We start from the raw sequence: 55,068 nt of genomic DNA on the forward strand, positions 1-55,068 counted from the left end.
GGCAAGGGACTGCCGCCCGGCAGCGGTACCGTGGCGCAAGGAAAGCAGGTGTTCGCCGACAACTGCGCCGCTTGCCATGGCGACAACGGCGTCGGCGGCATCAAGGACCGTCTCGTCGGAGGGCAGGGCACGTTGGCTTCAGACGCACCGGTGAGGACCGTCGGCAGCTTTTGGCCCTACGCCACCACGCTCTTCGATTACATTCACAGAGCAATGCCCTATCAGGCGCCGGGTTCGCTAAGCAACGACGATACCTACGCCGTCGCGGCTTACATCCTTCACTTGAACCGCATTCTGCCTGCCGACGCCAAGCTCGATCGCGACAGCCTACCAAAAATCAGGATGCCGAACCGCGATGGTTTCGTTCCGGAGCCGGAGTTCGATCCGGCCAAGCTGTTCGGGAAGAAGTGAGAATGGGCTTCTTAAGGACTGCCGTCTTTGTGTTGATCACAACGATTTCGTTATCAGGAGAGCATGCAATGTCCGCTGATGGATTGATCACGCTGCCCAGCAGCTTTGGCCCGGAAGAAACGATGCACCGGTTTGAAGCGGAGGTTCGTACCAGGGGCATGGCGGTATTTAGCCATATCGACCACAGTGCTGGCGCTGCTGCGGTCGGCCTGCCACCGCGGCCGACGAATCTTCTGATCTTCGGCGCGGCGAAGGCCGGCACTCCGCTGATGCAATCGGTGCAGACGATCGGCATCGATCTGCCGTTGAAGGCGCTGGTCTGGCAGGACGAGGATGGCAAGACTTTCCTTTCCTACAATGATCCGGCCTATATCACGCGTCGGCACGGTATCGGTGAATCGGCCAAGGCTGTCATTGAAGCGATGGCGGGCGTGCTGAAGGAAATGGCAGCAAAGTCGACAACGGCTCCTTGAGATCAGCGGGAGCCAACAGTGAGGCGCCCGCCATTCTGCGGATGTCTGCGCAGGTGGCATCCGTACGGATACGCGCGGCTCAATAAGAACCGTTACACGCGTAGCCAGTTAGGGACGGGTGACGTTGTCTCCAACCCTTCCTACGACAGGCGCCGGCATCGCGAGACTGAATCCGATCCCGGAGGTGCAGCCCGGCAACGTCGATCTGATCGCGCCGCTCGGCACTATCGACGCTGGCGAAGCCGGCATCCGGGCCTCGGGCAACGTCAATCTTGCCGCGTTGCAGATCGTGAACGCGGCGAATATCCAGGTCCAGGGCCGCGCGACCGGAATTCCGGTCGTGCACGCACCGCCGGTTGCCGCGCTGAGCTCGGCGGGGAACGCCACTGCCGCCACTCAGCTAAGCGCCGCTCCAACGCAGTCGAACAACGACCGCCCATCGGTGATCCTGGTCGAGTTTCTTGGCTTTGGCGGTGGCGACGGCTCTCCCACGCCGAATCCAACCCTCGAAAAGAAACGGAGCGGTGACGACGGCCGAGCCCAAAACCCTGATAGCGCCTACCAGGTGCTCGGCGGGCGAGATGACGATGGACGAGGCAAAGCAATTGATCGCCGAACGCCGCCGTCGGATGCAGCCATAATCGGGCCGAGGCGCGGCATCCTGAAACGACGTCGCGCCCCGTCCTCGACGCGTACATTCGCATCCTGCAGGTTGAGCCGAGGTAGCCGGAGAACGTCTACGTTGTCCGCTCTGGCGCGGCGACAAATTTTCCGCAACCGAGGTCGGTCGATGGCTTTCCGTAACACCCTTGGCGTACGCTAAGGGTGTTGAAGCTCGTGGGCCGGCGATTCCGAGCCCGACGGGCGCCGTCGCTCACCGATCGCACGCCCGATTCGGAAATCCGGAAAACAGGATGATCCTGCTCAGCTACATCTATCGCTTCGTCTCCAATTTCGTGTTCCTGGCGCTGGTCTATTTCAGCCTCAACTTCATGGAAAAATACGAGCATCGCGCGCTCGTCGCGCTTCTGGTGCTGGTTTATGCCGCGATGCATGCGGCGTCCGCCTTGCGTTCGTTCTATTTCTTCCAGCGAATCGAACGCCTGGAAGGGGAGACGCGTCGGCTTGGGACGGCGGTGGTCGAGGGACCAAGTTCGACAGCCTCACGCAAGCAGATCGTCGGTGCCGTCACCGAGCTGCGTCATGCCGGCGAGATCAAGTCCTATATCGACCTGCTGTTCCTGGCGCTCGTCATTCTGCTCTGCATCGCCAAGATCGTGACGAATTGAGCGCCTGACGCTGCAATCGCCGCGCCGCGCTCTTCAGCGCTTTGCGACCTGAAGTGCGCGTCTGTTCGGCTGCGCCTGCACGGCATGCTTGGGGACGCCACGACCCGCATGACCTCCTTGCGGGTTCTGATGCACGGCATGCCGGGAATGCGGCGCCTGGCGTGCGCCAATGGTGCGGGCTCTCGCGGAAATCGGCCCCATCGCATTGGCGGCTTCAGGAGATGCTGCCACCCGTTGCGGCCGTTTGGCGGGTGAATGCGACGCGAGCAACGTCACACGCAGGCCTTCGGGCATCCTGAAGACGGAGGAGGCGGGGACCGGCAGGGCCGGGCCGCTGTTCTCGGAGACCTGTAATGGCTCCGGCCATGCCGTCTGCGCGGCGATTGCGGCGCGCGGGCGGCGTCCTCGATCGGATAGGCCTGGATCACGCCAATCCAGATTCGAGAGCCCGGGGGTGGGCAGTTCCTGCGTCTGGACGAACACGAAATTCGCAATCTTCGGCCAGCGCACCGTTGCGACGGTCTCAATCGGCGGGTGCAATAGCCATTGCACAGGTTCGGTTGGCGTGGCCGGCTGCTCCGGCGTCGCCGGCACCACATGGACGATCCGATAGCCGCGCGCCTTCAACTCCTGCAGGATTTTCGGCAGCGCCGCCACCGTGCGCGGCTGGATGTCGTGCAACAGCAGGATGCCTTTGCCCTTCTCCTCCAGCCGCTGGATTGCGAGCTCGTAGACGCGCGCCGGAGGGATATGGCGCCAATCGTCGGCAACGAAATCGGCGCTCCAGTTCTGGATCCCACGCGACGCCAGATAGGTCTCGACCGCTTCGGCGCGCAGCAGCCCTGGAATGCGGAAGAAGGGCGCGAGCTTGCTCGCGTCGCCAAGCGCGGCCACCGTCGAGGCGATGCCGGCATCGACCTCCTGCTTGGCCTGCTCGATCGACATCTTGTTGAAGGTCAGCGGATGGTTCTGGCTGTGCGTGCCGACGGTGTGGCCGGCGGCGACGAGCTTGCGGACACCCTGCGGATTGGCTTTGGCCTGACTGCCGATGATGAAGAAGGTCGCCTTCACGCACTGGCTGGCAAGAATGTCCAGCACCTGGTTGCTGTATTTCGGCAGCGGGCCGTCATCAAATGTCAGCACCACTTCGTGATCGTCCAGCGGCAAGGTCTCGGCATATTGCATGGTGCCGATCCGGGGATGCTCGCGGGGATCGACCACCAGCGTTCGCGAGGTGCCGAGCGCATCAGGGGGACAATCAGCCGCGATTGCGGACTGGCTGCTCGCGCCGATCAGAATCAGCAGGGAGAGGGCAGTCCATGACCGCTTCCAAAATCCCTCGCCAACGCTACCGATCATAACACCCTGGCTGCATTCTCTTTGTCCGACGCCGAATCCTTACAGGCGGCGTCATGAACGCTACCTTAATGCTTTGTAACCCACAGCTGTGCTTTGGTTCAATGTGTTTGATCCGACACGGTTTTCGAGCCCGGCGGCACGATATGCACGATCCTGTAATTGTGATCGCGCAGATAGCGCAAGAAGGCCGGAAGCATCGCCGCGGTCTGCGTCTTGGGATCGTGCAGCAGGATGATTCCCTTGCCGGCGGCGTTCAGGCGCCCGGTCAGAAGCTTCAGCTCCTCCTGCGGCGTCATCTTGTTCCAGTCGCTCGCCCAGAGGTCGGCGCCGAACACGGCGATGCCGCGCTTCTCCAGGTTCGCGAGCGTCTCCGGCGACATCTCGAAATAGGGGAAGCGGAAGAACGGCGTGCTCGGCGTCGTGGTCGCGCGCCCATGCAGCGCCGTTTCGACGGCGGCAATGCCCTTGTCGATCTCGCCAATGGCGTCGTCCGGTTTCATGTATTTGAGGTTGTGATGCGTCCATGTGTGATGGCCGATCGTGTGGCCGAGTGCCGCGATCTGGCGGACCAGCTCCGGATGCTCGGAGGCCGGCTTTCCGATCATGAAGAAGGTCGCGCGCACGCATTCGTGAGCGAGTGCCGCGAGGATCTTACGGTCGGTTGATGGCCATGGCCCGTCGTCGAACGTCAACACCACCTCGTGATCCTGCAGGGGGAGCGTGTCCGGAAAGCTCTTGGTGCCAACGCGCGGATAGCTCGCGGGATCGACGGTCAGGACGCGCGACGTTCCGAGCGCATCCTTGCGCGGGCATTCGTCGGCGGCGTGCGCCGCGCCGCTCCACGCGAGCAGGGCAAGAATGGCTGCACCGAACGATCTCATAAGCACACCTGTTCTTCGCGGTTGGCGATATTTGGCATTGCGCGGGACGCAGCCGATTGGGTAATGCGTGCGACGATAACTCAGACGAGTTCCTACCTTCTGTCAAACGGTGAGGCGCGGCATGGCCGAGAAAATCGACGCTGCCCATCCCGCCGAAGCATCCATCCTCGATCGGTTGCCAATGCGGGACGAGGAGGGGCAGCTCCGCCACGAATTCGTCGAAAATATCGCGAGCGCGATCCACACTGCCGACCGGCCGTTCCTGTGCGAGGTGGTGGCGGAACTTCATGAGGCGGATCTCGGCGATCTCATCGCCGCGCTCGCGCCGGAAGACCGCGTCAGCCTCGTCGAGATCACCGGCACCGATTTCGACTTCTCGGCACTGAACGAGGTCGACGATGCCGTGCGCGAGGAAATCCTCGAAGAGCTCGAGCCGGAGACCGTCGCGGAAGGCGTCCGCGAGCTGGAATCCGATGATGCGATCGAGCTTCTCGAAGGTCTCGACGAGGAGGACAAGGAGGAGATCCTCGACAGGCTTCCGCCGTCCGAGCGCGCTGAGCTCGAGCGCAGCCTGCTGTATCCGGACAACTCCGCCGGCCGGCGGATGCAGACCGAGTTCATCGCGGTGCCGCCCGCTTGGACGGTGGGGCAGACACTCGACCACATGCGCAACACGCCGGACCTGCCGCACCGGTTCTACGAGATTTACGTCGTCGACGGCGACGGGCACTGGCTGGGCGCGGTACCGCTCGACGTGCTGCTGCGTTCCCGCGACCCGGAGCCGCTCACCGACCTGATCGATGAAGATCGCCGCCGCGTCTCCGCCCTGGAGGACCAGGAAGAGGTCGCGCGGATGTTCGGCAAATACAATCTGGTGGCCGCGCCCGTGGTCGACACCACAAACCGGCTGGTCGGTGTCATCACCATCGACGACGTCGTCGACGTCATCGAGGAGGAGGCTGACGAAGACCTGAAGGCGCTCGGCGGCGTCACCCGCCACGAAGAGTTGTCGGACAATGTCTGGACGATCGCGCGAGGGCGATTCAACTGGCTGCTGGTCAACCTCGCGACCGCCTTTCTTGCGTCCTCTGTGCTCGGCCTGTTCGAAGGCCAGCTCGAAAAGATGGTGGCGCTTGCGGTGCTGGCGCCGATCGTCGCCAGTCAGGGCGGCAATGCGGCGACCCAGACCATGACCGTCGCGGTGCGCGCGCTGGCCACCCGCGAGCTCGGATCCTACAACGCCGCCCGGGTGATCCTGCGCGAGATCATGGTGGGCCTCGTCAACGGTCTTGCCTTCGCCGTCATCACCGGCATCGCCGCGGTCGCCTGGTTCAAGATTCCGGGCCTTGGCGTGGTGATCGGGCTCGCCATCGTCTGCAACCTGGTTGCCGGTGCGCTCGGCGGGATTTTGATCCCGATGGTGCTTGAACGGGTGCGAGCCGATCCGGCCGTTGCGTCCGGCACCTTCGTTACCACGATCACGGACGTGGTTGGCTTCTTCTGCTTCCTCGGCATCGCCACTTTGTGGTTCGGCCTGAACTAGCGCCTCGCTTAGCGTTAATCGGGCCTTAAGTCGGTTCGCCCACAATGCGGCTTTCCGGAGCAGACCATGAAGCGCCTGCGGCTGAAAGCGGATGGACGGATCGTCGAGCTGCGAGACGGGCAGGAGTTCCCGCTCGCGCCCGAGACGCCGACCGGGTCGCTCACGGTGCGCGACCTGCGCCGCCGATCGCATCTGACCCAGCTCGAATTCGCCGCCAAGCTCGGTGTGCCCGTGGAGACGATCCGCAATTGGGAGCAGGGCAAGCGAGCCCCGCGCGGACCGGCACGGGCGCTTCTGGCGGTCATCGCCCATTCGCCGGAAACGGTATTCGCTGCGCTGGCGACAGAGGCCTCTGCCGCGTGAGTTGGCAGCGGAGCTGCGGCGGCCCATAATGGGCGCATGAACATCATCGAAGCCAATGGCGCCAGGATCCCGGCGATCGGGCTCGGTACCTGGGAACTGCGTGGACGCACCTGCGCGCGGATCGTCGAGCAGGCGCTCAGGCTCGGCTATCGCCACATCGACACCGCGCAGATGTACGACAATGAGCGCGAGGTCGGCGAGGGGCTCCGCGCATCCGGCGTGAGACGCGACGACGTCTTCATCACGACCAAGGTCTGGACCACCCATTTCAGGCCCAACGACCTCGAGCGCTCGGCCAAGGAAAGCCTGGCGCGGCTGCGGCTGACCGAAATCGATCTCTTGTTGCTGCACTGGCCGAACCCGCAGGTGCCGCTCGCGGAAACGATGGGCGCGCTGGCGCATGCCAAGCAGCTTGGGCTCGCGCGCCATATCGGGGTGTCCAACTTCACGGTCGCCTTGATCGAGGAGGCGGTGGCGGCCTGCGCGGAGCCGTTGGTGTGCGACCAGGTCGAGTATCATCCCTATCTCGATCAGGCGAAGGTGAAGGCCGCCTGCGCCCGGCACGGCATGGCGCTGGTCGCCTATAGCCCGATTGCGAAGGGCCGCATCCGGAACGAGCGCGCATTGGCGCGGATCGGCGACCGCTATCGCAAGACGGCGGCCCAGGTCTGCCTGCGCTGGCTGGTGCAGCAGAATGTTGCCGCGATCCCGCGGACATCGAAGCTCGAACGGCTGTCCGAGAACATCAACGTCTTCGATTTCGAATTGTCGGAGGACGACATGAGCCTGATCTCGGTCATGGGCGGCGCCTCCGGCCGCATCACCGATTTCGGCTTCGCGCCGAAATGGGATTGAGACACCCCTCGATTGCCCGCTATGCTGATGACGGGCAGGGGGCTCAAACCTGATCAGTTGCGAATGAACCTGCGGGAGCTCATTCCTGTGGACGTGACGGCGTCGGCGGTTGCGCACGTGTCCGTGCTGGCCCTGGTGCTGCTCCTGTCCGAAGTCCATCCGTTTGACGTCGTGGCGGCTGACACCGTCCCGGTCGATATCGTCACGCCGCAGGACATCGAGAAGAAGGACATCGAGAAGAAGCCCGAACCGACCCCGTCGCCGTCGCCTTCTCCGTCACCATCCATCGATCTGTCTGCGCTCCAAGAGCCGCCTGTAAGCACGCCGCCTCCACCGGCGCCGCAGCCCGCAGCGCCGCAGCCGGCAGCGTCGCCGCCGCCCCACCAGAACCAGCCGGAACCGGCGGAATCAGGTTCGGTCCGGCCGCAAGCCGCGGCAACACCGGCGGCCGCCCCAGCCTACACGCCGCCGGAGCCTGATCTCTCGATCAAATACAATGTCCAACTCGGCCTGCCGCCAGCCCTTCCGCCGATGGCGGCGCCAGCCCCGGCGCCGGCCGCGCGCTACGGTGGCAAGGTCGACGATGATTTCGATGCACCGGCCGTCAGAGCCGCCGACCTCACTCCGAGCGTCGTCGCCGAGTTTCGCCGCCATCTCAAGACCTGCTCGAAGCTGCCGGCAGCGCTAAAACCTTCCGACGACGTCAAGGTCACGCTGCGCGTGTTCATGACGCCGCAGGGGACGCTCGCCGACGAGCCGTTGCTGATCGAGGCGAGCGCGTCCGAGAAGGGACCGGTGTTGATGCGTGGCGCGATGAGCGCACTGGAAGCGTGCCAGCCCTACAAGATGCTCCCAGCGGATCGCTATGGCGAGTGGAAGGTGCTCGATCTCAGCTTCACGCCGCAGGACTTCGCTTCGTAGCCGCGAAGCCAATGTCGTCGACGTCACGATGCGAGTTGCACGGCCGCGCCGCGCTGTGGCAAAGTAGCAATTCAACCGGATCCCCCGCACATGTTGAAGCTCGTCATCGGCAACAAGAACTATTCGTCATGGTCGATGCGGCCGTGGCTGGCGCTGCGCGCCAACAACATCGCGTTCGAGGAAGTCTTCATCCCGCTGTACACCGATAAGGCGGACAAGGACCGGATCCTGAGTTTCTCGCGTGCCGGCAAGGTGCCGACGCTGATCGATGGCGATGTCACGGTCTGGGATTCGCTGGCGATCATCGAATACCTCGCCGAGAAATATCCGGAAACAAGGCTCTGGCCTGAGGATCGCGCGGCCCGCGCCCATGCGCGCTCGGTCTCCGCGGAGATGCATTCGGGCTTCATGCCGCTGCGCAATGAATGCGGCATGAACCTGCATCGCCCGATCCGGGCGATTCCGTTGTCGGACGACGCTCGCGCCAATGTCGCGAGGATTCAGGAGATCTGGGCAGACTGCCACGCGCGCTACGGCAAGCAGGGGCCGTTCCTGTTCGGGGCGTTCTCCGGCGCGGATGCGATGTTCGCTCCAGTCGTGCATCGCTTCCGCACCTATGCGATCCCGGTGAAGCCCGAGGCGCAGGCCTATGTCGATGCGATGACGTCGCTGCCGGCATTCCAGGAGTGGACGCGCGACGGGCTTGCCGAAACGCTCGTGATCGAGCGGTTCGAGACCGTCTAACCCGGCCGACCCAGTTCGCAGTCATGCCTCGTACTTTCCGGCGGCCGCCTACCATGCGAGCCCGGATGGCGGGCTGCCCTTAGGTGGCTGGATCGCAGGAATCCGCACTTTCGCCCATTCTCGTCGTGGAACGCGGCCGACTCGCTCGCGGGCCTTCTATCCTGCTGAAAAATATACGAATTTCGTGCGTTTGCTGGCCCCCGATCCTGCTGGATTTCGGGGCCCTTGCTGTGCTAACTTGACGCGGGGTTCTCAATGTTGGCCGCCGCTGTGGGACCTAAGGCAGCGCGCCGACGATCCAAGAAAATGGAGAGGGCGTTGAAGCACAAGTACGGCGTTGGAGAGACTGTCTATTTCACTGCGAGCAACGTGTCTCGTCCGGCCGCTACCGGGACCTATCAGGTGGTCCGGCTGCTGCCGACCGACGGTGACGATTGCCAATACCGCATCAAAAGCTCGACCGAAGCTTTCGAACGGGTCGCCAAGGAAAGCCAGCTCGCCCTGTCCTGAAGAGAGCTGTGCGCAAGCACCCGGTAGGCGCGGTTCCCTGATGGGTCGCCGTCAAAAGGCCCCGTTCGCAGAACGACTCTGCCGAAGACCGAATGCCCGAAAGGAGGCGTTCGCCTTTGGCGACTGTGTTTTACGCTGCGTTGAGGGACATCGCGCATGAGCTGGGTTTCTTCGCTGGATCATATCTGGCGCTCCGCGACTTTTCCGATGTGGCTGACGCTGGCCGCCGCAGGATTTTTTGGGGTGATCCTGTTGATCACGCTGTTGCGCGCGGAGAAATCCGTGGCCAACGGCGCGTTGACGGTCATCACCTTGCTTGCGATTGCGGTCGCTGCTGCCTCGACCATTCGTGGCTTCGATTCCGGTAATCGGCTTGCTTCCGCTGATGCGCGATCGGCGCAGCCGGTCGTCGCGGCGCCAGCCGCGCTCGCCTGCATCGATGACCTCGCGGGCGATGCCGTGCTGAACGCCTGCGAAAAGGTGTTATTCGGTTCCGCCGACTCTGCGGCTGCCGCGGTCGCCTATGCGGCTTCCCAGATCACCCGCCTAGCGTCATTGGGGGATATTGCGACCGCCGAGCGCAACACATCGCCCGAACTGCAGGCGCTGCGTCGCGCGGTCGAGCGGGACCGCTACGGGCTCATGGCCTATGTGCTCACTGTGCGCGACCATTGCACGCCGGCCTCATGCGCGGCGTTCAGTTCGCTCGGGACCACCCAGCAGATCGCGTCCAATATGGACGAGCACCTCTATGAGAACTTGATCACCCGTTACGCGCCGTCGTGGAACGCGCCGGCGCCTGCCATTGCAGCGGCGGCCGGAGCAGGGGTGCTGGGAGCACTGCCGCCGTCGGTCCCCACCGGCAAACCTACCAACGCCGAATTTCCGTCGGCCGCGAATACCCCTCCGATCAGCATCATGACGCCTGAGCCCGCACCGAAGCCGTCGGCGGCTGCGGCGGCCGCCACGACCGCAGCTCCGCCTGCGTCGCGTCCCGCGCCAGCGGCTTCGCCCGCGCCGCCGGCCGCTGCCAAGAAACAGGCGGTGGCTAAACGTCCGCCGGCACCCGCGCCGGTCCCGATCACGCCGCCACCACCGGCGTCCACAGCCGCTCCCGCAACTTCGGACGAGTGATCTTTTCAAAACCGGAGCCGGCGGCTAAAGCGAAACGATCATGCCGCTTCATCTCATCAAGCTCGCCGTCGGTTGCGACTCGGTCAAGGAACTCAAGACCTGGGTCGCCGAGCGGATGGCGATCGCGAAGAAGAAGGCCTTGCCCCAGCGTCACATCCATATCACGCGGATGACGCCGAAACGGGAGGAGGAAATCCTTGCCGGCGGCTCGCTCTATTGGGTGATCCGCGGCGAGATCGCCGCGCGCGAGAAGATCATCGCGATCGAGCCGTTCCGCGACAAGGACGGCATCGGCCGCTGCCGCATCGTGATGCAGCCCAAGGTGATCGCGGTATCGCCGCGCCCGATGCGCCCCTTCCAGGGCTGGCGCTATCTCACCGCCGATGCCGCGCCGCCCGACCTGACCAAATCGGCCGCTTCCGGCGTCGCGGCGATGCCCGAGCCGATGCGGCGCGAGCTGCGCGATCTCGGATTGCTCTAGATTCTTGTTTTGACGCGTTTTCTTCACGCGAACCGGTGTCCACTTCGCTCGAAAACGCTCTAAGGCGCGGCCGCCCTAAACCGCGATATTGTCGATCAGTCTCGTGGTGCCGAGCCTGGCGGCCACCAGCATCCGCAGCGGGCCGTCCTTGATCGAAGCGATCGGCGCCAGCGTCTCGGCGTGGCGCACTTCCAGATAGTCGAGCTTGAAGCCGGCCTTCTCGATCAGCTTGGCGCCTCCGGCGACAGCCGGCTTGATCGCTTCACCGGCGCGGATCCGGCGGGCGGTTTCCTTCATGACGCGATAGAGCTCCGGCGCCACGCGCCGTTCTTCGGGCGAGAGGTAGACGTTGCGGGATGACATTGCGAGCCCGTCGCGTTCGCGCACAGTTTTCGAGCCGATCACCTTGACGCCGAGGTCGAGGTCTCGCGCCATCTGGGTCACGACCCGCAACTGCTGAAAGTCCTTCTCGCCGAAGATCGCAAAATCCGGCCGGCACTGCGTGAACAGTTTGCCGACGACCGTTGCGACCCCGCCGAAGAAATGCGGGCGGAAGCGGTCTTCGAGGCCGACGGTGGCGGGCCCCTCCGGCGCGATCCGCGTGGCAAAGCCATCCGGGTACATCGTCTTGACGTCGGGATGCCAGATCAGGTCGACCTTCTCGGCGGCGAGCTTTGCGACGTCGTCCTTCCATGTACGCGGATAGGAGCCGAAATCCTCTGATGGCGCGAACTGGGTCGGATTGACGAAGATCGAGACGATGACGCGCTGGGCGCGTCGCTTGGCAAGGCGGACCAGCGACACATGCCCGTCATGGAGAGCTCCCATGGTTGGGACCAGTGCTGTCATGGCCTTTCTTCCGCGCAAAGCCTCGACGGAGCGGCGCAAGGCAGGGACGGTGCGGACGACCACGGGACTTCGCGACATCTGGATTCAATCTCTTGGGCTGGTTCGGGAAGGTCTGGTCGGGCGAGACGGGCTTGGACTCGCTCGATGAGGCGGGCACGTGACCATACCAAGGGGAAGGCGTCGACGCCAAGGCGGCAGGCGGGCGCACCTGACCCGCTTGGCGGCCTCAAGCGATTGCGGGCTGACATCTCCCGCGATGGATTCATGATTAAGGAAGACAGTCGGCTGCTCCTTGAGCGCAGGGCGCATTTCACTTGACCGTCGAAGCGCCCGATTTGAAGATATCGAGGGGATCAGGTCATGCTGGTACAGGCTAGTCAGGCGCAATCCGGCTCCGCCCATGTGGTGGTGCTTGGCAACGAGAAGGGCGGTTCGGGCAAATCCACCACCGCCCTGCACATCGCCGTCGCCCTGATGAAGGCCGGCCAGCGGGTCGCCACCATCGATCTCGATTGCCGCCAGCAGAGCTTTACCCGCTACATCAATAACCGGCGGGCCTGGGCACGGCGCACCAATCTTGGCCTCGAAATCCCCGTGCATCATTGCATCAAATACGGCGAGACGATGCAGATCGCGGAGAACGAGAACGCCGAGTTCCAGCAGTTCATGGCGGCGATCAGCACGGTCGAGCGCAATTTCGATTTCATCGTCATCGATACGCCGGGCACGGACAGCTACCTGATGCGGCTCGCCCATTCGATGGCCGACACGCTGGTCACGCCGATCAATGACAGCTTCCTTGACTTCGACGTGCTGGGCACCATCGATCCCGTCACCTATTCGGTGACCGGCGAAAGCCATTACGCCGAGATGGTGCGCGACGTCAGGCGCAAGCGGCGCCAGGTGGACGGCACCACCACCGACTGGATCGTGGTCCGCAACCGCCTCTCGATGCTTGGGTCGCGCAACAAGCAGCTCGTCGCAAGCGGCCTGAAACAGTTGTCGCTGCGGCTCGGTTTCCGCTCGATCGACGGCGTTGCCGAGCGCGTCGTCTACCGCGAATTCTTCCCGCGCGGCCTGACCGCGCTCGACGATATCGACGAGCAGACGCTCGGCACCCGGCCCAGTATGGGCCACGTCACGGCGCGCGAGGAGGTGACTGGCCTCCTGCGCCAATTGAAGCTGCCGCTCGACGAGCGCGGCCGCCGCCGCGCGGCCAACCGGGCCGAATGGTTCAGCCAGGTCGACAAACCGCTCGAGCTCCACGACATCATCGCGACTTGAGAGGGCGGCTCACGCCGGCTGCAGGATCGTCATCTTGAAGGGGCCGCCATTGGCGGCCGCGTGCGCCACCGCCTCGTTGACGTGATCAAGGTCGAAGGTGGTAACCTCAAACAGGTCGAGCGGCAGCAGGCCTGCCCGGATCATGCCAACGAGACCGAGCGTTGCTTCCGGCGGATACATCCACACGCCGTGGATGGTGATGCATTCGCGCATGATCCAGGGGTAGGGCAATTCGAGGCCTGGGCCACCCAGCATCCCGACGCCGCCCATAAGCGCCACGCGCCCGTAGGGGCGCACCGTCATGACGGCCGCGCGCACCGTGGTTGCACTGACCGAGGGCGGCATCAGGTCGATCACGCAATCGATCGGGCCGTCAGCCGCCTCGCGCATCCGCCGGCGATCGTCCTCCTCATTGCCGGAAAGCCGGACCGGGCGCACCCTGTGGCCGAAGCGACGCCCCAGGTCGGCGAGCACCCTTTCATTGCGCCCCGGCGCCACCACGCATCTCGCGCCCATGGCGAGCGCGACCGCGACGGCGGCGCTGCCGAAATTGCCGGTGGCGCCGCTGACCAGCACCGTCTCCCCCGCCTGCAGTCTTGCCGCCAGGAAGCCGCCATACGGCACAAGGCACGTGCCGAGCGCGCACCAGGCTGGCGCGTGGACCGCATCGATCGTGCCGATGCGCTTGACGTTCTCGGTTGGGACCAGCGTCTGCTCCGCGAACGAACCGTGGCGGAAGTGCCGCTGCAGCCGCAACCCGCCTTCGCCGCCCGCGCTCCAGCCTTGCAGGGTAATGTCGGGCGAGATGGCGTCGTCGCGGGAGCGGAAGGTCGGGTCGCAATAGACCCAGTCGCCCACGGCGAGGTGCGTGGCGTCGGGCCCCACCGCGCGAACCCTTCCGATCGCGCCGGGTCCCGGCACGGCCGGCAACTCCAAGAGATAGTTTCGTTCGCCGCTGAAGACTTCGTTGGCATAGGACAGTACGCGCGTCGCCACGACGTCGACCACGACTTCACCGGTGCCGATCACCGGGTCGGTAACGGTTTCGATCGCGAGTGGCGATCCAAATGATCTCAAAACAGCAGCTTTCATGGCTCTTACCCCGCTTGAGACTGCATCATCGAAGCGCCTGTCCTGGGCAACAAGACCTGGTATTATCCTGGGATCAAGAGTCCCTCCTTTCGTCGCAGGAAGAGTCCCATGGCAGATGCCCGGCAAAGCGAACTCGGCGATTTCCTGCGCTCGCGGCGGGAGAAGCTGACACCAAAAACTGCCGGCCTTCCGATCGGACGACGCCGCCGGACGCCCGGCTTGCGCCGCGAGGAGGTGGCCGAACTCGCCGGCATCGGCGTCGATTGGTACACGCGGCTCGAACAGGGGCGCAGCGTCAGCCCTTCGCTGACGACGATCGACGCCTTGGCGCGAGCGCTACGGTTGACCAAGGCCGAGCACGCGCATCTGCGGGCGCTGATCCGCGACGCCGATCGGCGGCCGTTCATCCCGGAGGTGGTGCCACCGGCGATCCGGCGCACGATGGAGAGCTTGAACCAGCCGGCCTATATCACCGGGCGGCGCTGGGACATTCTGGCCTGGAACGATGCCGCAGAACAAACCTTCGGCTTCAGCCGACTTCCGCCAGCCGACCGCAACGTGCTCATCTGCATGCTGACCAATGAGGCGACGCGGCGTCTGTTCGGTCCATCATGGGCCGATGAAGCCCGCCGGATGGTGGCCCAGTTTCGCGCAAGTCACGATCTCTGGGCGGGCGATCCTGCCTTTCGCGACCTGCTCGCTCGGCTGCAGCACGGCTGCCAGGAATTCGCCCAATGGTGGGGGGCGCACGATATCAAAAGCAGCGTGTCCGGCCGCAAAGTGCTCAGCCATCCCAAGAGGGGCCGCCTGGCCTACGAATATGCGAGCTTTCAGGCCAATGACGACCCGGCGCTGAAACTTACCATCTACACGGCTGCCTGAACCCGTGTGACTACGGGGGAGGGTCCAAAGCTGGGAACAAACTTCAAAGTGGGCCGTTTTATTACAAATGTATTGAGCGCCTAGACCCGAATTTCGCAGGCGCCATCATAAGGTTAGGAGGAAAGCCAAATCCCACAGCTACTTGTGCGCATGCACAAGGATTAGGTGCATCGCACAACGATCAGGCGGTCAACACACAACATTTGGACTTCCCGTCACGTCGCTGTGACATATATCATCCACACGGACCGTCAGAGTCCGGACAAATGGGATATAGCGCCAGAGGCGGGCGCGCCGAGGACGAATATGAAACGTGGAATTACCGTTCTGCTTTCACTTACCGTGCTTGTTACTGGCGCGTATTTCACCGCCAGCAAGTGGGCTATCCGTCACGAGACACTCAAATTCTATGATCCGGCGCGGGACAATCGCCTCGTTCCCGTCGACGTCGCCGTGCGCTGGGACAAGGAGATGCAGGCCAACGCCGGCATGATCACCCTGCCGGTGGCGATCCTCAACCACGGCAATACCGTCAAGAACACCGAGTATTCGTTCCTGACCAACATCTTTGCCGCGCGCGGCTATCTGGTGATCAGCCCGCAGCACGACCTGCCGACAGACCCGCCGATGGTGACCAAGGCCGGCGAGCTCTATGTCGGCCGCTTGCCGCAAATCCAGCGCGGCGTGGCCAATATCCACTTCGCTATCGACGAGATGAAGAAGCTCCAGCCTAACGCCGACTATGCCAAGGTCACCATGGTCGGACACTCGATGGGCGGCGACATCTCGATGTACTTCGCCAAGCAGTATCCCGACGAGATCAAGAAGGTCGTGACGCTGGACAATCTGCGCGTGCCGTTCCTGACCGACGGCAAGTTCAAGATCCTGTCGTTCCGCTCGAAGGATACCCATTTCAAGCCTGATCCGGGCGTCGTGCCCGATGATGAGGAGTGCGAGAAGTCAGGTATCACCGTGGTGAACACCAACTTCCAGCACAACGATATGCGCGACACCGGCCCGGACGTGGCGAAGAACTCGATCCAGGCGATGCTCGACAAGTTTCTGGTCGATAGCGACAGTGAGGTGGCGCCGGTCGACACCAGGAGTGCGCCGCCGAAGATCCTCGAACCGGGACCGGTCTCGCTCTACGTACCGGATCCCTCGACCAAGAAGGTCCAGAAGACCGAGACCGAGAAAGATCGCTCGGCCGTACCAAACTGACCTCTGGCCCCAATGCTCGGCGCATCCCGCGCGCGCATTGACGCTTTCCTGGTCTCGGCCCACATAATCCTCGCAGCAACGGCGAGGATTCATGGCTGGCGAACCGACCAAACCGAAATCCGGTAACGACATCGCTGCGCAGGCGGCCGAGGCCCGCAAGTTCGGTCGCCTGCCGGAAGCATCTCCGTCCAGCTCCGACGATATCGCCGCCTTCGTCGCCAAGGCGCGCGCGATGTCGCCGCATCAGGCCAGCGCGCGCGGAAGGCTGATTTTTGCACTCGACGCCACCATGAGCCGGCAGCCGACCTGGGACATGGCCTGCGCGCTGCAGGCGGACATGTTTCGCGAAGCCGCTTCCCTGGGCAGCCTGGATATCCGCCTGGTCTACTACCGCGGTTTCAACGAATGCCGGGCGACTGGCTGGATTTCCGACAGCGCTCACCTTGCCAGATTGATGGGCAAGATCGATTGCCAGGGCGGCAATACTCAGATCGGCAAAGTGTTGTCCGAGACGCGCCGCGAGGCGGTCGCCTCCGGGGTGCGGGCCGTGGTGTTCGTCGGCGATGCCATGGAGGAGTCCGTCGATGATCTCTGCACCAAGGCCGGCGAACTCGGGCTGCTCAAGGTACCCGTCTTCATGTTCCAGGAAGGCGGCGACGCCACCGCCGAGCAGGCGTTCCGTGAGATTGCGCGGCTGACCGGCGGCGCCTATTGCCGCTTCGATCCGGGTGCAGCGGCGCAATTGCGCGAACTGCTGCGGGCGGCTGCGGCCTACGCCGCCGGCGGCCGCGAGGCGCTGCTGCAGTTGTCGAAAACCGCAAGCGGTGCGGCCAAGTTGATCGGCCAGATGAAGTGACGGTGGTCGCCACGTCCCCTGACAGCGCACGGCGGCGCACCAGCCAGGCTGGGTCGTTGTGGGCTTGGTTCGCGATGCTTTTCCTCGCCGCCGCGATTATATTGCGCCCATGCCAACCCTGATTGCCGGCGTCGTCGCCGTTGTCACGCTTTATCTCCTGCTGCAGATGTTTCGGGCCGCCAACCCGGCGATGATGGCGCGCGCGATCAAGATCGTCGGCGGCGTGTTGTCGCTCGCGGTCGCCGCCTATACCGGAATCAGGGGCGAACTTGCTGTCGCGATCCCGCTCGGGATCTTTGGCGCCGGCCTGCTCGGCTGGTCCCCGAACGTGCTGGGCAATTTCGGCAGCATCTTCGGCGGCACGCAGCGCTCCGCCGGACAGAGCTCGCGCGTGCGCTCGAAATATCTCGACATGAGCCTCGACCACGACACCGGCGCGCTGTCGGGTCAGATCGTGGAAGGGCCGAATGCCGGCCGCTCGCTCGACGAGTTCGACCTTCAGGGATTGCTGGCGATGGCCGCCGGCTTCGACGCCGAGAGCGTCACGTTACTTGAAAGCTATCTGGACCGCCGGTTTCCCGCTTGGCGTCAGGACGCGCAGCGCAACGGGGCAGGGGGGCAACGCCGCGCGGCGCCGGGCGGCAAAATGACGGAAGAGGAGGCCTACCAGATCCTTGGCCTGCAGCCGGGAGCCTCGCGTGACGAGATCAGCCGGGCGCACCGCACTCTCATGAAGAAACTGCATCCCGACCAAGGGGGGTCGACGTACCTCGCTGCCCGTGTAAACGAGGCCAAGGATACCTTGCTTCGCACGCATTCTAGCTAACTCCGGCACGCTACCAACGCTACAAACCGAGAGTTGCCGCTGCTTCTCTGTGCTGACGCGCCCTGTCTCGCCCGCCGTTGTCCAGCGTGGTCGATCCCCTGTTCTCGAAAGCTTAACCGTAAATCCTTGCCGAGAAGTTTTCGCGAGGGAACAAGTGGCCGCGGCTGCGACAGGCCGACGCAAAAAAGCCGGCGCTAGTGGGCGCCGGCTTTGCGATTTTACGATCGGGCCGAAAGATCAGTTGCGGATGGTGATGCAGGAGATGTCGGCGCGTTTCAGCGTCCGGCACGCCGCCTCGGCCTGCTCGCGCTCGAGGCCGGCAAAGCGGGCGCGATAAAGCTTGCGGTTATCCTTGCCGACGACCGGCTCGGTGAAGGGATCGGCCTTGCCGAGGAGGCCGCGCGACTGGTTGCGCGCAAGATCGATGCGCTGGCGCGCCTCGTTCTCGCTTTCGAGTGCACCGACCTGGATGATCCAGCCGGTGTGCACGGCAGGCTGCGTGGGCTTGGCGACCGCGGCCGGCGACACCGCTTGCGGCTGGAGCGCGGCGACCGTCTGCGGCGAGGAGGTGGGCTGCTGCAGGCTCGACGCGGGCAACACACCGAGGATGCCATTGCCGGTGCCGAACCCGGCAGGCTGCGGCGGCATTTCGGCTCTGGCTGCGGACCTTGCGGCGTCGGTCTTGGCGACGTCGGCGCTTGCCACGACGGCGCTGGAGGTCTCGGCGACTTCCGGACGGGGTGGGATCGCATTGGTGACCGGTGGTGCCGGCTGGGATGGCGCGGCGGAGGCGAGCTTGGTGCCGCCGGCCTTGACCTGAACCGTCTTCACCTTGACCGGCTTCATCGGCTCGGCCGAGCCGGGAATGATCGCCATCGGCTGGCTCTGGATCACGCCGTTGGTCAGGGGCGCGGGTTCGGATTTGGGCTCCGGCCTCGCCGCTGGCTCAATCTTCGCTGGCGGCGGGGGAAGGGCGGCGGCCGCTGCGGCCATCAGCGATGCCTTTGCGGCCGGGCGCGGGGCCGCCGGCGTGAGCGCTGCCATTGCGGGCTCAGCGGAGGCGGCGGCGCCGGAAGTGACCTGCGCCGGCTGGTCGTTGCCGCGCGACGGCGTATCAGCTTCCGCGATATTGGTATTGCCATCCGCGACGTTCTTCTCGGTGATGGCGGCGGCGGTGCGGATCGTTGCGCCCTTCTCGAGGTTCTCGGCGAGCAGGCTGCGCATGATGGCGTCGCGCGAGCCGCCGCTGCGGCCACCCAACACCACGCCGATCAGATGGCGGTTGCCGCGGCGCATCGAACTGACGAGATTGAAGCCGGAGGCGCGGGTGTAGCCGGTCTTGATGCCGTCGATGCCCTCCACCTTGCCGAGCAGGTGGTTGTGATTGCGGATCGACTGTCCCCGATAATTGAACACGGTGGTCGAGAAATACCGATAGTAGCGCGGGAACCGATCCTGGATCGCGCGGCCGAGGGTGGCTTGGTCGCGCGCGGTCGTCACCTGCTCATCATTGGGCAGGCCTGATGCGTTGCGATAGACCGTCTTGCTCATGCCGAGCGAACGGGCCTTCCGCGTCATCATCTTGGCGAAATCATCCTCATCGCCGCCAATGGCTTCGGCGATCACGACGGCGGCGTCATTGGCGGAACGCGTCACCAGGCCCTTGATGGCGTCTTCGACCCTGATGGTCTGGCCGGGCCGGAGGCCAAGCTTGGTAGGAGACTGCTCCGAAGCGTGCTCCGATACCTGCATTTCCGTATCCAGCTTCATCCTGCCGGCTTCGAGGCGCTCGAACAGCAGATAAAGCGTCATGATCTTGGTCAGCGAGGCCGGGTGACGAAGACCATCGGGATTGTTGGATGCCAGCACCGAGCCGGAATTGCCGTCGACGATGATGGAAGAGAATTGGGGGCTATAGCTGTCGCGATCCACCTGATGAGAGCGCACGTGATGGCGGTGGCGGGAGCGACGCGCCTCGGCGCTCTCGCTGGAGATCAGGATCGCCGTGGTGAAGGTGATGAGCCCGAGAACGCCAACTCGCAAGACACGCGAGGAAGCGAAGGTTGTACGAAGCATTTACTTCCCCGTCCCAATTTCTATCTTGATCACCGGCCCGTGGGGCAAAATTGTGCCCGCCGGCCCGCTGACATCACCCTGTTCGACGATGGCTTCCGGAAACGAGGCTCCGGTTGCATCGGCCGGCAAGGGTCGCTGTTCTGGCTAAGATGCTGTTCACAAACAGTTTTCAGGCTGCTTGTCGGAAGATGAACCCGTTCGGGAATCAAGGTTAGGCCTGCCGAGTTTCCAAAAGCTTAATTAAGCGTTGCGTAAAGACCCGGGGTTTTCGGCAAATTCGAACAATTTGTGCAATGCACAATATCGCTTGACTTGATTGTGCGCCGCACTAGTTTGACGGCGCGTTCGGGGAGTCGGCTCCGTGCCGACAATGGGTTTGCGCAAAAAGTCTTGGGAAAGGATTCCAATGGTCAAGGTTGAAGACATTCAGAACTATGGAAAAGAGCAGATTGAGACGATCACAGCTTCGGCGAACAATCTGCAGAGCGGCGTCCAGGCGATCGCGACCGCCTATGGCGACTACGCGAAGAAGTCGTTCGAGGACACCAAGTCGTTTGTGGAAAAGCTGTCCGGCGTGAAGTCGCTCGAGAAAGCGCTGGAAGCCCAGACCGAGTATGCCCGCTCGGCCTACGAGACCTTCGTTGCCGAATCGCAGAAGATCGCCGGCCTCTACAGCGACTGCGCCAAGCAGACTTTCAAGCCGTTCGAGGGCCTGGTCGCTAGATTCAACCCGACGCATTAATCGGCGCTGCCTTAGTTTCCAAACGAAAAGCCCGGCCTTTGGCCGGGCTTTTCTGTTCGTCGAGGGGACGGTAGCTACCGCGCGACACGCAGCTTGGACAGCGAGTTCCCGATCGAAGTGAAGGCCGTCATGATCTGGGTTGAGGACGTCACGGTTGAGAATTTGTCTGAGCTGCTGGCACAGTACTTCAGAATTTGGGATGTTGGATCACCACTGGTATTCACGTGCATCGTATAGATGGTGATGCCCTGACCCTTGATGTTGTCGCACTGAATGCGCTGGCGGGCGTCGATCTGGCCATTAAATTGGACTTGGCCGTTTCCGTATGATGGCCAGCGGTCCTGGGTGTTCAGACCGTCGGACATCACGATCAGGACCTTCTGATAGGTGTAGTTGGGATCCTCGGCGGGTGCATTGAGCGGCGCGCCTTGGGTGAGGGACTGCCATCCCCACGCGATTCCGATCGGCTGATTGGTGCCGCCATTGGGTACGAGGGAATCGACCTTGTTCTTCAGGGCGGCAAAATCATAGGTGAGTGGCATCAGTTGGGGCGGGCATGCGTCATACTGATCGGCGTAGAACCGAGTGGACGGGAGAGAAGTGTTGATGGTTGGTGTGGTATTCAGCGTATCGTAGTCCTGGTCGCGGTCCGTCACGCAGCCGTTCCAGGTGGTGTGATTGTTCGTCTTCCAGGTCTTGCCGGCGGCGGTGCAACTGCTGCTGTTCTTATAGGAGGTGTTGCTGCAGGTCCCATTGACCGCATCCCACTCGCTCCAGTTGATCCAGGGTTGATTGTAGTTGCCGGGACCGGCGTTGACCTCCTTGGCGAACGGAACGAGCGAGATGTAGACATCGCCTGGATTCTTTGCGAGCGCAGCGAGCTGATCGATCAGGGCCTTTGCGGCAGGCTTCAGGGCGGCCATCTTGCCGTCGTTCTGCATCGAACCGGTCACGTCGAGTACCAGCGCAACCCGCATCCGAACCGTGCCCCAGAGAGAGGTGGAGCTGAGGTTGAAGCCGAGAGTGTCAAGGCTCGCGAACTTCAAGAATTCGGTATTCACGCTGCCGGAGCCATCGACCTTGATGGTCGAGCCGTTTCCGGTATTCTGCGTATAACTCGCGTTGATCGTCACCGATTGGGCATCGGGGTTAGTGTAGAGCGCGGCGAAATATTTCCGCGCCGCCGTGGTGACGTCCGAGGTCGATATCCTGCCGTCGGTCAGATCTTTCGCCACCATCAGCGCCGTCGAGTCGAGCGCCGCCTGCATCGAGGAGCGGGCGCTGTTGGCGCGGGAATAGTCGATCGCGGCACCGACGAGGGTGATGATCGGAACCGCAGCCAAGGCAAAAATTACCGCTATATTGCCTTGATCCGCGCCGGCGAACCGGCGGGCCGCTGTACGAAGGCGGTCGAAAATGGCTGTAACGGACATGGCGTTCACCGCAATCTGGTTGGTGCCGCCATTTCTCAGTGCGCCGCTAAATAGGTGGTAAACCGGTCCTCATAAAAACGGGTCAAAGCCAAGGCAAAAGCCGAACGACGGGGACGAAAGCGGACCTATTGTCAATGGTCGCTAAACGAGTAGTCGGCTTCCTTTGTCAAACCCGCCAGAAACGATTAACCTTCGCATGAGCGTCGAGACCCGGGAGTCGGGCCGGCCGGCCCCGTGTGAGCCACGCATCTGTGCTTGCAGCGGGACAAAGCCGGGCCCATATTGCCTTTTGCCGATCCAGCAAAGGATCGGACCGGGAAACGGCGATCTCTCGAGCGTGCTGGAAGTTCCGTGACGACTGTTTTCGGCGTTGCGCAACCTCCAAGTGCGTTGCGTGTTTCCTTTGGGGATGTCGAACGCCTGAGCCATGTCGCAGACAGTTTTTGCAACCAATTCGCCCATATCGGCGCTTGCCGCGCCATCAGCGCCCCGGATGAGCAACGATGAGGGCCGTAGTGGGGGGGCCACCGGAGGTCCGTCCACTTCGGTCATTACCAAGGTCAAGCCGAAGACCAAGCGCCCGAATTTGTACCGCGTCCTGATCTTGAACGATGACTACACTCCGATGGAGTTCGTCGTTCATGTCTTAGAGAAGTTCTTCAACAAGGACGCGGAAGCGGCGACCAAGATCATGCTACACGTCCACCACCATGGCATCGGGGAGTGCGGGGTTTTCACCTATGAGATCGCCGAGACCAAGGTGACCCAGGTGATGGATTTTGCGCGGAAGCACCAGCATCCGCTGCAATGTGTGATGGAAAAGAAGTAACGCGGGCCCAACGTCGAGCAGACCCGCCACGAAGCGGAACGGGTCTTGCATTTAATTCGCCTGACGGAAGCGCGCTTTGCCCGATGGAAGCGGATGATGTTCCCGCTGACTGGAGGGATGTGGCTCTCGGTCGCGGCGCCTTTGCTCGATTGGCTGACCGCTGCGCGAAGCCGGGCTTTCGCCACGATCGTGCGTGACTATATGACAGGGGATGACGAAGGTTGTTGTTGCCTGACCGGGCAATGGCGATCATGATGGCCGGGGGCCACAGAGGAAGCGAATGCCTACTTTTTCCCAAAGCCTTGAACAATCCCTGCATCGTGCATTGGCGATTGCAAACGAGCGTCACCATCAATACGCGACGCTTGAACACCTTCTGCTGTCGCTGATCGATGACTCGGATGCGGCCGCGGTGATGCGGGCCTGCAGCGTTGATCTCGACAAGCTCAGGACCAGTCTCGTCAACTATCTTGAGACCGAATTCGAAAACCTTGTGACTGATGGCGCCGATGACGCGAAGCCGACCGCCGGTTTCCAGCGCGTGATCCAGCGCGCGGTGATCCATGTGCAGTCCTCGGGTCGCGAAGAAGTGACCGGCGCCAATGTGCTGATCGCGATCTTCGCCGAGCGCGAAAGCCACGCTGCCTATTTCCTGCAAGAGCAGGACATGACGCGCTACGACGCGGTCAACTACATCAGCCACGGCATCGCCAAGCGGCCGGGCGTCTCCGAGGCGCGGCCGGTGCGCGGCGTCGACGAGGAGACCGAGGCCAAGGGCAATGAGGACGCCAAGAAGAAGGGCGAGGCGCTCGAGACCTATTGCGTCAACCTCAACAAGAAGGCGCGTGACGGCAAGATCGATCCGGTGATCGGGCGCAATGCCGAGATCAGCCGCGCGATCCAGGTGCTGTGCCGCCGGCAGAAGAACAATCCGCTGTTCGTCGGCGAAGCCGGCGTCGGCAAGACCGCGATCGCGGAGGGACTGGCCAAGCGCATCGTCGACAGCGAAGTGCCGGAAGTGCTGGCCGCGGCCACCGTGTTCTCGCTGGACATGGGAACGCTGCTTGCCGGTACGCGCTATCGCGGTGATTTCGAGGAGCGCCTGAAGCAGGTGCTGAAGGAACTCGAGGCGCACCCGAACGCGATCCTGTTCATCGACGAAATCCATACCGTGATCGGCGCCGGCGCCACGTCGGGCGGCGCGATGGATGCGTCCAACCTACTCAAGCCCGCGTTGGCTTCGGGCACCATCCGCTGCATGGGCTCGACGACCTACAAGGAATACCGCCAGCATTTCGAGAAGGACCGCGCCCTGGTGCGCCGGTTCCAGAAGATCGACGTCAACGAGCCGACGGTGGAAGACGCGATTGCGATCCTCAAGGGCCTCAAGCCCTATTTCGAGGATTACCATCGGCTGAAATACACCAATGAGGCGATCGAGGCGGCGGTGCAGCTTTCGTCGCGGTACATCCACGATCGCAAATTGCCTGACAAGGCGATCGACGTGATCGACGAGTCCGGTGCGGCGCAGATGCTGGTCGCCGAGAACAAGCGCAAGAAGACGATCGGCATCAAGGAGATCGAGACCACGATCGCGACCATGGCGCGGATTCCGCCCAAGAGCGTGTCGAAGGACGATGCCGAGGTGCTGAAGCACCTTGAGCAGACCCTGAAGCGCGTGGTGTTCGGTCAGGACAAGGCGATCGAGTCGCTATCGGCCTCGATCAAGCTGGCGCGTGCCGGCTTGCGCGAACCGGAAAAGCCGATCGGCTGCTACCTGTTCTCGGGCCCGACCGGCGTCGGCAAGACCGAGGTGGCAAAACAGCTTGCGGCGTCGCTCGGCGTCGAGCTGCTGCGCTTCGACATGTCCGAGTACATGGAGCGGCACACGGTGTCGCGCCTGATCGGTGCACCTCCCGGCTATGTCGGCTTCGACCAGGGCGGCCTCTTGACCGACGGCGTGGACCAGCATCCGCATTGCGTGGTGCTGCTCGACGAAATCGAGAAGGCGCATCCGGATCTCTACAACGTGTTGCTGCAGATCATGGATCACGGCAGGCTGACCGACCATAACGGCAAGCAGGTCAACTTCCGCAACGTGATCCTGATCATGACCACGAATGCCGGCGCGGCGGATCTCGCCAGGCAGGCCTTCGGTTTCACCCGCAGCAAGCGGGAAGGCGACGACCACGAGGCGATCAATCGCCAGTTCGCGCCGGAATTCCGCAACCGGCTGGATGCGATCGTCTCCTTTGCGCATCTTAATGCCGACGTGATCGGCATGGTGGTCGAGAAGTTCGTGCTTCAGCTCGAGGCGCAGCTTGCGGACCGCGACGTCACCATCGAACTGTCCGAGCCCGCAAAGGCCTGGCTGATCGAGAACGGCTATGATGAGCAGATGGGTGCCCGCCCGATGGCGCGGGTGATCCAGGAGCACATCAAGAAGCCGCTGGCCGATGAAGTGCTGTTCGGTCATCTCAAGGGCGGCGGCCATGTCCGTGTCATCCTGGTCAAGGACGAGGCGACCGGCAAAGACAAGATCGGCTTCGAGTTCGTCGAAGGCCCGGTCACGCCGAAGCCGGAGAAGCTCCCAGGCGCCCGCAAGCGCAAGCCGAAGCCGGGCGGTCCCAATGGCGGCGGCGGCTCCAAGGGGCCGGCGCGCGGGCCGCTGGTGAAGGTCTGACAGCGTTCTGATCGATACTAAAAAGGCCGGCTGCAAAGCCGGCCTTTTTCATGTCGGGATTACGCCGCGCTCTCGCGAATACCCTTCGCGATTTCCTTCTGCGCGTCGAAATCGCGACGAAGCCGCGCCAGTTCCTCGGCGCTCAGCGCATCGGCGTTGCTGTAGTCGCGCTTCCAGGAAGGATCGGCGCTCCAGCGCAGCGGCGATTGCACCGTGGTCTGCGGTCCCGGCGCGGACTCAAGCACACGCAGCGCGAGTTCGAACGTGAATGCCTGCGAAGCCGGGTCCTGCGGCTTGCCGGCTGAATTGCCGAGCGGGAAATCGCTGAACAGGAAGCGCGGCACGGCGGCGTGCTCGACGATATCCTTCGCGCAGCCCATCACGACGGTCGAAATGCCGTTCGCTTCGAGATGCCGTGCCACCAGGCTGACGGTCTGGTGGCACACCGGGCAATTCGGCACAAGCACCGCGGCATCGACGCCATCAGCGCGGCAGCGCGCCAGGATGTCCGGCGCATCGGTCTCAATGGTGACGCGGTGGCTGCGGTTGGTGGGCGCGCCGAAGAAGCGCGGCGCGATCTCGCCGATCCGTCCTTCCTGCGCCAGCCGCCGCAATTGCGGCAACGGGAACCAGGTGCCGCTGTCCTCGGCCGAGCTGTGCACGCGGTCATAGGCGATATGGGAAATGCGCAGATCGTGCTGCTTCGATGTGTCGCCGTCATAGACCTGATAAAACTTGGCGCCGCCGTTATATTTCGCCCCCGGTCCCTGATCGCCCTTGGCGGGATCGAACGGCGCCGCCGTGGTGATGATGGCGACGCGGGATTCGGCGAGCGACTTGCGCAGCGGCTGGAACGGCGCGCTGGTGTAATGCGCCCAGCGGTAGGGCGTCGTGTAGCCGATGGCCGCATAGTAGTCGCGCGTGCGTTTCATATAGCCGATCGGCGCATCGTCGTCGGGTGCGAAGTCGAGCTGCTGGTCGGACGTTGTTGTCATCTCGTGTGCTCCGAGTGATCAAGCCGGAAGCGACAGGCAATGGTCGAGCAAATTCGGATGGGTCGCGCAGATATGATGTGCGCCGGCGCCCTTCAGCTCCTCTTCGCTGCCATAGCCGTAGAGGACGCCGATGGCCGTCATGCCGTTGCTCCGCGCGCCGACGATATCGTGGCTGCGGTCGCCGATCATGATCGCCTGCGTCGGATCCACCTTCGCCGTATCGAGCGCATGCCGCAGCAGCTCGGTCTTGTCGGTGCGCGTGCCGTCGAGCTCCGAGCCGAACACCTGTTCGAAATAGGGACGCAGGCCGAAATGGTCGATGATCCGCTCGGCATAGACCGCGGGCTTGCTGGTGGCGATGAACATGCGCGGATGCGAGGCGGCCAGCGCGGACAGCGTCTCCTGGATGCCGTGATAGGTCTCGTTCTCGAACAGACCGATATCGGCGAACCGCTCGCGATAAAGTGTCAACGCCCGATCTGCGAGCGCATCGCTGCCGACCAGTTTCTTCAAGCTCGCGTGCAGGGGAGGGCCGATGCACCAGGTCAATTCGTCTTCGCTTGGGATCGCCTGGCCCAGTCGCTCGAGGGCATATTGGATCGAACGGGTGATCCCGGGCTTGGGATTGGTCAACGTGCCGTCGAGATCAAAATAGATTGTGCGCATTTCGGCCCTGGGGCGTTGATAATGCCCAAGTTTGCTAGTTGGCCCGCCGCCTAAGTCAAGGACTGATTTGTCAGGTCTGAGATGATGCGAATAATCCCGCATTTCAGTGCCGCTTTCGCGATCTTGCTGTGGCTGGCACCGGCGGCGGCCGAGGAGCCTGACAGCCGCGTCGTGCACCCGAGCGTCGAGGAACTCGCGCAACCCCCGGAAAAGTCTGAGACCGCGCGCGAGAGCGAGGCGCGGGAGGCGATGTGCCTGATGATCGAATCTGCTGCACGGGCGAACGATCTGCCGCTCGAATTCTTTGCCCGCGTGATCTGGCAGGAGAGCCGGTTTCAGCCCGATGCGGTGGGCCCGATGACGCGGAACGGCCAGCGCGCGCAGGGCATCGCGCAGTTCATGCCGGGAACGGCGAACGAGCGCGGCCTGCTCGATCCCTTCAATCCCGTGCAGGCGCTGCCGAAGTCGGCCGAATTCCTCAGCGAGCTTCGCAGCCAGTTCGGCAATCTCGGCCTTGCCGCCGCAGCCTACAATGCCGGTCCGCGCCGCGTGCAGGACTGGCTCGCCGGCACCGGCTACATGCCGCAGGAAACGCGCAACTATGTATACGCGATCACCGGCTCCAGCGTCGACGAATGGGCGTCCGCCGCCCGCAATGGCAAGGTGCCCACACGCCCGCAGACCTCGAGCTGCCGCGAATTGATGGCGCTCTTGAAGCGCGCGCCGAACCCGTTCGTTGCCGGCCTTGAACGGCACGTTACGCTCGCCGCTGCAAAGGTCTGGGGCGTTCAGCTTGCCGCTGGCTTCAACCGCGACAAGGCGCTCGCGATGTATGCGCGCGCGATGAAGAGCCTGAGCGCCGTGATCGGTGATCAGGACCCGAGCCTGTTCAGCGCACCCCTGCGCACGCGCGGGACCGCCACCTTCTATCAGGTGCGCATCGGCGCCGACACGCGGCCCGAGGCCGACAATCTCTGTAACCGCATCCGCAAAGCCGGCGGCGCCTGTTTTGTGTTACGGAACAGGGTGTGAGCGGGCAAGATTCGTCATTGCGAGGAGCGAAAGCGACGAAGCAATCCATCTCTCCGCAAGCGGCGGCATGGATTGCTTCGCGGAGCCTGTCATCGGGCGGCGCTACGCGCCGACCCGGTGGCTCGCAATGATGTTGGGGCGCGGCTGCATGCCAGCCCTGATACCCGCTTGCTTGACGTGGCCCGGCTTCATCAGCCCTATGCCGCTCAATTCAAACCTCTCTCCGGTCCTCCGTGGCGCTTCCTCCGCTTGATTCTCCGCAATGGCACAGCTCGTTCCGCGCCTTCTTCTGGGGCGTGCGGTCGGTCGGCTCGACCATCCTGGCGCTGGTGCTGTTCGCGACCTATCTCGGCATCGGGGCGCTGGCGCATGACACGCATTTCTCGCTGGCCTGGACGCTCGCGAGCACGGTGTTTGTCTGGGCTGGACCGGCGCAGATCATCCTGGTGTCGACGCTGGGCTCCGGCGCGACCATCCTGCAGTCGGCGATTGCGGTGAGCGTCAGCGCCATCCGCCTGTTTCCGATGGTGGTGTCAGTCTTGCCAATGATGCGGACGCCAAAGACAAAACGGCGGCACCTGATCCTGGTGGCGCATCTCACCGCGGTGACGCTGTGGGTCGAATGCCATCGCTTTCTGCCACAGGTGCCGCGGGAGCGCCGCATCGCCTTCATTCATGGGCTCGGCTGCGGATTGGTCTTTCTCTCAGTGGTGGCCAACACGATCGGCTATTTGCTGGCGGCCAATCTTTCGCAGCTCTTCGCCGCGGCGATCCTGATGCTGACGCCCCTGGCGTTCCTGTTCTCGACCGCGCGCAATTGCCGCGAATTGGCCGACGGCATCGCGCTCGCGCTCGGACTGGCACTGTATCCATTGGCGACGCTGCTCAACAGCGGCCTCGACATCCTGGTCAGTGGCGTCGTCGCCGGCACCATCGCCTATGGCGTGCACCGGGCAAGGGCAAAGGCGATCGCATGAGCACCTTCATCGGCGACTGGCACGCGCTCGTGGTCTTGTTCGTGGCCGGCGTGATCCCGAACCAGATCTGGCGGATGCTGGGCCTGTGGTTCGGCGGCGGGCTCCACGAGGGCTCGGAGCTTCTTGTGTGGGTGAGGGCTGTCGCGACCGCAATTCTTGCCGGCGTCATCGCGCAGATCGTGGTGCAGCCGCCCGGCGCGCTCGCAAGCGTTCCGGCCCTATTGCGCTATGGCGCCGTGGCCGCAGGCTTTGCCGCGTTCATGCTGTCGCGGAGGTCGATCTTCGCAGGCGTTGCAATCGGCGAAGTGATCCTGGTCGGCGGCCAATGGTGGCTCGGCTGATTGCAGCCGCCGCGCAATGCGTTACTGTCGATCGGCAAGCAGCTATCTGTGGATTGAGACATGGTTCGAGAAGGTGAGATACGCCCGGGCGAAGCCGCCGTCGAGATGCCGCCGACGCAGGACGCCGGCCTGATCTTCATCGGCCGCATCCGCACGCCCTGGACCTCGCGGCTGACGACGCCGCGCCAAGGCCGCCAGGACGGGCCCGTCTGTCGTCTGGAGATTTTCGAGCCCTGGGTGCCCGCCATCAAGGGCGTCGATTTCTACGAAAATCTCGAAGTGCTCTACTGGCTGCACCAGTCGCGCCGCGACCTCGTGCTGCAGAGCCCGAAGAGCAACGGCAAGACCCGCGGCGCCTTCTCGCTTCGCTCCCCGGTGCGACCGAACCCGATCGCGACCTCGATCGTGAAGCTGGTCGGCGTCGAGGGCAACGTCATCCTGGTGCGCGGATTGGACTGTCTCGACGAGACGCCGCTGCTCGACGTCAAGCCCGACCGCTGCGAATTCACCCCGCTCGCGCCGCCACAGCCCGGCGATTTCGAGACGGAGTGATTTTCTCGTCCCGCTCGTCATTCCGGGGCGCGCGCAGCGCGAGCCCGGAATCCATTTCGCCGCAGCGCATGGGGTCCAATGGATTCCGGGCCTGCGCCTGACGGCGCATCCCGGAATGACGAGTGGAGAGAGCCGTTACCCCAGCGCGGCGATCAGCTTGGTCGCATTGTCCTCCAGCACCTTCGCATCCTCCTTGCGGCTTGCAGGCGGCAACAGCGCGACGCCGTCCTGGCGCGGCATCACATGCATGTGGAGGTGGAAGACGACCTGGCCGCCGGCTGGCTCGTTGAACTGCTGCACGGTGATGCCGTCGGCCTGAAAGGCTTTCATGGCCGCTGCGGCGATCTTGTGGGCGGCGCGCGCGACATGGGCGTAATCGTCGGGCGAGATGTCGAGGATGTTGCGGGCAGGGGCCTTCGGGATCACGAGCGTATGGCCGGGCGAGCGCGGCATGATGTCGAGGAAGGCCAGCACGTACTCATTTTCGTAGACCTTGTAGCAGGGGAATTCGCCGCGCAGGATCTTTGCGAAGGGATTTTGGGGGTCATAGGCGGGCATGGCGGTTCCTCACATCAGAAGTTCTCGGGTCCTAGCAGAAAGCTCAAGCCTCGTCGCCGCCCTTGCGGAACGGGCCAGCGTCAGTGAGCTCACGGCCGACCTCAGCGACATAGGCGCGCTCGCGCTTGAGGTAATCGGCGATCGCCCGGCGCAGACCTGGGTCCGCGATATAGTGGGCGGAATAGGTCGTCTGCGGCAAATATCCGCGTGCGAGCTTGTGCTCGCCTTGCGCGCCGGCCTCGACCACCTTCAATCCGTTCTGGATGGCGAAGTCGATCGCCTGATAGTAGCAGACCTCGAAATGCAGGAACGGATGGTGCTCGATCGCGCCCCAGTTGCGGCCGAACAGCGTGTCCGAACCGATGAAGTTGATGGCGCCCGCAATCCAGCGTCCATTGCGCTTGGCCATCACCAGCAGCACGTCCTTGGCCATGCTCTGGCCGATCAGCGAGAAGAATTTCCGGTTCAGGTACGGCCGGCCCCATTTGCGCGATCCGGTCTCCATGTAGAAGTCGAAGAACGCGTCCCACGCATCCTCGGTGATCTCCTCGCCAGTTAGCCAGTGGATCGTCACACCAGCCGCAAGCGCCTCGCGCCGCTCGCGCTTGATCGCCTTGCGGTGGCGCGAATTCAGCGTGGCGAGGAAATCGTCGAAGCTCTTGAAGCCGGCATTGTGCCAGTGGAACTGCTGGTCGGTCCGCTGCAGGAAACCATGTCCGCCCAGAAACTTTGCTTCGTCCTCGCCTGCGAAGGTCACGTGCACGGAGGAGGCCTCGGTGGCCTCGCACAGCGCCATCAGGCCATGGGCAAGCGCCGACCTGATCTGCTCACGGGGGATGCCGTTGCGAAGCAGGAGGCGGGGCCCGGTGGCCGGCGTGAAGGGGACCGACACCTGGAGCTTCGGATAATACCGGCCGCCGGCGCGCTCGTAGGCGTCCGCCCAGCCGCGATCGAAAACGTACTCGCCCTGCGAGTGGGACTTGAGATAGCAGGGGACGATCCCGGCGATCTCGCCATCCAGCCTGGCCAGCAGATGCCGCGGCCCCCAGCCGGTCCGCGCAACGGCCGAGCCAGAGGCCTCCAACGCTGCAAAAAAGGCATGTGAAACGAATGGGTTATAGGAAGGTCTTGCACGGATGCACGCAAGACCTCCGGAACTCGGTAAAGCCAGCGTGTCGAGGGCGTCGAGCGAGGTGGGATCGACCGTCGGATTGGCACAAGCGTCCCAATCGGCAGCCTTGATGTCGCTGACGGACGGAACGGCTTCGAGGGTGATTTCAGATGAGGCCATTGAGAATTTGAACCGGTCCCCTGTGCGAGCGGCCATCGCCCATGGTGACCTGCGCCTTGGAAAGATCGTGCATCGCAATGCCGACTTCAAGTCCGCCAGCCACATCTCAGGTTCCCGGCATGAAACCTTCGAAGATCATCTGGTCGGCATAGCGTGCCGCTTTCGCCCGCTGCTCCGCCGTGCGCACGGTCCAGGCCAGAAGCGGGCAGCCGAACAGGTTTCGGGCGATCCAGGGAGCGGGCGCCGGCAACTGGTCGACCCAAAAGGCGACGAAATGCGGCTCGGTGCGAAAGCCGTGGCGCAGGTACAGCATGCTGTCGCGCTGTGCCGGCGTGAGCTTGGCCCAATACCCGTCGTCATAATTGCGCTGGGCGGTGACGCCACGGTGAAGCCTTGGCATGATCTCGCGCAGCGCCAGCACCTGGTCCGGATCAAAGGACATGCCGACCACGGGGCCGGCATAGCTGCTCAGCACCTCGGCCATCCGCTTCACCAATTTGCGGTCGCCGTCGAAATGGCTCTTCACCTCGACCAGGAGCGGCACGCGGCCGGCAACCAGCGCGCAGAGGTCGCCGAGCGACATCATGCGCTCCGCGGTGTCCTTGAACCTGACGGTCTTCAGTTCGGCCGCCGTCTTGGTGAGCAGGAGGCCCGAGCCCTCGGTGAGCCGGCCGAGCGCATCGTCGTGATGCACCATGGCCTCGCCGTCGGCGGTAAGCTGGATATCGCACTCGATGGTGAAATTGCCCGCGATGGCCGCCTCTGCCGCCGCCGGCATGTTCTCGATGATGCCGCGCGCGGCATCATGCAGGCCGCGATGGGCGACCGGCCGTGCCGTCAGCCAGTCGGGAGCTCGCATCGCTCAGATGACCTCGAACAATCCTTCGACTTCCACAGCGGCGTCCGCCGGCAGCGAAGCGACGCCAACGGTGGTGCGGGCGTGCCGGCCCTTGTCGCCGAAGGCGGCCACCATCAGGTCTGAGGCGCCGTTCAGCACCTTCGGTGCGTCCAGGAAGTCGGGCGTCGAATTGATGAAACCGCCGAGCCGCACCACGCGCGCGACCTTGTCGAGGTCGCCGAGCGCGGCCTTGATCTGCGCAAACAGGTTGATCGCGCAGCCGCGGGCGGCGGCCTGACCCTGCTCGAGGGTGACGCCGGCGCCCAGCTTGCCCTTGGCGATCAGCTTGCCCTGGCCATCGAAGCAAAGCTGGCCGGAGACGAACAGCAGGTTGCCGGTCCGGACGAAGCCGACATAGTTCGCCACGGGAGCAGCGGGCTCGGGCAGGGTGATGCCCTGTGCCGCCAGTTTCTGTTCGACCGTACCTGCCATGTTTTCCGTCCCCGGTTCAGTGACAATCAGGGCGCACTGTTTCGCGCATCGCGCCGCCGCTTTCAAGTCGGCCGCGGATCGGTCAAGGACGGCGCTTTCTGCGTAAACCCCGGTGAAATATGCCGAAAAACGCATCACTCGCGTCCTCGGCGTTACCTTTTTGTGAAACTGCCCCAGTTGCGGCGCAATAGAGCCGTCACTATTGTGACGAATCGCCCGTTTCCTAAAGGGATATACATGGCCCGCCTGTTCCGGATTCCGCCTCGCGTTTTGGCGATGACTATTGCCGTAGCCGCAGGATCGGGATTCATCAACGGAGCAGCGACGGCCGGAACGGTGCCGTTTCTGTCGCATCAGGCGCTCTACGAGCTCAATCTCGTGAAGTCGCGTGGTTCCAACGCGATCAGCGGCGTGCGCGGGCGCATCCTCTACAATTTCTCCGGCAGCACCTGCGAGGGCTACACATCCGAATTCCGCCAGGTATCGGAGCTCGACAGCGGCGAGGGCAAGGTTACGCTCTCCGACCTGCGCTCTTCGTCCTGGGAGGATGCCGCCGGCAAGAGCTACCGGTTCAAGATCGATACGCGGATGAACGACGGCGATTCCGCGCCGGTGGATGGCGTGGCGGAGCGGGTGGGCGACCACATCACGGTCAAGCTGAAGCAGCCGGTGGCGAAGACCTTTCAGCTCGACGGCAAAGTCGTATTTCCGACCGAGCAGATCCAGCACATCATCACTGCTGCGCGCGAGGGCAAGAGCGTGCTCGAGCTCACGGTCTATGACGGCTCCGACAATGGCGAAAAGGTCTACAACACGCTTTCGGTGATCGGACAGCCGATCCCCGGCGAGCGCGCGCCGGCGTCGCCCGATGCTTCGAGCACGAACGATGCGATGAAAGCGATGACCCGCTGGCCGGTGACGGTGAGCTACTATGACCGGGACGCCAAGGCCGTTGATGGCGAGCAGACGCCGGTCTACGCGATGTCGTTCGAGCTCTATGAGAACGGCGTCTCCCGTGCGCTGGTGCTGGATTACAATGACTTCGTGATATCAGGCGCGATGGGCAAGTTCGACGTCAAGGACTCGAAGCCGTGTAAGTGAGGTATTATTCGCGGCGTACTCTGCCGTCATGCCCGGGCTTGTCCCGGGCATCCACGTTCTTGCCGCCACCGCGAAGGCGTGGATGGCCGGGACAAGCCCGGCCATGACGATGGAGGCCTATTCCGCCTTCGCCGGCCCCTTGTAAGAAATCCCCCTAATCACCGCCGCATTTCCGAACTTCTTGCGCAAGTCATCCATTGCGCGCTCGGCATGGGCGGAGCGTCGGTCGAGCATGTCGGTGTCGTCGGCCGCCGATCCCGGCCGCAGCGCGCTGACGCCGACGCCCATCAGGCGGAAGGCGGTGCCGTCGATCTCCTTCGCCAGCATCTCGCGCGACACCGCAAAGATCTTTCCGGCGAGCTGGGTTGGCGCCGCGATCGATTGCGAGCGGGTGCGCGGTCGGAAATCGGCGGTCTTCAGCTTCAAGGTGATGGTGGAGCCTGCAAGCTCGCTGTTCTTCAGCCGCGCCGAGACCTTCTCGGACAATCTCCACAGCAGCCTTTCCAGCGTGACGAAATCGCGGATGTCGTTCTCGAACGTGGTCTCGCTCGAGATCGTCTTGGCGCCGCGATCGGCTACCACGCGGCGGTCGTCGATGCCGCGCGCAAGCCGCCATAGCCTTCGGCCTTCGCTGGCGAACTGCTTCATCAGCTCGTTCTCGTCCGCGCGCTGCAGGTCGGCGATGGTGCGAAAACCGCGCTGGATCAGCCTTTCCTGGGTCGCAGGGCCGACGCCGAAAATGAATCCGACCGGCTTGTCCGCGAGCATCTCGCGCGCTTCGTCCTGGTCGAGCGTGGCGAAGCCACGCGGCTTGTCGAGGTCGGACGCGATCTTGGCCAGGAACTTGTTGCAGGACAGCCCGACCGACACCGTGATGCCGATATTGCGCTCGACGTCGCGGGCAAAGCCCGCAAGCACTTTCGCCGGGATCATGCCGTGGACGCGCTCAGTACCGGAGAGATCGAGGAAGGCCTCGTCGATCGACAACGGCTCGACCAGGGGCGTCAGCGCCTGCATCGCGTGGCGCACCTCGCGGCCGACGCGGACATATTTCGCCATGTCCGGTGGGATCACGGTCGCCGACGGGCAAAGCTCGAGCGCTTTGAACATCGGCATGGCCGAGCGCACGCCAAAAGTCCGCGCGACGTAGCAGGCGGCCGAGACCACGCCGCGTTTGCCGCCGCCGATGATGACAGGCTTGTCGGCGAGATCAGGATTGTCGCGTTTTTCGACCGTGGCGTAGAAGGCGTCGCAATCGATATGCGCCAGCGCAAGCCGGGGCAGGGCGTCATGGCGAACCAGGCGCGGCGAGCCGCAATGGCTGCAGCGCCTTGCCTTGAAGTCGAGATCGCCGAGACAATCCCGGCAGAAGCAGCGGGGGCCGTTGCTCGTGAGCGGAGCGCTCACGGCACGTCGCGTTCCCATTTGGGATCGTTCAAGACCTGGTGGGCCGCGGCGATGTTGGTCGGGTGCAGCTCGGAAGCCTTCGCAAACGCCTGCACGGTCGCATCATCCCGCATCACGAAATCGAGCACCGAGCTAAGGAACTTTGGATCGGAGGCGGCCGAGCGGAGCGTCTCCGGGCCGATTCCCGTCTCGGCCAGGAACAGGCCCAGCCTTTCGGGGTCGCCGGCAATGAAACCCAGTGCCTGAACCGCAACGATTTCAGCTACTTCGCGGGGATTTTGAACAGGCTTTTTCAACGGCCGGTTTGCCTTTCCGTTAACTTATGTTCTCTAATGAGACGCATCATGCCCGAGTCTTTCGGACCTGTTCAAGCAAGTGGAAACCACGCCACACAAGATAGCGTCGGGCTTAACGGGTTTGAGCGAATCTGGCGCTAGTTTGATTTTACATTTCGACGCGCCCGAGCGCGGTATCGAACGTACCGTATCAGGGACTGTTTCCTACGGCTTTGGAGGGACGGGATGGCCAAGACCGTCCTGATCGTGGAGGACAACGAGCTCAATATGAAGCTCTTTCGCGACCTGCTGGAGGCGCACGGTTATCAGACCTCCGGCACGAGCAACGGCTTCGAAGCGCTCGATCTGGTCCGCAAGCTGCATCCCGACCTGATCCTGATGGACATCCAGCTTCCGCAGGTCTCCGGGCTCGAAGTCACGCGCTGGATCAAGGATGATCCCGATCTGCGCAAGATCCCGGTGGTCGCGGTCACCGCGTTCGCGATGAAGGGCGATGAGGAACGCATCCGCGAGGGCGGATGCGAGGCCTATTTGTCCAAACCAATTTCGGTCGGCAAATTCATTGAGACTGTCCGACGCTTTATCGGGTAGGGGAGTAGAGTTTCGATGTCTGCGCGTATCCTCGTGGTCGATGACGTTCCCGCGAACGTCAAGTTGTTGGAAGCACGACTGTCGGCCGAATATTTCGACGTGCTGACCGCTTCCAACGGCGCCGAGGCCCTGCAGATCTGCGCTCGTGCCGAGTGCGATATCATCCTGCTCGACGTCATGATGCCTGACATGGATGGCTTCGAGGTGTGCCGCCGCCTCAAGTCCAACCCGGCCACGCACTTCATTCCGGTCGTCATCGTCACCGCGCTCGACAGCCCCGCCGATCGCGTGCGCGGGTTGGAAGCCGGCGCCGACGACTTCCTGACCAAACCGGTGTCCGACGTCGTGCTGATCGCACGCGTGCGCTCGCTGACGCGACTGAAGATGATGACCGATGAATTGCGCATGCGCGCGATCACCTCGCTCGAGATCGGCATGCAGGCGCCCGAACGCAGCGCGATTGCCGACAAGGGGCTTGGCGGCCGCATCCTTCTGGTCGACGACCGGCCGTCGTCCTACGAACGGCTCGCACCGATGCTGTCGGCCGAGCATACGGTCGATGTCGAGACCAACCCGGCGGAAGCGCTGTTCAATGCCGCCGAGGGCAATTACGACCTGCTGATTGTCTCGCTCAGCCTCGACAATTACGACGGCCTGCGGCTTTGCAGCCAGGCGCGCTCGCTGGAGCGGACCCGCCAATTGCCGATCCTCGCCATCTCGGATGCGGACAACAATGCGCGGCTGCTGCGTGGGCTCGAGATCGGCGTCAACGATTACCTGCTGCGCCCGATCGACAAGAACGAACTGTTGGCGCGGGCGCGCACGCAAATTCGGCGCCGGCGCTATACCGATCATCTGCGCGACAATGTGCAGAACTCGATCGAGATGGCGATCACGGACGCGCTGACCGGGCTGCATAACCGCCGCTACATGGAGAGCCATCTGGGGACCCTCGCCGAACAGGCCTCCGCCCGCGGCAAGCCGCTGGCGCTGATGATCCTCGACATCGATTACTTCAAGGCGATCAACGACACCTATGGTCATGACGCCGGCGACGACGTCCTGCGCGACTTCGCGACACGGATCCGCAAATCGATCCGCGGCATTGATCTCGCCTGCCGCTATGGCGGCGAGGAATTCGTGATCGTGATGCCTGAAACCGACCTTCACGTCGCCAGCATGGTCGCCGAACGCCTGCGCCGCTCGATCGCCGGTGAATCCTTCTCCATCAACAAGGGCGCCAACCGCATCGAGGTCACGATCTCGATCGGTCTCACCACGCTGGAGCGCAAGGGCGAGTCGGTCTCCGACGTGCTCAAACGCGCTGACAACGCGCTCTACCGCGCCAAGCACGATGGCCGCAACAGGGTGGTCTCAGCGGCGGCATAGCCGCTCCGTAGCGCGCGGGATGCGGCGTGCCCGCGGAGAGAACCCCTCATCCGTCGCGCATTGCATGCGCGCCACCTTCTCCCACAAGGGGAGAAGGAAAGGACGCGCCATCGCCGTTCGAACAGAATTCGTCCCTGCCTTGCAGGTGCCGGTTGATGCGCCCTCGCCCCTTGTGGGAGAGGACTGCTCCGGTACCAGCAACGTACTCGTTTGGGTGAGGGGTTCTCTCCACGGGCGCGTGCGCTCATCGTCCGCCCCCGGATTACGCTTTCGCTTCATCCGGGCTACTGACCTTCACCCCGGCATTCTCCAGCAGCACCCGCGCCGCATCTTTCGCCGCGCGCGCCATCGCGGGATCGTCGCGGACGAGATCCTGCGCGATCGAGCCATCGACCAGCAATTGCAGTTGGATCGCAAGCCCCTCCGGATCGGCAACGCCTAGCTCGACCAATCGATCGCGAAACCACAGCCGCCGACTTTCCTTGAAGGCGATGGCGATCTTCTTGACCGACTTGTCTTCACTGCCGAGTTCGGCGACCGCGTTGACGAAGGGGCAGCCACGAAAATCCTTGGCGCCGAAACGACGCTCCAGCGCATCGAAGGTGCCGAGGATCTGCTCGACCGGCGACTTGTCCGACGGCTTCGGCTGCACGAAGCGATGCTCGAGATAGGCCGCGATCAGCGCGTCCTTAGACGGAAAGTGATTGTAGAGCGTGCGCTTGCTGATGCCGATCTCGGCGGAAATCGTGTCGACGCCGATGGCACGAATGCCCTTCAGGTAGAACAGCCGGTCGGCGGTCTGAAGGATGCGGTCCCTCATCGTCTGTTTCTGGTGCGGAGAAGCCATGCGTTGGCTCCGTATCTCACTCGCTTGACAGCACCCCTCCCTTATAGCCAAGGTACACAGGTCTGTGTAACTAAAAAATGCGTGAATCGCAGGTGGACCTTGCTGCGCCGCCATCGATAGGGAGAACAAAAACAATGCCCTTGCTGCAAGTCCTGCGTCCCACGCTGCCCATCCTGATCGGAGCCTCGATCATGCTCACGCTGAGCATGGGCCTGCGCCAGAGCCTCGGCATCTTCATGCAGCCGCTGACGCACGACATCCGGATTTCTGTTTCCGACTTCACGCTGGCGCTGGCGGTGCAGAACCTCGCCTGGGGCTTCCTGCAGCCGCTCGCCGGCGCCATGACGGTGCGGTACGGCTTTCGCCCGATCATGGTGGTTGGCTCGCTGCTCTATATCGCGGGCCTTGCGTTCATGGCGGGCGCGCACGGCGTCATCAGCATCATGATCGGCGGTGGGGTCCTGATCGGTACCTCGATGGCGTGCACGGCAGCCGCGATCGCGATGTCGGTCGCTGCCCGCGCGGTGCCCGAGACGGTGCGCTCGACGGTGCTTGGCATCGTCTCCGGTGCCGGATCGCTCGGCGCGCTGCTGTCGGCCCCGATCGGACAGCTTCTCAATGAAGGTTTCGGCTGGCGCGTCGGTTTGCTCGGCTTCGTGGTGCTGGCGCTCGCGATGATTCCTGCCGCCTGGTACGCGGGTCGCATCGACAAGGTCCCGCTGCCCAAGCCAAGGTCATCCGAGGACATCGGCGAGGCCACCGCAGCCATTGCCGCGCGAGCAGCGCTCGGCAACGCCTCGTTCGTTGTGATGACTTGCGCCTATCTCGTTTGCGGCATGCAACTCGTCTTCCTCACCACGCATCTACCGTCCTATCTCGCGATCTGCGGCCTCGACCCAATGCTGAGCGCGCAGACGCTCGGCATGATTGGCGGCTTTAACGTACTCGGCTCTCTCTTCTTCGGCTGGGCCGGCCAGCGCTGGAACAAGCTTGCGCTGCTGGGCATGATCTACATCCTGCGCTCGCTGGCGCTCGCCTGGTATTTCATGCTGCCGGCGACGCCTGCCTCCACGCTGCTGTTCGGAGCCATCATGGGCTTCCTGTGGATGGGCGTCGGCCCGCTGGTCGCGGGCGCCGTGGCGGAGATGTTTGGGCTGCGCTGGCAGGCGATGATCCAGGGGCTCGCGTTCATGAGCCACCAGATCGGCAGCTTCCTCGGCGCCTATGGGGGAGGGCTGCTGTACGACGCGCTCGGCTCCTACACCATGGCCTGGCGCATCGGCGTCGCGCTGGGGCTTGCCGGCGGCATCATCCAGGTGGCGTTTGCGCTGGTGCGGCCTTCGCAGCCGCCGCTATTGAAGGCGGCGTAAAGTCCGCGCCGGTGGCTAGTCCTCCGCGGAGGACTGCTGCGCCATGCCGACGGCCATCGTGGCTGATTAAATTATGGTCAGTGATGTGCTTTCAAAATCGGCAGCAGCCAAGTTAGTTCACGCGTTGGTGAACGAGAGACGATGTTGATTCAACGGGTTTTCTCTGCATGGTTGGTGGCACGAAACTTGATTAAGTCTGGCTAAGAATTGGGAGTCGGAGACCGACACGGACGTCTTCCGACTTTGGTGTCTCTGAAAAGGCTGGCAGCCCATGAGGCTAGTCGCCGCCAATCCCAAGCCACTGAAACTCGACGGCCGTGCCGCGGCGCCGAGTTGCCCGAGCTTTGTGCCCAAGTCGGGCACGTTGCCAATTCTGGGCAAGCACTGCAGGCCAATTGCGGCGCTCCAAAGCACTGCGAAAACCCGACGAGCGGGCCACAGCAGACATTTGGTGACGTCCGTTGAGCAGCAAGCCGCGCGTGTGCCGGCGCGGCAAAGCCTCTCTTCAAGCCTTTCGCCGACTTCTCTTGCGACGGGAGAAAGATGATGCACTCAAGGATCTATGCGAGCCAAAGGCTCGTGAAATTCGCGGCTGCTTTCCTGGCGACTTTCCTGGCAATTGCGCTCCTCGGTCTCGCACTGGGCGACATTGCGTTTGCGCAGGACGCGACGCCGCCGGCCTGCGGCGGCAAGGTCCTTGAAAAGTGCACGCCGAACTCGGGTGACACGGCGTGGATGCTCACATCCGTCGCGCTCGTCTTGATGATGACGATCCCGGGCCTCGGCCTGTTCTATGGCGGCATGGTGCGCAAGAAGAACGTCGGCGACACCGTGATGACCAGTTTCGCGGTCACCTGTCTCGTCACCATTCTATTCGCCATTCTGACTTACAGCATGGCATTTCGCGCTGGCACGCCCCTTGTCGGCGGCCTCGATCGCATGTTCCTCAAGGACATCCTGAGCGACATCGGCAAGGGCGGAATTGGCAATCCCAATCCGCTTGCTCCAACCATTCCCGAGGCCGTGTACATCTGCTTTCAGATGACATTTGCGATCATCACGCCGGCGCTGATTGCCGGCGCATTTGCCGAGCGCATGAAATTCTCGGCCATGCTGTGGTTCATCGGCCTGTGGGCGATCCTGGTCTATGCGCCGGTTGCGCACTGGGTCTGGGGACCCGACGGCGTCTTCGCCGCTGCCAACGAGAACGCATGGGTGAAGGTGCTCGATTTCGCCGGCGGTACCGTCGTGCATATCAACGCCGGCGTGGCAGGTCTGATGTGCGCCATCATGCTCGGCAAGCGCAAGGAGACGGGGCCTGCTCACAACATGGTTCTCACCTTCATCGGGGCCTCTTTGCTCTGGGTCGGCTGGTTCGGTTTCAACGCCGGCTCCGCCGTCTCGGCGGGGATGCAGGCGGGCATGGCCATGCTGGTGACGCAGATCGCCACGGCGGTTGCTGCCTTCACCTGGATGCTGGTGGAATGGACGCTCAAGGGCAAACCGACCGTTATCGGCATCTGCTCGGGCGCGGTCGCGGGCCTCGTCGCCATCACGCCGGCTTCCGGTTTCGTGGGACCGGTCGGCTCCTTTGCAATTGGAATTGGCGCAGGCGTCTTCTGCTATTGGGGATGCACCGGCTTGAAGCGCACGTTCAACTATGATGACGCGCTCGATTGCTTCGGCGTGCATGCGATTGGCGGCATCGTCGGGGCACTGCTCACGGGCGTGTTCGCGGTCGAACAATACGGCGGGACGGCCGGCGTTCTGGAGGGGAACGCTGGTCAGTTCTTCAACCAGTGCGTCGGCGTAGCCTCCGTGATCGTTTACGATGCCGTCGTCAGCTTGATCATCCTCGCTGCGGTCAAGGTGTTCGTCGGGCTTCGGGTGCACGAGGACGCCGAGCGCGACGGCCTCGACCTCGCGCTGCATGGTGAAGTGGTGCACTGACTTAGCTCCGGTAGTAACGCCACATCCTGAGGAATGTCCGATGGATGTCGTCGGGCGACCGGTCGAATGGCTCCAGGTTGACGCACACCACGGCGCGGTGGTCCATGCGCCACGGCAGCCGCATCAAGCGGCGATAGGCCGGCCGCTTGCGCCAGTCGGCGACGAGCGCGCCGCTGAGAGGCATGCTGAGCGCGATCTGCAATTCATGGACGGTCATCGCGCGCTCGGCGATCTGGACGAGGTCGATGCGTTCGATGGCGCGCCAGCGGATCAGGCCGAAGGCCTGGATGAAGATGCCGTACTGATTGGCGCCGATGGTCGGGCGCCCGGTCTCCAGCAGGGGAATGTTGTAGTAGGTGAAGCCAGCCGCCGCAGCCGCAAGCGCCAGCCAATACAGCGCGCCGGTGATCCAGGTGGCTGTGAAGAAGATCGCGGCGAGGGCGGCGGTGATGTAGACGGGAAAGTAGATGTCCTCGCGGCCATATGCGACCGAGTAACCGCCGACGCTTCCTTCGTCCAAGGTTGCGATCATGTGAGCCCTTGCCCCCGGGCCACAAAATAAAAACGGGGCCGCGAGGCCCCGTTCGAGTGGGTAGTGTCCCGCGATCTTACTTGATCTTGGCTTCGCGGAATTCGACGTGCTTGCGCGCGACCGGATCGTACTTCTTCTTGACCAGTTTGTCGGTCATGGTGCGCGAATTCTTCTTGGCGACGTAGTAGTAGCCGGTGTCGGCGGACGACACGAGCTTGACCTTGATGGTGACCGCCTTGGCCATGTCAAAACCTCAGGAAATGTGGGGTATAGGAGCCGGCCAAGCGGCCCGCGTTTGGCCGGCAAACTAGTCAGAATCGGCCCAAAGTCAAGGTTTTCCGGACCCAAACCGGCCCAATTCGGGCGGATCAGTGCGCGAAAAACCGGTTTTTCGGCCGCGGCAGGCCCAGATTCTCCCGCAGCGTCTTGCCTTCATACTCCTTGCGGAAGCCGCGCTTCTGCAGTTCCGGCACCACCTTGTCGACGAAATCGTAGAGCCCGCCCGGCAGGTACGGGAACATGATGTTGAAGCCGTCGGAGGCATAGCTCGTTAGCCATTCCTCCATCTGGTCGGCGATCAGTTTCGGAGTGCCGACGAAGGCCAGCCCGCCATAGCCGCCGACGCGCTGTGCGAGCTGACGCACGGTGAGCTTGTCGCGCGCGGCGACGTCGACCAGGCGCTGGCGCCCGCTCTTGCTGGCATTGGTTTCGGGGATCGGCGGCAACGGCCCATCCGGATCGAATCCGGACGCGTCGGTGCCCAGGATCACCGAGAGCGAGGCGATCGCGCTGTCGTAGTGTACGCGGCTGTCGAGCAACGCCCGCTTCTCCTTGGCCTCCTCGACGCTGTCGCCGACGACGACGAAGGCGCCCGGCAGGATCTTCAGATGCTCGCGGTCGCGGCCGAGCTTGTCCATGCGGCCCTTGATATCGGCATAAAGCTTCTGCCCGTCGCTGAGACTGCCGCCACCGGTGAACACCGCTTCCGCCGTCTCCGCCGCGAGCTGCTTGCCGTCCTCCGATGCGCCGGCCTGCACGATCACCGGCCAGCCCTGCACCGGGCGTGCGATGTTCAGAGGACCGCGCACTTTCAGGTATTTTCCCTCATGATTGAGCACATGCATCTTCGAAGGATCGACGAAGAGCCCGGATTCGACGTCGCGCACAAAGGCATCATCAGCAAAGGAATCCCAGAGCCCGGTGACGACGTCGTAGAACTCCCGCGCGCGCCGATAGCGTTCGGCATGCTCCATATGGTCGTCGAGCCCGAAATTGAGCGCCGCATCCGGATTGGAGGTGGTGACGATATTCCAGCCGGCGCGGCCGCCGCTGATGTGGTCGAGCGAGGCAAAGCGGCGGGCGACATGATAGGGCTCGTCGAACGTGGTCGAGCCGGTCGCGACCAGGCCGATATTCTCCGTCACCGTCGCGAGCGCCGACAGCAGCGTGAACGGCTCGAACGAGGTCACGGTGTGGCTGCGCTTCAGCGCATTGATCGGCATGTTCAGCACGGCCAGATGGTCCGCCATGAAGAAGGCGTCGAACTTGCCGGCTTCCAGCTTCTGGGCGAGCTGCTTGATATGGGAAAAGTTGAAATTGGCGTCCGGCCAGGCGCCGGGATAGCGCCATGCGCCGGTGTGGATGCTGATCGGCCGCATGAAAGCGCCGAGCTTGAGTTGACGCTGTGCCATTTGCCCCGTTTCCGTGTGGGTCGTTCAGGAGCAGATAGGCACGAAGCACGGCGGCGCCACTGGGAAGATTATTTTGTTTTTGCACACTTGCGCGACATGCCTCTGTCAAGCTCCCAAAATGTCCTTCTGCATCCTGCCGCCGTAGAAATGGAAGAACGGCACCGGAGCGTCGTGGTTGAGCGGACCGGTAGCAAGCCGGCGGTCGAGCTCGGCCAGCACGTTCTTGGTCATGGCATGGGCGTCCGCCAATGGCTCGGAGCCGATCTCGACCCAGACCAGCTCGACCAATTCCGCATCGGCATGCACCACGCCCTCGACGCGGTGGGCGATGGCGGAGGCATCCGCCGTGAAGAAGCGCGTGTCGAAGCGGCGGACACGGCCAGGCGGGGTGATCGCGCGCGCGATGAGAAACAGGCCGGAGGGGTCGGGCAATAGGCCGGCATCGGCGAACGGCTTCCACGGACCATCGAGGTTGCCGGGCTTCTCAGCCTTGCGGCCGAGGCACAGGCCGGTCTCCTCGCAGGCCTCGCGGATCGCCGCATTGGCGAGCGCACGCGCGCGGCCGGGCGTGATCTTCGGGCTGCCCTTCAGCAGGTTCGTCTCGAGCTCCTTGCTGATCGGAGCGGCGACCGGGACGCGGTTGTCGGCCGCATCGACGCGGCCGCCGGGAAAGACGTATTTGCCGGGCATGAACACGACCTTGTCGTGGCGCTTGCCGACCAGCACCTTCGGCCTCGCGCTGGAGCGGTCGATCAGGATCAGCGTCGCGGCATCCTTGGGCCGGAAATACGGATGATGATCCGCTTCCTTTTCTTCCTTGACTTCCGCTTTGATCGCGGTCGCTGCTTCGGTCATTCCATCCCCGTTTGTTATTTTTTTGAATTTAAGGCTATCGGATCGGCGGAAGATCGTCTGGCGCGTTCTCGTCGAAACCGTGCATGCGCATCGCCCACTGGAAACCTACGACTGCGCCCTTGATCGGCTGCAACAGCAGCAGCGACAAGATGAAAGTCAGCGGCAGATAGATCGAGAGTTGCAGCCAGACCGGCGGTGAATAGTTGGTCTCGATCCACAGCGCGAGCGGCACCACGATGTGGCCGACGACGACGATAACGAGATAGGCCGGCAGGTCGTCGGCGCGATGGTGCGAAAAATCCAGGTCGCAGACCGGGCAGTGACCATCGACCTTGAGGAAGGCGCGAAACAATTTGCCTTGGCCGCAGCGTGGGCAGCGGCAGCGAAAGCCGCGCTTCAAGGCCGCCCACAGGTCGCGCCGCTCGGCCGCCGCGGCTTCGCGAGTCCACACCGTCGTCACGGGCTTCAGCGTTTCCATGACTTGCCTCGCTTCGATTTGCCGGACTTTTGCTTGCCCGGCTTGCGATCCTTCTTGCTCGTCGCGCGCCCCGCTTTCGCGCCCCGCACTTCTTTCTTCCGTTCGCGCCGGCCCTCGCTTTTTCTGCCGCGCGGAATGGCTTGTCCGCTCGACAGCAATTCAAAGCGTAGTGCACCGGCGATCGGAGCAGCTTCTACCAGACGCACGTCGACCACGTCACCCAATCGGTGCATGGCACCGCTGCGGGAGCCGATCAGGGCGTGACGCGTCTCGTCATAGTCGTAATATTCGGTGCCGAGCGTCCGGATCGGGATCAATCCATCGGCGCCAGTGTCATCGAGCTTGACGAACAGTCCGGAGCGGGTGACGCCGGAGATGCGGCCCTGAAAGCTCGCGCCGACGCGGTCGGCAAGATAATGCGCGATCAGCCGGTCGGCGGTCTCGCGCTCGGCCTTCATCGCGCGCCGCTCCGTCATCGAAATCTCGGCGGCGATCTCGGCAAGCGTCTCCGGCGTCTCGCTGTCCGGCAGGGCGCCATCGCCGAGCCCAAGCGCGCGGATCAGCGCACGGTGCACGATCAGGTCGGCGTAGCGCCGGATCGGCGAGGTGAAATGCGCGTATCGCCTCAAGTTCAGGCCGAAATGGCCGTAGTTCTCCGAGGAGTATTCGGCCTGCGCCTGCGAGCGCAGCACGACCTCGTTGACCAGCGACTCGTAATCCTCGCCCTCGACCTGTGCCAGCACGCGGTTAAAAATCGACGGCCGCAGCGCACCGGCCTTCGTGAAGGGAAGATCGAGCGTCTTGAGGAATTCCTGGAGGTTGTAAACCTTCTCCTGCGTCGGCTCGTCATGCACGCGGTAGATCAGCGGCAGGCCTTTCTTCTCGAGCGTCTCGGCCGCGGCGACGTTGGCGAGGATCATGAACTCCTCAATCAATCTGTGCGCGTCGAGACGTTCGGGGACGATGACGCGGTCGACCGTGCCGTCCGCCTTCAAGAGGATCTTGCGCTCGGGCAGATCGAGGTCGAGCGGATCGCGCTCGTCGCGCGCCAGCTTCACGAGCCGATACGCCTCCCAGAGCGGCTTCAGGATCGGATCGAGCAGGGGTCCAGTGGTGTCGTCCGGCCGGCCGTCGATGGCGGCTTGGGCCTGCGCGTAGTGCAGCTTGGCGGCCGAGCGCATCAGCACGCGGTGGAATGTGTGCGAACGCTTGCGGCCGTCGGCGCCGATCACCAGCCGCACCGCGAGCGCGCCGCGCGGCTCGCCCGGCACCAGCGAGCAGAGATTGTTGGAGATGCGCTCGGGCAGCATCGGCACCACGCGGTCCGGGAAATAGACCGAGTTGCCGCGGATCAGCGCATCATGGTCGAGCGCCGAACCCGGCCGCACATAATAGGCGACGTCGGCGATGGCGACGTGGATGACGTAGCCGCCCTTGTTGTGCGGATCGGGGTCGGCTTCCGCATGCACGGCATCGTCGTGATCCTTGGCATCGGGCGGATCGATGGTGACCAGCGGCACGTGGCGCCAGTCCTCGCGTCCCTGCAGCGTCGCGGGCCTCGCTTCCTCGGCCTCGCGCAGGGCGCCGCGCGAAAATTCCTGCGGGATTTCGTGAGTATGGATCGCGATCAGGCTGATCGCCTTTTCGCTCGCGATCGAGCCGAGCCGCTCTTTCACCTTGCCCGACGCGAGACCGAAGCCGCGGCTGCGAACGAGATCGACGCTGACGAGGTCGCCATCCTTGGCGCCGGCGGCGTCGGCGTTGGCGATGTTGAGTTCGCGTCCCGCCTGCTTCTTGTCGACCGGCACCAGCCGGCCGCCGCCGTCGGGGAGGGCGCGGAACAGGCCGAGCACGCGGGTCCTGGCGTGGTCGATGACCTTGATGATGCGACCGCGATAGGGCGTGCCGTCGGCTTCATCCGTCATCTCGATGCGCAGCAGCGCACGGTCGCCGACCCCTGCGGTGGTGCCGCGCTTCTGATGGCGCGGCGTGACGATACGGATCTTCGGCGCGGTGCCGTTCTCTTCCGTATCCCACTCGGTGGGCGTTGCGATCAGCTCGCCGTCGGCATCGCGGCCGGTGACGTCGGCCATCACGGTCGGCGGCAGCGCGGCCGGCTCATGAATCTTGCGGCCGCGTTTGGCGATCGTGCCGTCGTCGGCCAGCTCGCGCAGCATGCGCTTCAGCTCGACGCGATCGGCGTTCTTCAACCCGAATTCGCGCGCGATCTCCCGCGTGCCGACTTTTCCGGGATTGGATCGGATAAAGGCGACAATGGCGTCCCTGGCCGGAAAGCCATGGTCAGGCTTTTGCTTCACTTACCCTCGAGCCTTGCCCGCGCTTTTCTTCGCAGGCGTTTTCGATGTTGCGGCAGGTTTTGCCGCTGATGTCTTCGCAGCCTTCACCGGCGCACGCGCCTTGCTGGCGGCGTCCGATTTCGGCTTGCTCGGCGCCTTCTTTGCCGCCGCCTTCTTGGCAGGCTTCGCCGCGGCGTCGCCATCAGCCTTCGCCGGTTTTTCCGCCTTGGCTTTCTTGGCCTTCGCCTTGCCGCCGCCCTTGGCTGCGCGCTCGTCGATCAGCGCGATCGCGTCCGCAAGCGTCACCTCGTCAGGCGTCTTGTCGCTCGGGATCGTTGCGTTGACGCCACCAGCAGTGACATAGGCGCCATAGCGGCCGTTCTTGAGCGCGACCGCGCCAAGCGCCGGATGATCGCCGAGCGGTTTGCCGGGATCGGCGCCGAAGCGCCGGCCGCTCGGACCTTTCGCGATCTTCTCCGCGATCAGCGTCACCGCACGGTTGAGGCCGATGTCGAAGACTTCGTCGCCGGCCTCGAGCGAGGCGTAGGTCTTCTCGTGCTTCACGAACGGACCGAAGCGGCCGATGCCGGCGGTGATCGGTTGGCCCGTCTCGGGATGCTTTCCGACCTCGCGCGGCAGCGACAACAGCTTGAGCGCAAGTTCAAGATCGACGTCGCTCGGCGAGGTGCCCTTCGGAATGCCGGCGCGCTTCGGCTTCTCGCCTTCGGCATAATCCTTCTGCTCGCCGAGCTGGATATAGGGGCCGAACCGTCCCGCCTTCACGGTGACGTCGAAGCCGGTGTCCGGATCCTGGCCGAGCACGCGGTCGGCGGCAGCCTCGGAATCGGCAGCGAGCGGCCTCGTGTAGCGGCATTCCGGATAGTTCGAGCAGCCGATGAAGGCGCCGAACTTGCCGGCCTTGAGGTTCAATCGGCCGGTGCCGCAGGTCGGACACTGCCGGGGATCGCCACCATCCGCGCGCGGCGGATAGATGTGCGGACCCAGCATCTCGTCGAGCACGTCGAGCACCTCGGCGACGCGCAGATCCTTGATGTCGTTGACCGCGCCGATGAAGTCGCGCCAGAAATCCTTCAGCACCTGCTGCCAGGAGATCTCGTTGTTCGAGATGCGGTCGAGCTGTTCCTCGAGATCGGCGGTGAAGTCGTATTCAACATAGCGGCGGAAGAAGCTCTCTAGGAACGCGATCACGACGCGCCCCTTGTCCTCGCCGTGCAGGCGCCGCTTCTCGAGCTTCACGTAGCCGCGGTCCTTCAGCACCTGCAGGATCGAGGCATAGGTCGAGGGACGGCCGATGCCGAGCTCTTCCATGCGCTTGACCAGCGAGGCTTCCGAGAAGCGCGGCGGCGGCTCGGTGAAATGCTGGGTGACGGTCAGGTCCTGCCGCTTCAGCGGCTCGCCCGCGCTCATCGCGGGCAGGCGGCGGGAGTCTTCGTCTTCTTCGTCGTCGCGGCCTTCCTGGTAGAGCGCGAGGAAGCCGTCGAACTTGATCACCTGGCCGGTGGCGCGCAATTCCAGCACACGCGAGCCGGCCTTGGCTTCGATGTCGACGGTGGTGCGCTCGAGCTCAGCGGATTCCATCTGGCTGGCGATGGTGCGGGTCCAGATCAATTCGTAGAGCCGCGCCTGATCGTTATCCAGCCGCCGCTTCAGCTCGGCGGGCCGGCGCGAGAGATCGGTCGGGCGGATCGCTTCGTGCGCTTCCTGCGCGTTCTTGGCCTTGGCCTGGTACTGGCGCGGAGCGTCGGGCACATAGGCGTTGCCGAAGTCCTCGCCAATCACCTTGCGCGCCTGGGTGATCGCGGACGGATCGATCTGCACGCCGTCGGTACGCATATAGGTGATGAGGCCGGTGGTCTCGCCGCCGATGTCGATGCCTTCATAGAGCCGCTGCGCGATGCGCATGGTGTGGGCCGGCGCGAAGCCGAGCTTGCGGCTGGCTTCCTGCTGCAGCGTCGATGTGGTGAAGGGCGCCTGCGGATTGCGCCGGGCGGGCTTTGCTTCGACGGTCGCGACCTTGAACAGCGCGGCTTCGATGGCTTTACGAAAATCTTCGGCTTCCGCGCCCGAGCCGATGTCGAGCCGCGCGATCTTCTTGCCGTCGGCGCCGACGAGCCGTGCCTCGAAGGCGTCGCCGCGGGGCGTCAGAAGCGTCGCGACCAGCGACCAATATTCCCTCGGTACGAACTTCTCGATCTCGAGCTCGCGGTCGCAGACCAGACGCAGCGCCACCGACTGCACCCGGCCGGCGGAACGCGCGCCCGGCAATTTGCGCCAGAGCACGGGGGAGAGGGTGAAGCCGACGAGATAGTCGAGCGCGCGGCGCGCCATATAGGCGTCGACCAGCGCGCCGTCGATCTGGCGCGGCGTCTTCATCGCTTCGGAGACCGCCTGCTTGGTGATGGCGTTGAACACCACGCGCTCGATCTTCTGATCCTTCAGCGCGCGCTTCTCCTTCAACACCTCCAGCACGTGCCAGGAGATCGCCTCGCCCTCGCGATCAGGGTCGGTCGCGAGAATCAGGCGATCGGCACCTTTCAGCGCCTTGGCGATGTCATTGAGTCGGCCGGCAGCCTTGGGATCGACCTCCCAGATCATCTGGAAATTGGAGTCCGGATCGACCGATCCGTTCTTGGCGGGGAGGTCGCGGACATGGCCGAACGAGGCCAGGACCTCGTAGGAGGAGCCCAGATATTTGTTGATAGTCTTGGCTTTGGCCGGCGACTCCACAATGACGATATTCATGTCATTCCAATAGCTTATGGGAGGAACTGAAAGCGGGCTCCGCGAGACTCGCGACCCCTCTGTCGGGGCGAACATGGGTGTTGAGGGGCCCCCTGTCAAATCGAAGGATATTGAGAGGGTGGGGCGGGTCTACGACTTAATATCTAGGAAGTTGCAGAATGCGTCCTAGAGTTGCGGCCGAAAAGGCCCTATCCTCATTTCAAAATGGTGCTTTTGGAAAAAATTTTTGGCTAGGGCGGGAGGCCGCCGGAAGCGCTCCGCTTCTGGTCGGGAAAAGCGATCGCATCTGGATGAAACCGGCGAGGAGGGCGGCCCTGATGAGGCCGTGGCCTTCATTGCGGAGACTGTGACCGAGCTCGTGAAGCTCGCGGAACGTCACCGGTTGGAGGTCTTGAGTCATCTCTTGGGCATGGCGAAGCTCGAGGCCGAAGAACGGCTGCGCCTGCGCAGCAAGCGCAAGCTGTCGTGAAGGGGCGTCGCACTGTCCCGTAGGATGGGTAGAGCGGAAGCGAAACCCATCACGATGGAGCAAGCGGCGTGAATGATGGGTTTCGCTTTGCTCTACCCATCCTACGTTTCCGATTCGGTTTTCAAACAGCGGAGAGGATGTGGGTCCGCATTCTCGCGGCGCGTTGCGTCCGAGGTTTGCGTATCTCTTCACCCTCTCATTGAGCAGAGGGCGCAGGGAAAGCCGGGTGCCGGTTGCACCCATGGGTCCCGTGCAACAAAAAGCACGGGGGTAGGACCACAGGTTCAACCGAAGCATTCCGGCTTTCCCTGCGCGATGGTTTTACGGTTTCCTTCGCGCTCTCCCTGGTGACCGGGCTTTCTTGCCACCATCATCTCTTGTGCGAACTTCTTCGCGCAAAAAACTTAGCGCCAGCGTCGGGGCGCCAGGACCACACGACTTCGCCGTCCGTAATGCGCGCGCTCGTCAGTCACACACATCGCGTCCACCGCATCTCACCGCAACGTTCGTGACGATCGCGAGCCGCCCCTCTCTCGGGTGAGACGCGCGGAGTTAAATCACTGATTTGCCCGACGGCGGAAGCGGAATGTTTTTTGTAAGAGGGCTGGACGAAGCAAATCACGTTGATTGGCTTAAGGAAAATCGCGCGAATGAGACGACGCCGTCATGCCCGGGCTTGTCCCCGGGCATCCACGTGCTTTGCCTCCGTGCACGGGAGAGAACGTGGATGGCCGGGTCAAGCCTGGCCATGACGGAGGAGGGGATTGCGCGATGCGTCCCCCTGTCATTCCGGGGCGATGCGAAGCATCGAGCCCGGAATCCATTTCTCCGCCGACGCAAGCCGCGCAATGGATTCCGGGTTCTCGACTTCGTCGCGCCCCGGAATGACGACGTAGGCTGCGGCGCGCAACGAATCACAGATGAAGCAGGACCTACGCCCCACCGCGCCTGGCGCGCTTCGGTGCGCCGCGCTTCAGGGTGATGTCGGCGACCGACAGCAGCCGGCCGTCCTGGGAACATAGCGCGAGTTTCTTCACCGGCTTGCGGTTTTCGCGATCCACCATGGTGGTGCCGATCTCTTCCGGATGGTCGTCGAATTCCTCGCTCCACTGCCGGAGCGCCACCAGGATCGGGAAGACCCCGAAGCCTTTTGGGGTCAGCACATATTCCTTATAGGCGCTGCCGTCGGACGCGGGGGCCAATTCCAATATGCCCTGGTTCATCAGCGCGCGCAGCCGCACGGTGAGGATGTTCCTCGCGAGCCCCAGGCTCTTCTGGAACTCGCCGAAGCGGCGCCGCCCCATCAGCGCATCGCGGATGATCAATAGCGACCACCAGTCGCCCAGCACATCCAGCGAGCGCGCGATTGGGCATTCCGCGCCCTCAAGGCTTGTCCGCTTCACCATCAAGATCTCCGTCCAGACATATCACAGGCTTGTGTAGTTGCATTATAAAACCAGATCGCCTAGTTGTCCAACGAAGTTTAATAATGCAACCACTGGAGGCTATCGTGAGACTGGCGAACAAGACGGCGTTGATCACAGGCGGCAACAGCGGCATCGGTCTTGCGACCGCACGTCTGTTCGTTCAGGAGGGCGCCAAGGTTGCGATCACCGGACGAAACCGGGCGACGCTGGAAGCGGCGGCCAAGGAACTGGGACCGAATGCGATCGCGATCGTTGCCGACGCCACCGACGTCGCAGCGACGGAGGCCGCGGTCGCGCAGGCCGCGCAGAAATTCGGCAAGCTCGACATCGTCTTTGCCAATGCCGGCATTCCCGGCCAGACGCCGCTCGGCGGCACCACGCTCGCGGCTTTCGAGCAGGTGATCCGCACCAATTTAACCGCCGTGTTCTTCACGGTGCAGGCGGCCGTGCCGCATCTCAATGACGGCGCTTCGGTCATTCTCAACGGGTCGGTGATCTCGATGCTGGGAAATCCGGGCTATTCGGCCTATGCCGCGAGCAAGGGCGGCGTGCGCGCGATGGCGCGCGTGATGGCCGCCGAACTGTCGCCGCGCGGCATTCGGGTCAACGTGGTCGCGCCCGGCGCCATCCGCACGCCGATCTGGGGTGCCGCGACCGCAACGCCTGAAGCAGAAAAGGCGTTCGAGGCGCGCATCGCTCTGTCGACGCCGTTACGTGGGCTCGGCGAACCCGATCACATCTCCAAGACGGTGCTGTTCCTGGCTTCCGACGATTCCGCTCATATCCAGGGGCAGGAGCTGTTCGTCGATGGCGGTGCCACTGCCTTGCCCGCCGGCGCTCCGATCTATCGGGGACAGAGCCCGCGGCAATAAGCGGTGATCCGGTTCGCGTAAAGAAAACGCGTCAAGAGAAGAACACGGAGCTTCGGTTCTGATTTAGCCAGAACCGGAGCTTCGGGTGCGCCGGCATTATTTCATTGGACTGGGCACAAGGCATTGAACCTTGGTCGTAGCTGCCAAGACAGTTCTGGTGGGCAGGGAAATTTCTTTGACCATTTGATTTGGAGAGCAGCCATGCCGACCGCCGTCCGCACGTCTACTTCGGTCTCGGCTTCCCGCGCCTCGCAGAAGTCAGACAACACGCAGTTCGTTTCGATCACTCTGTTTGCCGGGATTGGCCTTTTGATTTCGCTGGTCGCCCTGATCTTCGGCGTGCAGGGCGCCTGGTATTAGAGCGTTTTCTCCATTCGTCATGGCCGGGCTCGACCCGGCCATCCACGCCTTTCTTGTCGCGGCAACGTGGATGCCCGGGACAAGCCCGGGCATGACGGCGAGGACGCATCTCAAGCCGCGCTGAGATTGCCGGCAGCTTGCAATGCGCCCGCGACGGCTTTCTCCCGATGCTCCGGTCCGACCTGGATTCCGTCGGCGGAGATGAATTCGGGATCCTTCACGCCGATGAAGCCGAACACCCAACGCAAATAGGTCTCCAAATGCTCGGCCACCGCCATCGGCGTGCCGGCGCCGTAATAGCCGCCGCGCGAGACCGCGACGATGATGCGCTTGTTGCCGGCAAGGCCCTCGACGCCGGCAGCGCCGTACCTGAACGTCTTGCCGGCCACCAGGATACGATCGATCCACGCCTTGAGCTGGCTGGGGATAGTGAAATTGTACATGGGCGCGCCGAGCACGACGATGTCGGCTGCCAGGAATTCGTCCAGCACCTGCTGGCCCGCGGCGATGTCCGCCTGCAGCGAGGCTTCCGGCGTGGCACCCTGGCTCGCGGCGAGGTGGGAACCCGAGAGGTGGGCGAGCGGCGTCGTCGTCAGGTCGCGATAGGTGATGTCGAGGCCGGGATGGGTCTTGGCCAGCCGGTCGACGATGGCGGCGGAAACCTGACGGCTGACGGAGTGCGGGCCCAGCACGCTGGAGTCGAGATGCAGAAGTTTCATGGTTGGTGTCACCCTTTGGTATAGGTTTGTAACTGGCGCTATATGAGTGACCGTGGCAAAACCCCGCAAGAACGCACATTTTTCTCACCGGAGCACATCAGTGAAACCCGCGCACATCCATGTGCCTGTCCTGGAACCGATCCCGCATACCGGCGGCGACTGCCGTGGCGTGGCC

Annotated in this window: 57 protein-coding genes (2 of these 57 cut by a window edge); 33 read left to right on the plus strand and 24 right to left on the minus strand. The window is 63.5% G+C overall.

From position 1 onward, the window contains the following. The 4 genes from ACZIRK_RS14790 to ACZIRK_RS14805 form a co-directional block, all read left to right on the plus strand. On the plus strand, positions 1-411 hold the 3' portion of the coding sequence (locus tag ACZIRK_RS14790; RefSeq protein ID WP_130226529.1) for a c-type cytochrome. 135 nt of this gene lie to the left of the window's left edge; only the last 411 of its 546 coding nucleotides appear in the window; its start codon lies off the left edge, out of view; it ends in the stop codon at positions 409-411. Between the two features lie 68 nt (positions 412-479). Continuing rightward, the gene (locus ACZIRK_RS14795; RefSeq protein ID WP_463327591.1) at positions 480-884 is read left to right on the plus strand and encodes a DUF302 domain-containing protein; all 405 of its coding nucleotides are present in this window, start codon (positions 480-482) and stop codon (positions 882-884) included. Positions 885-1,002: 118 nt separating this feature from the next. Then, entirely contained in the window at positions 1,003-1,707 is a 705-nt protein-coding gene (locus ACZIRK_RS14800; protein ID WP_130226531.1) for a filamentous haemagglutinin family protein, read from the plus strand. A 91-nt stretch (positions 1,708-1,798) separates the two neighbouring features. After that, positions 1,799-2,173: a hypothetical protein gene (locus ACZIRK_RS14805; RefSeq protein WP_028163989.1), complete on the plus strand. Its 375-nt coding sequence runs from the start codon at positions 1,799-1,801 to the stop codon at positions 2,171-2,173. A 33-nt stretch (positions 2,174-2,206) separates the two neighbouring features. Here the strand turns inward: ACZIRK_RS14805 and ACZIRK_RS14810 are convergent, their stop codons facing one another. Together ACZIRK_RS14810 and ACZIRK_RS14815 are read right to left on the minus strand one after the other, a co-directional pair. Further along, on the minus strand, positions 2,207-3,532 hold the full coding sequence (locus tag ACZIRK_RS14810; protein WP_130226532.1) for a polysaccharide deacetylase family protein: 1,326 nt from the start codon (positions 3,530-3,532) through the stop codon (positions 2,207-2,209). A 98-nt stretch (positions 3,533-3,630) separates the two neighbouring features. Continuing rightward, a complete protein-coding gene (locus tag ACZIRK_RS14815; protein ID WP_208822305.1) occupies positions 3,631-4,413 on the minus strand; it encodes a polysaccharide deacetylase family protein in 783 nt (260 codons plus the stop codon). Positions 4,414-4,534: 121 nt separating this feature from the next. On the opposite strand from ACZIRK_RS14815, the gene mgtE reads away from it, so the two are divergent. The 8 genes from mgtE to ACZIRK_RS14855 all read left to right on the plus strand — a co-directional run bounded on the left by mgtE (position 4,535) and on the right by ACZIRK_RS14855 (position 10,964). Then, a complete protein-coding gene (gene mgtE, locus ACZIRK_RS14820; RefSeq protein WP_463327592.1) occupies positions 4,535-5,956 on the plus strand; it encodes a magnesium transporter in 1,422 nt (473 codons plus the stop codon). A gap of 66 nt (positions 5,957-6,022) precedes the next feature. Continuing rightward, positions 6,023-6,319, plus strand: coding sequence for a helix-turn-helix domain-containing protein (locus ACZIRK_RS14825; protein WP_028163986.1), 297 nt, complete (start codon positions 6,023-6,025; stop codon positions 6,317-6,319). A 36-nt stretch (positions 6,320-6,355) separates the two neighbouring features. Further along, positions 6,356-7,174: an aldo/keto reductase gene (locus ACZIRK_RS14830; protein ID WP_130226534.1), complete on the plus strand. Its 819-nt coding sequence runs from the start codon at positions 6,356-6,358 to the stop codon at positions 7,172-7,174. A 63-nt stretch (positions 7,175-7,237) separates the two neighbouring features. Continuing rightward, positions 7,238-8,095, plus strand: coding sequence for a hypothetical protein (locus ACZIRK_RS14835; RefSeq protein WP_463327593.1), 858 nt, complete (start codon positions 7,238-7,240; stop codon positions 8,093-8,095). Positions 8,096-8,185: 90 nt separating this feature from the next. Further along, positions 8,186-8,839: a glutathione S-transferase family protein gene (locus ACZIRK_RS14840; RefSeq protein WP_130231766.1), complete on the plus strand. Its 654-nt coding sequence runs from the start codon at positions 8,186-8,188 to the stop codon at positions 8,837-8,839. 306 nt (positions 8,840-9,145) lie between these two features. Further along, the gene (locus ACZIRK_RS14845) at positions 9,146-9,349 is read left to right on the plus strand and encodes a hypothetical protein (RefSeq protein WP_130231764.1); all 204 of its coding nucleotides are present in this window, start codon (positions 9,146-9,148) and stop codon (positions 9,347-9,349) included. A 156-nt stretch (positions 9,350-9,505) separates the two neighbouring features. After that, positions 9,506-10,483: a hypothetical protein gene (locus ACZIRK_RS14850; protein WP_463327594.1), complete on the plus strand. Its 978-nt coding sequence runs from the start codon at positions 9,506-9,508 to the stop codon at positions 10,481-10,483. Between the two features lie 40 nt (positions 10,484-10,523). After that, positions 10,524-10,964: a DUF1489 family protein gene (locus tag ACZIRK_RS14855; protein ID WP_130230820.1), complete on the plus strand. Its 441-nt coding sequence runs from the start codon at positions 10,524-10,526 to the stop codon at positions 10,962-10,964. A 75-nt stretch (positions 10,965-11,039) separates the two neighbouring features. Here ACZIRK_RS14855 and panC read toward each other — a convergent pair whose 3' ends face one another. Beyond that, entirely contained in the window at positions 11,040-11,891 is an 852-nt protein-coding gene (gene panC, locus ACZIRK_RS14860; protein WP_130230822.1) for a pantoate--beta-alanine ligase, read from the minus strand. Positions 11,892-12,173: 282 nt separating this feature from the next. Between panC and ACZIRK_RS14865 the strand changes: the two genes are divergently transcribed. Next, positions 12,174-13,097, plus strand: coding sequence for a division plane positioning ATPase MipZ (locus ACZIRK_RS14865; RefSeq protein ID WP_463327595.1), 924 nt, complete (start codon positions 12,174-12,176; stop codon positions 13,095-13,097). A 9-nt stretch (positions 13,098-13,106) separates the two neighbouring features. Here the strand turns inward: ACZIRK_RS14865 and ACZIRK_RS14870 are convergent, their stop codons facing one another. Then, the gene (locus ACZIRK_RS14870) at positions 13,107-14,189 is read right to left on the minus strand and encodes an alcohol dehydrogenase catalytic domain-containing protein (protein ID WP_463327596.1); all 1,083 of its coding nucleotides are present in this window, start codon (positions 14,187-14,189) and stop codon (positions 13,107-13,109) included. A gap of 108 nt (positions 14,190-14,297) precedes the next feature. On the opposite strand from ACZIRK_RS14870, the gene ACZIRK_RS14875 reads away from it, so the two are divergent. The 4 genes from ACZIRK_RS14875 to ACZIRK_RS14890 all read left to right on the plus strand — a co-directional run bounded on the left by ACZIRK_RS14875 (position 14,298) and on the right by ACZIRK_RS14890 (position 17,974). Beyond that, positions 14,298-15,071: a helix-turn-helix transcriptional regulator gene (locus ACZIRK_RS14875; protein ID WP_130230828.1), complete on the plus strand. Its 774-nt coding sequence runs from the start codon at positions 14,298-14,300 to the stop codon at positions 15,069-15,071. A gap of 306 nt (positions 15,072-15,377) precedes the next feature. Further along, complete coding sequence (locus ACZIRK_RS14880) at positions 15,378-16,292, plus strand: alpha/beta fold hydrolase (RefSeq protein WP_051396718.1); 915 nt, start codon at positions 15,378-15,380, stop codon at positions 16,290-16,292. A gap of 91 nt (positions 16,293-16,383) precedes the next feature. Beyond that, positions 16,384-17,148, plus strand: coding sequence for a vWA domain-containing protein (locus ACZIRK_RS14885; RefSeq protein ID WP_130230832.1), 765 nt, complete (start codon positions 16,384-16,386; stop codon positions 17,146-17,148). Positions 17,149-17,257: 109 nt separating this feature from the next. Beyond that, entirely contained in the window at positions 17,258-17,974 is a 717-nt protein-coding gene (locus ACZIRK_RS14890) for a DnaJ domain-containing protein (protein ID WP_130230834.1), read from the plus strand. Positions 17,975-18,211: 237 nt separating this feature from the next. On the opposite strand, the gene ACZIRK_RS14895 is transcribed toward ACZIRK_RS14890, so the two are convergent. Further along, complete coding sequence (locus tag ACZIRK_RS14895) at positions 18,212-20,050, minus strand: serine hydrolase (RefSeq protein WP_463327597.1); 1,839 nt, start codon at positions 20,048-20,050, stop codon at positions 18,212-18,214. Between the two features lie 406 nt (positions 20,051-20,456). Between ACZIRK_RS14895 and ACZIRK_RS14900 the strand changes: the two genes are divergently transcribed. Beyond that, complete coding sequence (locus ACZIRK_RS14900; RefSeq protein WP_028163972.1) at positions 20,457-20,792, plus strand: phasin family protein; 336 nt, start codon at positions 20,457-20,459, stop codon at positions 20,790-20,792. A 74-nt stretch (positions 20,793-20,866) separates the two neighbouring features. Here ACZIRK_RS14900 and ACZIRK_RS14905 read toward each other — a convergent pair whose 3' ends face one another. Then, the gene (locus ACZIRK_RS14905; protein WP_130228741.1) at positions 20,867-22,225 is read right to left on the minus strand and encodes a TadE/TadG family type IV pilus assembly protein; all 1,359 of its coding nucleotides are present in this window, start codon (positions 22,223-22,225) and stop codon (positions 20,867-20,869) included. A gap of 493 nt (positions 22,226-22,718) precedes the next feature. Between ACZIRK_RS14905 and clpS the strand changes: the two genes are divergently transcribed. Both clpS and clpA read left to right on the plus strand, forming a co-directional pair. Beyond that, a complete protein-coding gene (gene clpS / locus ACZIRK_RS14910; protein WP_165435454.1) occupies positions 22,719-23,054 on the plus strand; it encodes an ATP-dependent Clp protease adapter ClpS in 336 nt (111 codons plus the stop codon). 280 nt (positions 23,055-23,334) lie between these two features. Next, the gene (clpA, locus tag ACZIRK_RS14915) at positions 23,335-25,737 is read left to right on the plus strand and encodes an ATP-dependent Clp protease ATP-binding subunit ClpA (RefSeq protein WP_130228739.1); all 2,403 of its coding nucleotides are present in this window, start codon (positions 23,335-23,337) and stop codon (positions 25,735-25,737) included. Positions 25,738-25,796: 59 nt separating this feature from the next. On the opposite strand, the gene ACZIRK_RS14920 is transcribed toward clpA, so the two are convergent. After that, positions 25,797-26,732 carry a glycine/sarcosine/betaine reductase selenoprotein B family protein gene (locus ACZIRK_RS14920; protein WP_130228738.1) on the minus strand — a complete coding sequence of 312 codons (936 nt, stop codon included), beginning with the start codon at positions 26,730-26,732 and terminating at the stop codon, positions 25,797-25,799. Between the two features lie 18 nt (positions 26,733-26,750). Beyond that, positions 26,751-27,398 carry an HAD family hydrolase gene (locus ACZIRK_RS14925; RefSeq protein WP_028163967.1) on the minus strand — a complete coding sequence of 216 codons (648 nt, stop codon included), beginning with the start codon at positions 27,396-27,398 and terminating at the stop codon, positions 26,751-26,753. Between the two features lie 84 nt (positions 27,399-27,482). Between ACZIRK_RS14925 and ACZIRK_RS14930 the strand changes: the two genes are divergently transcribed. The 4 genes from ACZIRK_RS14930 to tsaA all read left to right on the plus strand — a co-directional run bounded on the left by ACZIRK_RS14930 (position 27,483) and on the right by tsaA (position 30,300). After that, positions 27,483-28,430 carry a transglycosylase SLT domain-containing protein gene (locus ACZIRK_RS14930; protein ID WP_463327607.1) on the plus strand — a complete coding sequence of 316 codons (948 nt, stop codon included), beginning with the start codon at positions 27,483-27,485 and terminating at the stop codon, positions 28,428-28,430. Positions 28,431-28,663: 233 nt separating this feature from the next. Next, entirely contained in the window at positions 28,664-29,407 is a 744-nt protein-coding gene (locus ACZIRK_RS14935) for an AzlC family ABC transporter permease (protein ID WP_130228736.1), read from the plus strand. Beyond that, positions 29,404-29,748: an AzlD domain-containing protein gene (locus ACZIRK_RS14940; RefSeq protein ID WP_130228735.1), complete on the plus strand. Its 345-nt coding sequence runs from the start codon at positions 29,404-29,406 to the stop codon at positions 29,746-29,748. The genes ACZIRK_RS14935 and ACZIRK_RS14940 overlap by 4 nt, the downstream gene beginning before the upstream one ends. Before the next feature lie 60 nt (positions 29,749-29,808). Continuing rightward, complete coding sequence (tsaA, locus tag ACZIRK_RS14945) at positions 29,809-30,300, plus strand: tRNA (N6-threonylcarbamoyladenosine(37)-N6)-methyltransferase TrmO (protein WP_130228734.1); 492 nt, start codon at positions 29,809-29,811, stop codon at positions 30,298-30,300. Positions 30,301-30,435: 135 nt separating this feature from the next. Here the strand turns inward: tsaA and ACZIRK_RS14950 are convergent, their stop codons facing one another. The 4 genes from ACZIRK_RS14950 to ACZIRK_RS14965 form a co-directional block, all read right to left on the minus strand. Then, the gene (locus ACZIRK_RS14950; RefSeq protein ID WP_130228733.1) at positions 30,436-30,858 is read right to left on the minus strand and encodes an HIT domain-containing protein; all 423 of its coding nucleotides are present in this window, start codon (positions 30,856-30,858) and stop codon (positions 30,436-30,438) included. A gap of 43 nt (positions 30,859-30,901) precedes the next feature. Then, on the minus strand, positions 30,902-32,149 hold the full coding sequence (locus tag ACZIRK_RS14955) for a GNAT family N-acetyltransferase (protein WP_463327598.1): 1,248 nt from the start codon (positions 32,147-32,149) through the stop codon (positions 30,902-30,904). 106 nt (positions 32,150-32,255) lie between these two features. Next, complete coding sequence (locus ACZIRK_RS14960; protein WP_130228731.1) at positions 32,256-33,008, minus strand: glycerophosphodiester phosphodiesterase family protein; 753 nt, start codon at positions 33,006-33,008, stop codon at positions 32,256-32,258. 3 nt (positions 33,009-33,011) lie between these two features. Next, positions 33,012-33,479: a RidA family protein gene (locus tag ACZIRK_RS14965; RefSeq protein ID WP_130228743.1), complete on the minus strand. Its 468-nt coding sequence runs from the start codon at positions 33,477-33,479 to the stop codon at positions 33,012-33,014. Positions 33,480-33,716: 237 nt separating this feature from the next. Here ACZIRK_RS14965 and ACZIRK_RS14970 point away from each other — a divergent pair, with 237 nt between their 5' ends. After that, complete coding sequence (locus tag ACZIRK_RS14970; RefSeq protein WP_207231103.1) at positions 33,717-34,580, plus strand: cell envelope integrity EipB family protein; 864 nt, start codon at positions 33,717-33,719, stop codon at positions 34,578-34,580. Between the two features lie 117 nt (positions 34,581-34,697). Here ACZIRK_RS14970 and ACZIRK_RS14975 read toward each other — a convergent pair whose 3' ends face one another. Together ACZIRK_RS14975 and ACZIRK_RS14980 are read right to left on the minus strand one after the other, a co-directional pair. Then, a complete protein-coding gene (locus tag ACZIRK_RS14975) occupies positions 34,698-36,005 on the minus strand; it encodes a DNA polymerase IV (RefSeq protein ID WP_130228729.1) in 1,308 nt (435 codons plus the stop codon). Further along, a complete protein-coding gene (locus tag ACZIRK_RS14980; RefSeq protein ID WP_028163956.1) occupies positions 35,984-36,283 on the minus strand; it encodes a DUF3572 domain-containing protein in 300 nt (99 codons plus the stop codon). The genes ACZIRK_RS14975 and ACZIRK_RS14980 overlap by 22 nt, the downstream gene beginning before the upstream one ends. A gap of 225 nt (positions 36,284-36,508) precedes the next feature. On the opposite strand from ACZIRK_RS14980, the gene ACZIRK_RS14985 reads away from it, so the two are divergent. Both ACZIRK_RS14985 and ACZIRK_RS14990 read left to right on the plus strand, forming a co-directional pair. After that, positions 36,509-36,874, plus strand: a complete 366-nt coding sequence (locus ACZIRK_RS14985) for a response regulator (RefSeq protein ID WP_027581229.1) — start codon at positions 36,509-36,511, stop codon at positions 36,872-36,874. 15 nt (positions 36,875-36,889) lie between these two features. After that, on the plus strand, positions 36,890-38,263 hold the full coding sequence (locus ACZIRK_RS14990; protein WP_028163955.1) for a PleD family two-component system response regulator: 1,374 nt from the start codon (positions 36,890-36,892) through the stop codon (positions 38,261-38,263). A gap of 262 nt (positions 38,264-38,525) precedes the next feature. Here ACZIRK_RS14990 and ACZIRK_RS14995 read toward each other — a convergent pair whose 3' ends face one another. Then, positions 38,526-39,110, minus strand: coding sequence for a TetR/AcrR family transcriptional regulator (locus tag ACZIRK_RS14995; protein WP_130228728.1), 585 nt, complete (start codon positions 39,108-39,110; stop codon positions 38,526-38,528). A gap of 134 nt (positions 39,111-39,244) precedes the next feature. Between ACZIRK_RS14995 and ACZIRK_RS15000 the strand changes: the two genes are divergently transcribed. Next, positions 39,245-40,480: an MFS transporter gene (locus tag ACZIRK_RS15000; RefSeq protein WP_130228727.1), complete on the plus strand. Its 1,236-nt coding sequence runs from the start codon at positions 39,245-39,247 to the stop codon at positions 40,478-40,480. Positions 40,481-41,023: 543 nt separating this feature from the next. Then, positions 41,024-42,430: an ammonium transporter gene (locus tag ACZIRK_RS15005; RefSeq protein ID WP_463327599.1), complete on the plus strand. Its 1,407-nt coding sequence runs from the start codon at positions 41,024-41,026 to the stop codon at positions 42,428-42,430. A gap of 1 nt (position 42,431) precedes the next feature. On the opposite strand, the gene ACZIRK_RS15010 is transcribed toward ACZIRK_RS15005, so the two are convergent. From ACZIRK_RS15010 to topA, 7 genes are all read right to left on the minus strand, one after another. Further along, complete coding sequence (locus ACZIRK_RS15010) at positions 42,432-42,962, minus strand: hypothetical protein (protein WP_130228725.1); 531 nt, start codon at positions 42,960-42,962, stop codon at positions 42,432-42,434. Between the two features lie 76 nt (positions 42,963-43,038). After that, complete coding sequence (rpmG, locus tag ACZIRK_RS15015; RefSeq protein WP_027581235.1) at positions 43,039-43,206, minus strand: 50S ribosomal protein L33; 168 nt, start codon at positions 43,204-43,206, stop codon at positions 43,039-43,041. Between the two features lie 124 nt (positions 43,207-43,330). After that, positions 43,331-44,653, minus strand: coding sequence for an LLM class flavin-dependent oxidoreductase (locus ACZIRK_RS15020; protein ID WP_463327600.1), 1,323 nt, complete (start codon positions 44,651-44,653; stop codon positions 43,331-43,333). A 105-nt stretch (positions 44,654-44,758) separates the two neighbouring features. Beyond that, positions 44,759-45,508, minus strand: a complete 750-nt coding sequence (locus ACZIRK_RS15025; protein ID WP_130231029.1) for an NUDIX hydrolase — start codon at positions 45,506-45,508, stop codon at positions 44,759-44,761. Positions 45,509-45,542: 34 nt separating this feature from the next. After that, positions 45,543-45,986, minus strand: coding sequence for a DUF983 domain-containing protein (locus ACZIRK_RS15030; protein WP_130231027.1), 444 nt, complete (start codon positions 45,984-45,986; stop codon positions 45,543-45,545). After that, positions 45,974-48,304, minus strand: a complete 2,331-nt coding sequence (gene rnr, locus ACZIRK_RS15035) for a ribonuclease R (protein ID WP_130231025.1) — start codon at positions 48,302-48,304, stop codon at positions 45,974-45,976. The genes ACZIRK_RS15030 and rnr overlap by 13 nt, the downstream gene beginning before the upstream one ends. Then, positions 48,305-51,046: a type I DNA topoisomerase gene (gene topA / locus ACZIRK_RS15040; RefSeq protein ID WP_130231023.1), complete on the minus strand. Its 2,742-nt coding sequence runs from the start codon at positions 51,044-51,046 to the stop codon at positions 48,305-48,307. A 325-nt stretch (positions 51,047-51,371) separates the two neighbouring features. Here topA and ACZIRK_RS15045 point away from each other — a divergent pair, with 325 nt between their 5' ends. Further along, a complete protein-coding gene (locus ACZIRK_RS15045) occupies positions 51,372-51,515 on the plus strand; it encodes a hypothetical protein (RefSeq protein ID WP_245287282.1) in 144 nt (47 codons plus the stop codon). 932 nt (positions 51,516-52,447) lie between these two features. Here the strand turns inward: ACZIRK_RS15045 and ACZIRK_RS15050 are convergent. Then, the gene (locus tag ACZIRK_RS15050; protein WP_130228459.1) at positions 52,448-52,921 is read right to left on the minus strand and encodes a winged helix-turn-helix transcriptional regulator; all 474 of its coding nucleotides are present in this window, start codon (positions 52,919-52,921) and stop codon (positions 52,448-52,450) included. Between the two features lie 104 nt (positions 52,922-53,025). Between ACZIRK_RS15050 and ACZIRK_RS15055 the strand changes: the two genes are divergently transcribed. Further along, on the plus strand, positions 53,026-53,814 hold the full coding sequence (locus ACZIRK_RS15055) for an SDR family NAD(P)-dependent oxidoreductase (RefSeq protein WP_165435423.1): 789 nt from the start codon (positions 53,026-53,028) through the stop codon (positions 53,812-53,814). Between the two features lie 201 nt (positions 53,815-54,015). Next, positions 54,016-54,174 carry a hypothetical protein gene (locus ACZIRK_RS15060; protein WP_165435422.1) on the plus strand — a complete coding sequence of 53 codons (159 nt, stop codon included), beginning with the start codon at positions 54,016-54,018 and terminating at the stop codon, positions 54,172-54,174. Between the two features lie 110 nt (positions 54,175-54,284). Here ACZIRK_RS15060 and ACZIRK_RS15065 read toward each other — a convergent pair whose 3' ends face one another. Continuing rightward, complete coding sequence (locus ACZIRK_RS15065; RefSeq protein ID WP_130228457.1) at positions 54,285-54,893, minus strand: FMN-dependent NADH-azoreductase; 609 nt, start codon at positions 54,891-54,893, stop codon at positions 54,285-54,287. Between the two features lie 100 nt (positions 54,894-54,993). Here ACZIRK_RS15065 and ACZIRK_RS15070 point away from each other — a divergent pair, with 100 nt between their 5' ends. Further along, positions 54,994-55,068 carry the start of a winged helix-turn-helix transcriptional regulator gene (locus ACZIRK_RS15070; protein WP_130228456.1) on the plus strand. Its footprint extends 327 nt past the window's final position, so the window shows 75 of its 402 coding nt (coding positions 1-75); the start codon lies at positions 54,994-54,996; its stop codon lies beyond the right edge, outside the window.

It is taken from the genome of Bradyrhizobium sp. Leo114 (genome assembly GCF_055229415.2).

Excerpts from the sequence above, each read along its gene's own strand:
- ACZIRK_RS14795 (WP_463327591.1), top strand. The coding sequence starts at position 480 with ATGTCCGCTGATGGATTGATCACGCTGCCCAGCAGCTTTGGCCCGGAA.
- ACZIRK_RS14805 (WP_028163989.1), top strand. The coding sequence starts at position 1,799 with ATGATCCTGCTCAGCTACATCTATCGCTTCGTCTCCAATTTCGTGTTC.
- ACZIRK_RS14810 (WP_130226532.1), bottom strand. The coding sequence starts at position 3,532 with ATGATCGGTAGCGTTGGCGAGGGATTTTGGAAGCGGTCATGGACTGCC.
- ACZIRK_RS14815 (WP_208822305.1), bottom strand. The coding sequence starts at position 4,413 with ATGAGATCGTTCGGTGCAGCCATTCTTGCCCTGCTCGCGTGGAGCGGC.
- mgtE (WP_463327592.1), top strand. The coding sequence starts at position 4,535 with ATGGCCGAGAAAATCGACGCTGCCCATCCCGCCGAAGCATCCATCCTC.
- ACZIRK_RS14825 (WP_028163986.1), top strand. The coding sequence starts at position 6,023 with ATGAAGCGCCTGCGGCTGAAAGCGGATGGACGGATCGTCGAGCTGCGA.
- ACZIRK_RS14830 (WP_130226534.1), top strand. The coding sequence starts at position 6,356 with ATGAACATCATCGAAGCCAATGGCGCCAGGATCCCGGCGATCGGGCTC.
- ACZIRK_RS14835 (WP_463327593.1), top strand. The coding sequence starts at position 7,238 with ATGAACCTGCGGGAGCTCATTCCTGTGGACGTGACGGCGTCGGCGGTT.
- ACZIRK_RS14840 (WP_130231766.1), top strand. The coding sequence starts at position 8,186 with ATGTTGAAGCTCGTCATCGGCAACAAGAACTATTCGTCATGGTCGATG.
- ACZIRK_RS14845 (WP_130231764.1), top strand. The coding sequence starts at position 9,146 with ATGGAGAGGGCGTTGAAGCACAAGTACGGCGTTGGAGAGACTGTCTAT.
- ACZIRK_RS14850 (WP_463327594.1), top strand. The coding sequence starts at position 9,506 with ATGAGCTGGGTTTCTTCGCTGGATCATATCTGGCGCTCCGCGACTTTT.
- ACZIRK_RS14855 (WP_130230820.1), top strand. The coding sequence starts at position 10,524 with ATGCCGCTTCATCTCATCAAGCTCGCCGTCGGTTGCGACTCGGTCAAG.
- panC (WP_130230822.1), bottom strand. The coding sequence starts at position 11,891 with ATGTCGCGAAGTCCCGTGGTCGTCCGCACCGTCCCTGCCTTGCGCCGC.
- ACZIRK_RS14865 (WP_463327595.1), top strand. The coding sequence starts at position 12,174 with ATGCTGGTACAGGCTAGTCAGGCGCAATCCGGCTCCGCCCATGTGGTG.
- ACZIRK_RS14870 (WP_463327596.1), bottom strand. The coding sequence starts at position 14,189 with ATGAAAGCTGCTGTTTTGAGATCATTTGGATCGCCACTCGCGATCGAA.
- ACZIRK_RS14875 (WP_130230828.1), top strand. The coding sequence starts at position 14,298 with ATGGCAGATGCCCGGCAAAGCGAACTCGGCGATTTCCTGCGCTCGCGG.
- ACZIRK_RS14880 (WP_051396718.1), top strand. The coding sequence starts at position 15,378 with ATGAAACGTGGAATTACCGTTCTGCTTTCACTTACCGTGCTTGTTACT.
- ACZIRK_RS14885 (WP_130230832.1), top strand. The coding sequence starts at position 16,384 with ATGGCTGGCGAACCGACCAAACCGAAATCCGGTAACGACATCGCTGCG.
- ACZIRK_RS14890 (WP_130230834.1), top strand. The coding sequence starts at position 17,258 with ATGCCAACCCTGATTGCCGGCGTCGTCGCCGTTGTCACGCTTTATCTC.
- ACZIRK_RS14895 (WP_463327597.1), bottom strand. The coding sequence starts at position 20,050 with ATGCTTCGTACAACCTTCGCTTCCTCGCGTGTCTTGCGAGTTGGCGTT.
- ACZIRK_RS14900 (WP_028163972.1), top strand. The coding sequence starts at position 20,457 with ATGGTCAAGGTTGAAGACATTCAGAACTATGGAAAAGAGCAGATTGAG.
- ACZIRK_RS14905 (WP_130228741.1), bottom strand. The coding sequence starts at position 22,225 with ATGTCCGTTACAGCCATTTTCGACCGCCTTCGTACAGCGGCCCGCCGG.
- clpS (WP_165435454.1), top strand. The coding sequence starts at position 22,719 with ATGAGCAACGATGAGGGCCGTAGTGGGGGGGCCACCGGAGGTCCGTCC.
- clpA (WP_130228739.1), top strand. The coding sequence starts at position 23,335 with ATGCCTACTTTTTCCCAAAGCCTTGAACAATCCCTGCATCGTGCATTG.
- ACZIRK_RS14920 (WP_130228738.1), bottom strand. The coding sequence starts at position 26,732 with ATGACAACAACGTCCGACCAGCAGCTCGACTTCGCACCCGACGACGAT.
- ACZIRK_RS14925 (WP_028163967.1), bottom strand. The coding sequence starts at position 27,398 with ATGCGCACAATCTATTTTGATCTCGACGGCACGTTGACCAATCCCAAG.
- ACZIRK_RS14930 (WP_463327607.1), top strand. The coding sequence starts at position 27,483 with ATGCGAATAATCCCGCATTTCAGTGCCGCTTTCGCGATCTTGCTGTGG.
- ACZIRK_RS14940 (WP_130228735.1), top strand. The coding sequence starts at position 29,404 with ATGAGCACCTTCATCGGCGACTGGCACGCGCTCGTGGTCTTGTTCGTG.
- tsaA (WP_130228734.1), top strand. The coding sequence starts at position 29,809 with ATGGTTCGAGAAGGTGAGATACGCCCGGGCGAAGCCGCCGTCGAGATG.
- ACZIRK_RS14950 (WP_130228733.1), bottom strand. The coding sequence starts at position 30,858 with ATGCCCGCCTATGACCCCCAAAATCCCTTCGCAAAGATCCTGCGCGGC.
- ACZIRK_RS14955 (WP_463327598.1), bottom strand. The coding sequence starts at position 32,149 with ATGGCCTCATCTGAAATCACCCTCGAAGCCGTTCCGTCCGTCAGCGAC.
- ACZIRK_RS14960 (WP_130228731.1), bottom strand. The coding sequence starts at position 33,008 with ATGCGAGCTCCCGACTGGCTGACGGCACGGCCGGTCGCCCATCGCGGC.
- ACZIRK_RS14965 (WP_130228743.1), bottom strand. The coding sequence starts at position 33,479 with ATGGCAGGTACGGTCGAACAGAAACTGGCGGCACAGGGCATCACCCTG.
- ACZIRK_RS14970 (WP_207231103.1), top strand. The coding sequence starts at position 33,717 with ATGGCCCGCCTGTTCCGGATTCCGCCTCGCGTTTTGGCGATGACTATT.
- ACZIRK_RS14975 (WP_130228729.1), bottom strand. The coding sequence starts at position 36,005 with ATGGGAACGCGACGTGCCGTGAGCGCTCCGCTCACGAGCAACGGCCCC.
- ACZIRK_RS14985 (WP_027581229.1), top strand. The coding sequence starts at position 36,509 with ATGGCCAAGACCGTCCTGATCGTGGAGGACAACGAGCTCAATATGAAG.
- ACZIRK_RS14990 (WP_028163955.1), top strand. The coding sequence starts at position 36,890 with ATGTCTGCGCGTATCCTCGTGGTCGATGACGTTCCCGCGAACGTCAAG.
- ACZIRK_RS14995 (WP_130228728.1), bottom strand. The coding sequence starts at position 39,110 with ATGGCTTCTCCGCACCAGAAACAGACGATGAGGGACCGCATCCTTCAG.
- ACZIRK_RS15000 (WP_130228727.1), top strand. The coding sequence starts at position 39,245 with ATGCCCTTGCTGCAAGTCCTGCGTCCCACGCTGCCCATCCTGATCGGA.
- ACZIRK_RS15005 (WP_463327599.1), top strand. The coding sequence starts at position 41,024 with ATGATGCACTCAAGGATCTATGCGAGCCAAAGGCTCGTGAAATTCGCG.
- ACZIRK_RS15010 (WP_130228725.1), bottom strand. The coding sequence starts at position 42,962 with ATGATCGCAACCTTGGACGAAGGAAGCGTCGGCGGTTACTCGGTCGCA.
- rpmG (WP_027581235.1), bottom strand. The coding sequence starts at position 43,206 with ATGGCCAAGGCGGTCACCATCAAGGTCAAGCTCGTGTCGTCCGCCGAC.
- ACZIRK_RS15020 (WP_463327600.1), bottom strand. The coding sequence starts at position 44,653 with ATGGCACAGCGTCAACTCAAGCTCGGCGCTTTCATGCGGCCGATCAGC.
- ACZIRK_RS15025 (WP_130231029.1), bottom strand. The coding sequence starts at position 45,508 with ATGACCGAAGCAGCGACCGCGATCAAAGCGGAAGTCAAGGAAGAAAAG.
- ACZIRK_RS15030 (WP_130231027.1), bottom strand. The coding sequence starts at position 45,986 with ATGGAAACGCTGAAGCCCGTGACGACGGTGTGGACTCGCGAAGCCGCG.
- topA (WP_130231023.1), bottom strand. The coding sequence starts at position 51,046 with ATGAATATCGTCATTGTGGAGTCGCCGGCCAAAGCCAAGACTATCAAC.
- ACZIRK_RS15050 (WP_130228459.1), bottom strand. The coding sequence starts at position 52,921 with ATGGTGAAGCGGACAAGCCTTGAGGGCGCGGAATGCCCAATCGCGCGC.
- ACZIRK_RS15060 (WP_165435422.1), top strand. The coding sequence starts at position 54,016 with ATGCCGACCGCCGTCCGCACGTCTACTTCGGTCTCGGCTTCCCGCGCC.
- ACZIRK_RS15065 (WP_130228457.1), bottom strand. The coding sequence starts at position 54,893 with ATGAAACTTCTGCATCTCGACTCCAGCGTGCTGGGCCCGCACTCCGTC.